General features: G+C 59.4%; 37 protein-coding genes and 9 pseudogenes. 25 read left to right on the top strand and 21 right to left on the bottom strand.

Translation table 11 applies throughout. The features are described 5' to 3' along the window. Positions 1 to 380: 380 nt before the first annotated feature. A pseudogene (locus IVA81_RS01690) lies at positions 381 to 866 on the top strand (3-methyl-2-oxobutanoate hydroxymethyltransferase); the annotation flags it as partial. Between the two features lie 384 nt (positions 867 to 1,250). Here IVA81_RS01690 and nolL read toward each other — a convergent pair. The 5 genes and pseudogenes from nolL to IVA81_RS01665 form a co-directional block, all read right to left on the bottom strand. Beyond that, entirely contained in the window at positions 1,251 to 2,372 is a 1,122-nt protein-coding gene (gene nolL, locus IVA81_RS01685; protein ID WP_247311287.1) for a nodulation factor fucose acetyltransferase NolL, read from the bottom strand. A gap of 609 nt (positions 2,373 to 2,981) precedes the next feature. Continuing rightward, a pseudogene (locus tag IVA81_RS01680) lies at positions 2,982 to 3,171 on the bottom strand (IS256 family transposase); the annotation flags it as partial. Between the two features lie 719 nt (positions 3,172 to 3,890). Further along, positions 3,891 to 5,153 (bottom strand): diaminobutyrate--2-oxoglutarate transaminase, encoded by a 1,263-nt coding sequence (ectB, locus tag IVA81_RS01675; RefSeq protein WP_247311284.1) that lies wholly within the window; start codon positions 5,151 to 5,153, stop codon positions 3,891 to 3,893. A gap of 1,207 nt (positions 5,154 to 6,360) precedes the next feature. Beyond that, positions 6,361 to 6,750 carry a response regulator gene (locus IVA81_RS01670; protein ID WP_247311281.1) on the bottom strand — a complete coding sequence of 130 codons (390 nt, stop codon included), beginning with the start codon at positions 6,748 to 6,750 and terminating at the stop codon, positions 6,361 to 6,363. Positions 6,751 to 6,841: 91 nt separating this feature from the next. Beyond that, complete coding sequence (locus IVA81_RS01665; protein ID WP_247311278.1) at positions 6,842 to 7,525, bottom strand: response regulator transcription factor; 684 nt, start codon at positions 7,523 to 7,525, stop codon at positions 6,842 to 6,844. A gap of 1,664 nt (positions 7,526 to 9,189) precedes the next feature. Here IVA81_RS01665 and IVA81_RS01660 point away from each other — a divergent pair. Next, complete coding sequence (locus tag IVA81_RS01660) at positions 9,190 to 9,630, top strand: hypothetical protein (RefSeq protein WP_247311275.1); 441 nt, start codon at positions 9,190 to 9,192, stop codon at positions 9,628 to 9,630. A gap of 1,194 nt (positions 9,631 to 10,824) precedes the next feature. Continuing rightward, on the top strand, positions 10,825 to 16,395 hold the full coding sequence (locus tag IVA81_RS01655; protein ID WP_247311272.1) for a trifunctional serine/threonine-protein kinase/ATP-binding protein/sensor histidine kinase: 5,571 nt from the start codon (positions 10,825 to 10,827) through the stop codon (positions 16,393 to 16,395). Positions 16,396 to 17,161: 766 nt separating this feature from the next. Here IVA81_RS01655 and IVA81_RS01650 read toward each other — a convergent pair. Beyond that, positions 17,162 to 17,788 (bottom strand): FMN-binding negative transcriptional regulator, encoded by a 627-nt coding sequence (locus tag IVA81_RS01650; protein ID WP_247311269.1) that lies wholly within the window; start codon positions 17,786 to 17,788, stop codon positions 17,162 to 17,164. A 922-nt stretch (positions 17,789 to 18,710) separates the two neighbouring features. On the opposite strand from IVA81_RS01650, the gene IVA81_RS01645 reads away from it, so the two are divergent. Together IVA81_RS01645 and IVA81_RS01640 are read left to right on the top strand one after the other, a co-directional pair. Next, entirely contained in the window at positions 18,711 to 20,051 is a 1,341-nt protein-coding gene (locus IVA81_RS01645; protein WP_247311266.1) for a right-handed parallel beta-helix repeat-containing protein, read from the top strand. A 408-nt stretch (positions 20,052 to 20,459) separates the two neighbouring features. Next, complete coding sequence (locus IVA81_RS01640; RefSeq protein ID WP_247311344.1) at positions 20,460 to 21,389, top strand: TauD/TfdA family dioxygenase; 930 nt, start codon at positions 20,460 to 20,462, stop codon at positions 21,387 to 21,389. 786 nt (positions 21,390 to 22,175) lie between these two features. Here IVA81_RS01640 and IVA81_RS01635 read toward each other — a convergent pair. The 9 genes and pseudogenes from IVA81_RS01635 to fixL form a co-directional block, all read right to left on the bottom strand. Then, on the bottom strand, positions 22,176 to 23,651 hold the full coding sequence (locus tag IVA81_RS01635; protein WP_247311263.1) for a carbohydrate porin: 1,476 nt from the start codon (positions 23,649 to 23,651) through the stop codon (positions 22,176 to 22,178). 1,732 nt (positions 23,652 to 25,383) lie between these two features. After that, positions 25,384 to 26,718 (bottom strand): oxygen-independent coproporphyrinogen III oxidase, encoded by a 1,335-nt coding sequence (gene hemN, locus IVA81_RS01630; RefSeq protein WP_247311260.1) that lies wholly within the window; start codon positions 26,716 to 26,718, stop codon positions 25,384 to 25,386. A gap of 646 nt (positions 26,719 to 27,364) precedes the next feature. Further along, complete coding sequence (locus IVA81_RS01625) at positions 27,365 to 27,529, bottom strand: hypothetical protein (protein ID WP_247311258.1); 165 nt, start codon at positions 27,527 to 27,529, stop codon at positions 27,365 to 27,367. Between the two features lie 1,097 nt (positions 27,530 to 28,626). Beyond that, positions 28,627 to 28,953 (bottom strand): GcrA family cell cycle regulator, encoded by a 327-nt coding sequence (locus IVA81_RS01620; protein ID WP_247311255.1) that lies wholly within the window; start codon positions 28,951 to 28,953, stop codon positions 28,627 to 28,629. Between the two features lie 308 nt (positions 28,954 to 29,261). Continuing rightward, positions 29,262 to 29,596: pseudogene (locus IVA81_RS01615) on the bottom strand (radical SAM protein); the annotation flags it as partial. A 170-nt stretch (positions 29,597 to 29,766) separates the two neighbouring features. Further along, positions 29,767 to 30,465: a helix-turn-helix domain-containing protein gene (locus IVA81_RS01610; protein WP_247311252.1), complete on the bottom strand. Its 699-nt coding sequence runs from the start codon at positions 30,463 to 30,465 to the stop codon at positions 29,767 to 29,769. 103 nt (positions 30,466 to 30,568) lie between these two features. Next, positions 30,569 to 30,988 carry a response regulator gene (locus IVA81_RS01605; protein WP_247311249.1) on the bottom strand — a complete coding sequence of 140 codons (420 nt, stop codon included), beginning with the start codon at positions 30,986 to 30,988 and terminating at the stop codon, positions 30,569 to 30,571. A 59-nt stretch (positions 30,989 to 31,047) separates the two neighbouring features. Next, positions 31,048 to 31,665, bottom strand: a complete 618-nt coding sequence (gene fixJ / locus IVA81_RS01600) for a response regulator FixJ (protein WP_247311246.1) — start codon at positions 31,663 to 31,665, stop codon at positions 31,048 to 31,050. A gap of 3 nt (positions 31,666 to 31,668) precedes the next feature. Further along, a complete protein-coding gene (fixL, locus tag IVA81_RS01595) occupies positions 31,669 to 33,186 on the bottom strand; it encodes a sensor protein FixL (protein WP_247311244.1) in 1,518 nt (505 codons plus the stop codon). 188 nt (positions 33,187 to 33,374) lie between these two features. Between fixL and IVA81_RS01590 the strand changes: the two are divergent. The 10 genes and pseudogenes from IVA81_RS01590 (at position 33,375) to ccoS (ending at position 42,793) form a co-directional block, all read left to right on the top strand. Next, positions 33,375 to 34,207 (top strand): annotated as a pseudogene (locus tag IVA81_RS01590) (universal stress protein). A gap of 38 nt (positions 34,208 to 34,245) precedes the next feature. After that, on the top strand, positions 34,246 to 34,671 hold the full coding sequence (locus IVA81_RS01585; protein ID WP_247311241.1) for a CBS domain-containing protein: 426 nt from the start codon (positions 34,246 to 34,248) through the stop codon (positions 34,669 to 34,671). 212 nt (positions 34,672 to 34,883) lie between these two features. Continuing rightward, a complete protein-coding gene (gene ccoN / locus IVA81_RS01580; protein ID WP_247311238.1) occupies positions 34,884 to 36,533 on the top strand; it encodes a cytochrome-c oxidase, cbb3-type subunit I in 1,650 nt (549 codons plus the stop codon). Between the two features lie 10 nt (positions 36,534 to 36,543). Beyond that, positions 36,544 to 37,278, top strand: coding sequence for a cytochrome-c oxidase, cbb3-type subunit II (gene ccoO, locus IVA81_RS01575; protein WP_247311237.1), 735 nt, complete (start codon positions 36,544 to 36,546; stop codon positions 37,276 to 37,278). 13 nt (positions 37,279 to 37,291) lie between these two features. Beyond that, positions 37,292 to 37,456 (top strand): cbb3-type cytochrome c oxidase subunit 3, encoded by a 165-nt coding sequence (locus IVA81_RS01570; RefSeq protein ID WP_247311234.1) that lies wholly within the window; start codon positions 37,292 to 37,294, stop codon positions 37,454 to 37,456. 6 nt (positions 37,457 to 37,462) lie between these two features. Further along, complete coding sequence (gene ccoP / locus IVA81_RS01565) at positions 37,463 to 38,338, top strand: cytochrome-c oxidase, cbb3-type subunit III (protein ID WP_247311231.1); 876 nt, start codon at positions 37,463 to 37,465, stop codon at positions 38,336 to 38,338. A 111-nt stretch (positions 38,339 to 38,449) separates the two neighbouring features. Continuing rightward, positions 38,450 to 39,916 (top strand): cytochrome c oxidase accessory protein CcoG, encoded by a 1,467-nt coding sequence (gene ccoG, locus IVA81_RS01560; RefSeq protein WP_247311228.1) that lies wholly within the window; start codon positions 38,450 to 38,452, stop codon positions 39,914 to 39,916. Positions 39,917 to 39,931: 15 nt separating this feature from the next. Next, on the top strand, positions 39,932 to 40,423 hold the full coding sequence (locus IVA81_RS01555) for a FixH family protein (RefSeq protein ID WP_247311225.1): 492 nt from the start codon (positions 39,932 to 39,934) through the stop codon (positions 40,421 to 40,423). A gap of 10 nt (positions 40,424 to 40,433) precedes the next feature. After that, positions 40,434 to 42,626, top strand: coding sequence for a cation-translocating P-type ATPase (locus IVA81_RS01550; protein WP_247311218.1), 2,193 nt, complete (start codon positions 40,434 to 40,436; stop codon positions 42,624 to 42,626). After that, positions 42,626 to 42,793 (top strand): cbb3-type cytochrome oxidase assembly protein CcoS, encoded by a 168-nt coding sequence (gene ccoS, locus IVA81_RS01545; RefSeq protein WP_247311341.1) that lies wholly within the window; start codon positions 42,626 to 42,628, stop codon positions 42,791 to 42,793. Before IVA81_RS01550 ends, ccoS begins: the two co-directional genes overlap by 1 nt. Before the next feature lie 181 nt (positions 42,794 to 42,974). On the opposite strand, the pseudogene IVA81_RS01540 reads toward ccoS, so the two are convergent. Next, positions 42,975 to 43,420, bottom strand: a pseudogene (locus tag IVA81_RS01540) (helix-turn-helix domain-containing protein); the annotation flags it as partial. A gap of 2,051 nt (positions 43,421 to 45,471) precedes the next feature. Here IVA81_RS01540 and IVA81_RS01535 point away from each other — a divergent pair. Continuing rightward, complete coding sequence (locus IVA81_RS01535) at positions 45,472 to 45,699, top strand: plasmid stabilization protein (protein ID WP_247311339.1); 228 nt, start codon at positions 45,472 to 45,474, stop codon at positions 45,697 to 45,699. Next, a pseudogene (locus tag IVA81_RS01530) lies at positions 45,696 to 45,854 on the top strand (PIN domain-containing protein); the annotation flags it as partial. The gene IVA81_RS01535 and the pseudogene IVA81_RS01530, both read left to right, overlap by 4 nt. A 349-nt stretch (positions 45,855 to 46,203) precedes the next feature. On the opposite strand, the gene IVA81_RS40595 reads toward IVA81_RS01530, so the two are convergent. Next, complete coding sequence (locus IVA81_RS40595; RefSeq protein ID WP_247311216.1) at positions 46,204 to 47,643, bottom strand: Fic family protein; 1,440 nt, start codon at positions 47,641 to 47,643, stop codon at positions 46,204 to 46,206. Between the two features lie 516 nt (positions 47,644 to 48,159). Here IVA81_RS40595 and IVA81_RS01520 point away from each other — a divergent pair. The 5 genes and pseudogenes from IVA81_RS01520 to IVA81_RS40590 all read left to right on the top strand — a co-directional run. Continuing rightward, positions 48,160 to 48,588, top strand: a complete 429-nt coding sequence (locus IVA81_RS01520; protein WP_247311211.1) for a hypothetical protein — start codon at positions 48,160 to 48,162, stop codon at positions 48,586 to 48,588. After that, entirely contained in the window at positions 48,545 to 49,435 is an 891-nt protein-coding gene (locus IVA81_RS01515; protein ID WP_346659360.1) for a HipA domain-containing protein, read from the top strand. Before IVA81_RS01520 ends, IVA81_RS01515 begins: the two co-directional genes overlap by 44 nt. Positions 49,436 to 49,446: 11 nt before the next feature. After that, on the top strand, positions 49,447 to 49,761 hold the full coding sequence (locus IVA81_RS01510; RefSeq protein ID WP_247311205.1) for a helix-turn-helix transcriptional regulator: 315 nt from the start codon (positions 49,447 to 49,449) through the stop codon (positions 49,759 to 49,761). A 2-nt stretch (positions 49,762 to 49,763) separates the two neighbouring features. After that, positions 49,764 to 49,904 (top strand): annotated as a pseudogene (locus tag IVA81_RS01505) (dihydrodipicolinate synthase family protein); the annotation flags it as partial. A 43-nt stretch (positions 49,905 to 49,947) separates the two neighbouring features. Then, positions 49,948 to 50,262, top strand: a pseudogene (locus IVA81_RS40590) (hypothetical protein); the annotation flags it as partial. On the opposite strand, the gene IVA81_RS01500 reads toward IVA81_RS40590, so the two are convergent. The 4 genes from IVA81_RS01500 to IVA81_RS01485 form a co-directional block, all read right to left on the bottom strand. Further along, positions 50,259 to 50,498 (bottom strand): hypothetical protein, encoded by a 240-nt coding sequence (locus IVA81_RS01500; protein ID WP_247311203.1) that lies wholly within the window; start codon positions 50,496 to 50,498, stop codon positions 50,259 to 50,261. The pseudogene IVA81_RS40590 and the gene IVA81_RS01500 overlap by 4 nt on opposite strands. 392 nt (positions 50,499 to 50,890) lie before the next feature. Continuing rightward, positions 50,891 to 51,469 carry an aminodeoxychorismate/anthranilate synthase component II gene (locus tag IVA81_RS01495; protein ID WP_247311200.1) on the bottom strand — a complete coding sequence of 193 codons (579 nt, stop codon included), beginning with the start codon at positions 51,467 to 51,469 and terminating at the stop codon, positions 50,891 to 50,893. Further along, entirely contained in the window at positions 51,466 to 52,860 is a 1,395-nt protein-coding gene (pabB, locus tag IVA81_RS01490; RefSeq protein ID WP_247311198.1) for an aminodeoxychorismate synthase component I, read from the bottom strand. Before pabB ends, IVA81_RS01495 begins: the two co-directional genes overlap by 4 nt. A gap of 92 nt (positions 52,861 to 52,952) precedes the next feature. Continuing rightward, on the bottom strand, positions 52,953 to 53,288 hold the full coding sequence (locus tag IVA81_RS01485) for a Dabb family protein (RefSeq protein WP_247311195.1): 336 nt from the start codon (positions 53,286 to 53,288) through the stop codon (positions 52,953 to 52,955). Positions 53,289 to 54,155: 867 nt separating this feature from the next. Here IVA81_RS01485 and IVA81_RS01480 point away from each other — a divergent pair. The 3 genes and pseudogenes from IVA81_RS01480 to panC form a co-directional block, all read left to right on the top strand. Beyond that, positions 54,156 to 54,380, top strand: a pseudogene (locus IVA81_RS01480) (DUF3551 domain-containing protein); the annotation flags it as partial. Between the two features lie 1,115 nt (positions 54,381 to 55,495). Next, complete coding sequence (gene panB, locus IVA81_RS01475) at positions 55,496 to 56,368, top strand: 3-methyl-2-oxobutanoate hydroxymethyltransferase (protein WP_247311191.1); 873 nt, start codon at positions 55,496 to 55,498, stop codon at positions 56,366 to 56,368. A 14-nt stretch (positions 56,369 to 56,382) separates the two neighbouring features. Continuing rightward, on the top strand, positions 56,383 to 57,234 hold the full coding sequence (gene panC, locus IVA81_RS01470; protein ID WP_247311188.1) for a pantoate--beta-alanine ligase: 852 nt from the start codon (positions 56,383 to 56,385) through the stop codon (positions 57,232 to 57,234). The last annotated feature ends 437 nt before the right edge of the window (positions 57,235 to 57,671 follow it).

The following is a 57,671-nucleotide window of genomic DNA, read 5'->3' as shown; positions in this document are numbered from 1 at the left end:
AGCATCCTTGTCAGCAGCGAGAGGTAATAGACATTCCGCCTTAAGGAGCCGACAGCGGCTTTGACACGTAGATCGGAGCCTCATAAGCACATCCGCTGTCGCCGCTCGCGTGCGTCGTCTCCAGGCCGCCGTTTTGACGCGCAGAATGTTTGGATGGCCAGTCCCAGAACCACCGCGCAGAGGACATCTTGAAAGATCTTGTTTGCTGACCGCGCAATCATTGGAAACTTCGTGCTTTCCAAGTTCTCGGTGACGCGCCTTTTCGGCCTCCCTATTGACAGATGCCTTTTGCTCTTCCAAGGGGAAGGCCATTTCCAGAGACATGCGGGGGCCGGATCAGATCGAACATGAGCCACATTCGCAGCTGTCAGTTGAACGTGATGATCCGAGCCTTGGTGAATTGCGAAATTCCGGTTATGGGTCATCTTGGTCTCACGCCACAAAGCGTCAACGCGATGGGTGGCTTCAAGGTACAAGGTCGAACCGCGGACGATGCCCTACGTCTGCTTGACGATGCGCACCAGCTACAGCAGGCCGGATGCTTTGCTCTTGTCCTCGAAGGCATCCCGACCGAGCTCGCTGCGCGGGCGACTGAATCTCTGAGCATACCAACGATTGGCATCGGAGCGGGTCCAAGTTGCTCAGGTCAAGTTCTAGTGTTCCACGACGTGTTGGGGCTCGCAGGAAGTCATCATCCCAAATTCGTGCGTGTCTATGTTGAGGGCCGTCAGCTGCTGCAGGAGGGCCTCTTGCGCTGAGCAGCTGATGTCCGTAGCGCAGCATTCCCTGCGCCGCAGGAGTCATATCGCCTTCCGGACGGCTTGCGCGACTCGATCGTAAACTGGACGCCTTCCAAGTCAAGGTAGTGCATGGGCAACTGCGGGCCGAGACGGAGATTCGAACGACTGGGACGTCTCGGATTCAGTACGGCACTCGAAGAAACATTTCGCCGAGTGTGATTGGATTACGTTCGATCGCCGAGATCTGGGTCGAAACCCGGCGGCTAGACGACTGGTACAGCGAAGCTCATCTCACGACAGTCGATTGGATGGACGCAATGGGCTGAGTTCGCCGGTGCCATACAAACCCTGAGCAATACACGCTTCGATGGGGTTGCTCTTATGCCGATCACCGGCTCGACCGGCGGCACGCCGTCGCCGCCGGATCTGGGTTCGAACGCTATTCCGGCCGCGTCACAAGTCGATGCTATCGCAATACCCTGCCGTACTCAAACAATCAAATGCATACAGCTAGTTCATTGCAGGTTTGGCTTGCGGGAGACCTGAGCGTGGCGGCATTCCAAGGACGAGCTGAGACAGATATGGAACGCCGCGAAGAATCGAGCGCACCGTTAGCGCGATCGCAATAATCGAGGCACCGAGCATACCCGCGATGATCAACCGGGTCGTGAGATCCCAAAGTTCTCCGAACTGTACGAAATCCATGAGACGGAACACGGTACCCTGGACCAGGTAGAGCAGCAGCGTGGTCTGGCCCAACTCCACAGCGATAAAGCGGGCCATCCGATTTGAATGGCTAACGCTCCAGCATTGCAGCAGGAGTTCGATAGCGATTGCTGAGGCAGCTGCAGAGCCAACAAACATCAGAAGCACGTCTTTAGCCGACCGAAAATCGTGAATTACCCCAAGATTATTGTAGACATAGGTGTCCTTGCCCCAAGCTAGAAAGCATACGCAAGTCACTATCGAGAGAAATAAAATCAGGAGCGGCTTGTGATGTCGCGATGTACTCGTCCATCGTTCTCTCGATTGAGCAAGCAAGAAGCCGAAGCAGAAGAATGGGTAAGTGAATCTGATCAGGGGTGATATGGAGAATGTCAGAGGCGCGAGTGCGACCAGTATCGCTAAGCCAGATATGACCCACGATCGCTGGTTGAGCCTGGTAGAAACCTTGATGAGAAGGTAGGAAACAAACGTGGCCCAGATGAACCAGTATGTGCCAGCGAAATCGTCTACAAATTCCAAAAGTCCGCTCGTTAGGCTGGTCGCGCGCCACAATGCCGCCAGCTTAACTGTCTCCATGAACGTCCACCAAAACAGCATCGGCAGCAAGAGCTGCTTCGCACGGTCGCTGGCGGCTCGAGTGAACGACTTTTGCAGCAGCGATCGAGAAGAAAGATATCCGCTTATCGCCATAAAGAGTGGCATGTGAAACATATAGATCGATTTGTAGTACGGCGAATACCAAAACCCGTCGTCTCGGTAGATGACATACTGGATCAGGTGCCCAACGATCACCAAAACAATGAGCGCACCTTTCGCGAAGTCTAAGCTTAGATCTCGATCGTTTGCCTCTGTCGTGCGCGAACTCGGGGCGATCGTTCCAGTCACGCGTAGCAATGTATCAAACATCTAGATATCTGTTGTTGATGAGCCGGCGGCCCATTGTCGGCTTCTTCTGCCTCATTTTTGATCCAAACAAAAGGTGATGGCGGGACTTTTTGGAAGGGGAATAAGCTCAGCTTGTTAGGCCTTGAAGAACGAGCTGTGGGCCGAGCGTCTCTGAATGCCTCGCGGAACTTCGCGGCAGAGCAGATATCTAATTTGAGGTATTGGTGTAGCAGTACGGGCGCGGCATACTATTTGCAGACGCGGTTCTGGGAGGAAGACTGTCGCGCTCAGTCTCCCACTCAGCCCGACGCATCTCAGACCCGGCAGATGCGTCGGGCTTCTTCCGTTGGCCCAGCATAGTTGACATCTGGTCCGTCACCTTCGCTTGCCGCCGAGGCGCTCACGCCAATAGGGGCTTCTGATAGCTGAACTCGGGCACGCCAACATTGGGGTTGCGGCAGTGTGCTACGCGCGCACACGGATAGCGGTGCTCTGCAGTTCTGGGGCAAAAGCCGAGGACCGACCCTTTCTGATTGAGATGCTCGCTCGGTTTGGTGTAACTGACGCCGTGAACCGCGCCGGGGATGTCCCGATCGGCATTGAACCGGGTCGACGCTGCCGGAATGAATGCTACGCGGCCCTCGTGACGTGGGCAACGGGCTTGATCGTCCTGCGATCGTGGTGAGCTTGAAGGGCCGCACGCAGAACCGATAATTGCTTATGCTTCTTCAATCGTCGGACGCCCTTGTTGACCTCGATCGCCAGCCGTGACCCATCGCAAGGCCATTCCGGCATCCCGCCAGCGTTTGACGTTGCGCGTGGTGCCGAGCGCCTCGATCCCTGCCGCAAGGCAGAACCGATCGAAGCTCGCCCGCACTTTCGCAAACGCTTCGTCCACAGCCCGGTAGCCGGCCAACCAGCCGGTGTGATATCTCTCGTCATGGCGTTGCTCTCCTTTGTGGAATCAGCACGCCGAGCCTACCGGCTCGAGGGCAACGCCGACCTCTTCAGAAATTCAACAGAACCCGGGACATCCCCACCGCGCGTTCCTTGACGGCTTTCGTCGCAAAACCGGCCGCCGGAGTGATTGCTGCTGCACCTATGCTGTAAACGGCTCAGGCTAGATCGCTGCTGCACAATCTACGGACCTAACAAAGTCCGCACCCGTGCGGCTGGGCACGCGGCGAACAAGAAGCCATACTTACACCATTCGACTCCATTCCGCGGCAAGGAGCTCACCTTCGGCAGACCTCAGACTGGAAACTTAGATAAGCCAGCTCGACCAGAGGCGCTCGCGAGTGCGAGGTTCTATGGTAAAAGTGCTGCTCGCACTCACGTATTGTGGACCGAGGAGGGCAGTAGGCGTTCTCCGCGCATAAGCCGACTCGGCGGATCTCAGATAGCGTTGGCCTTCAGACGTCACCTTGATGATCATGGCTTCAAAACTCCTGACCATTTCGGCGGCAAGCAAGGACTCACGCCAGTGACTTGTGCGGCGATGCTGTCGCTAGCAACAGTTTCTCTCGTGTGCCTACAAGTTTAGCTTGCTTGGGCTGAATTCAACGTTTCGGTCAATGACTCCTCAAATATGTCTAGGCCTTGTCCCAACGTTTCTTGGTCGATCGTAAGTGCAGGCAAGAACTTCACAACCTGATCGGTCGGTCCGCATCGCTCGATAATCAGTCCCTTCTCAAACGCTCTATGTGACGTCGCCTCTGCAATTTCGGTCGTTTTGCAATCGAATCCGCATACCATGCCCCGTCCACGAACAGCAAACTTGTTTCCGTGCTGGTGCGCGATGGCATCGAGTCGGCGCCGCATAAATGCGCCCAAGCGTCGGACCTGTTGCGAGAACGTCTGGTTGCGCCAATACAGATTCAAAGCCGCTTTGCCAGAAACGAGTGCAAGGTTGTTCCCTCGAAACGTCCCCGTGTGCTCGCCTGGTTCCCATGCGTCAATCGCTTCTTTGATCAAGAGCATCGATAGTGGCAAACCGTACCCACTCAGCGATTTTGACATTACAACAATGTCTGGCGACAACGCAGCGAACTCGAAACTGAAGAACTCGCCTGTACGGCCACAGCCCATTTGGATATCGTCAACTATGAAAATAGCTCCGACCTCTTTTGCCAAAGCCTGAATTGACTGCAACCATTCCTTACCGGCGACGTTAATGCCTCCCTCTCCTTGCACGGTTTCGACGAGAATGGCGGCTGGAAGATCAATGCCACTGCTCTCGTCTATTAATACCTTTCGCACGTAATCCGCCGGACTGTGAGCGGAGCCAAGATACCCATCATAGGGCATGAACGTTGTGCCGGATAAGGGAATGCTGCTGGCTTTGCGGTAAAAGCGGTTACCGCTCGCGGCTATGGCTCCCAAGCTTTGGCCGTGATATCCATTCGTGAAGGAAATGACGTTGTGACGTCCTGTGATCTTACGCGAGAGCTTTAGAGCTGCTTCAACAGCGTTAGCTCCCGTAGGCCCCGTAAATTGAAAGCGGTAGGAAAGATTCCGTTCACGAAGGATGACAGAGCTAAAGGTCTCCATGAATTCGACCTTTGCTGGAGTGGCCATGTCCAAGCCGTGGACGACCCCGTCCGACTCCAGATACTCGCTGATTGCCGCTTTGATCTCCTGATTGTTGTGGCCATAGTTTAGCGCTCCAGCGCCGGACAGAAAGTCAATGACCTTTCGGCCACCCTCTGCGAACATAATCGAGCCGCGCGCCCTGCTGAAGACAGCAGGAAAGGAACGTGAGTACGAGCGCACGTTGGACTCTAGCATTTCGACTGTCTTCATTTTGCGCACCCCGTGTGCTCCAACCATGTGGTGGTCTCCTCGACAAGAAAATCTGCCCGACGAACAAGCGCGCGGCCAACATCGTACAGGATTGGCAGACCATGAGCGCACGGTTCCGGCGCACTCTCGGCGTCCTTTGGGCTATGCGTAGCGCGTCTGAAAATCAGCTCCAACGGCTTACCTGAGAACCAGGCGGAACAAAGCTACTACGTCTAGTAGTTTCGTCCCCAGCGACGGCCCCCCGGCTAAGTCGTCTTTCGCGGGCAGGTTTGCTTAGCCGCGCGCGATCGAACAATTTGCGCATACTGCGCGGTTAGCTTGGAAACGGGGAAGTATGTGGGCCGAAAAAGTTCATCGCGGCCAGAGGGGCCGATGCGCTCCCGGCGACGGCGGGGCCCGCCAGCCGGAAGCGTGTGTTGGATGCTCACGCTCATGGCGAGTAGAAGGCACACGGCCGCCGCGGATCTGGCCCCGCGCGCGGGCTTATCGCGCGTCCAGAGCCACCGCTTTGGCCTTGCGTTTGGCCGGGACCGGCGCCGGAAAGTGGTCGGCGTGGATGCATTCGGCAGCAAAGGCGTGGCTTGAGATCGCTTCGACCAGTGGCATTTGTGTTGCCCTTGCAACGGATGCGTAGGTTTCGGGTGCTTCGGCCCGCCGAACGGTTGCTGGGAGCGAACGCAAGTTGGCGAGTCTGGCGTACACCACTCGATCCTTCGAAAGCCCAACATCCAAAATGCGGTCTTTGCGGTTTCTGTGAATTCCGAAGCGATCGTCTCGACAGACTGCGGGATTTTGGCCGCGATCGTCGGATCCTTCTCCCACAAACTCCGGTGCCCGACCTATCTGGAGCGGTCGCACAAGTCTCAGGTGAATTCTTTGTTCTAACGAGGTCCTGCCGGCAAGCCGCTGCCGTGGCACTTTCGCGCTAAGCTCAGCAAGGATCTTAGCAGTGAAGGTAGGGCGCTCCTTCGTTAAAGCGATGAGGGCCTCGCCTCGTCTGATTGCGCGATCATACCAAAGGCGCCTTGTCAGGAGCCCGACGTTGCAAGTGCTTCAACCAGATTCCGAAAGTGCAACAACAACGACAGGAATGCGGCAAGAAAGGCGATGGTCGCCACTGGCACGCGGTAAGCACGGGCAATCGCGCATTGATCGACATCGTAAGCGCCGCGCGGGTGCGGCTTGGTCCAGACTGCCTCCCCATCTTTCACGCGTTCGTTCCACCCCGATGCTCGCGAAGCGCCGCATCGAGGCAGGCGCTCAACTCCAGGTCGGCAAAGGGTTTGGCAAAAAAACCGGTTACGCCCGCGCTCAACGCGCGGGCTCGCGTGCGATCATCTGCGAAGGCAGTCATCAAGATGAATGGTGCAGTGTGGCCCTGGGCTCGCATCTGTTCCAAAAGTTCAAAGCCGCTCATCATGGGCATCTGCACGTCTGCAATGACACAGGACGTGTCGTTCAATTGAGACGACCGCAAGAATTCCTCAGCCGATGCAAACGTATAAACGATGTGGCCCTGCGATTTCAAAAGGTTGTTCAGTGCGGCACGAATCGAAGGATCGTCGTCAACAACAGAAACAGTTGAATACCTAGACAAGACGACCTGTTCTTAGTTGGGCGAAGGCGCTGGCCGAAGCATGACTGCCAGCAGAAGGGTGCGCGTGTACGACGAAATTGTAAAATCATACTTAGGTTTGTACCTTGAAACGGTCGGTCCCAATTCCCAGCCTCTCAGCCATCCTGATCAAATCGGCTAGCGATCGAGCTCCCATCTTCTTCATCACGTGGCCGCGATAGATTTTGACTGTAATCTCGGCGAGCCCGAGTTCCGCGGCTACCTGTTTGTTCAATAGGCCGGCGGCGACCAGTTTCAACACATCCTGCTCTCGTGGACTTAGGGCCTCAAACAAGGACTGCAGCCTGCTGACCACCTTGTCTACACCTCGTCTCTTCCGATCCTGTTCGATAGCTGCGACTACGCCATCGAGTAGTTCCTGATCGCGAAACGGCTTGCTGAGAAAATCGATTGCTCCACTCTTCATAGCTTTGACGGTCATCGGAATATCGCCATGAGCGGTGATGAAAATGATGGGAATGTGAATCTTCAGTTTGGCTAACTCATTCTGGAGCTCAAGGCCGCTCAATCCCGGCAGCCTGATGTCAAGCACAAGGCAGCTAGGAACATCAGGGAGCTCGCTCTGGAGCATTTCCCGGGCCGATCCGTAAGCAACGACATCTAGACCGATCGAACGAAATAGGTTGACCAGCGATTCGCGCATTGAGAGGTCATCGTCGACGACGAAGACGCTCGGCCTCACCTCAGGCCCGACGACATTTGGGGCTTCCTTCCGGGGTTCAGAGCGCTTGGTCACGATAAGAGCCTCACTTGTACGATTTACAGTAGACTTGTTGCCTCACTACGACCTTTGATTGATCTCATAGGCTTTCGAGGACTTTCGCGCAGTGCAAATCTTTGAAATTTTCAAGGTATGTGACTGGTCAGCCATTCGCGCCAGCGTGACGCATTACAGGAAAGTCTAGCAAAAACCGCCCGACTGGTCGAGAACTGCCTTTCGCGTCTGTCCGCCGTCGCGTTGGATCGGCCCCGCGGCATCGATCAAATCGATCAGCAGCCGATCGAGAAGCACCGAATCCAGAACTTGAGGCGCTCGCTTTAGCGGCGGCGCTTGTCGCCTGGCCTTCGCGAGTGAGGCTGCAGCGGACGGCTCATTATGCGGCTGAAGGATCAGAATGCCCGTCGCTTTGGTAGTTGAATGCGGGGGCGCGAGCTGAGCGAATTGGCGCGATTGTGCCTGTGCATGCGCCGATCCCGCCGGCGTTGAGATCGGCAAGCGGCGTAGACTATCGCACCCGTACTAAGGAAAATAGACATTAAAACGAGTAGCAGCGGCATCAGCCCACGAACTCTTCTTTTTGCGTCGTCAGAGCGCCTGTGAGTTGCTCTTTGCGAGGTTGGGGAAAGCACCTTGCACCGACTTCGTACAACCTGACGCAAGGTGCGATTCAAGTCCTTTCCGTCATGTTTGTAGGAAAGATGCTCGAATTCGAGCTGCTGCAGGGGCGCTCACGTGCGTTCGTGTCGTTGCTTCCTTCACGAGGCTCGCATCCCAACATGAGGCGGCGTAATCTGAAGGAGAGGCGGGACACACTCCATTCGGTGTCCAGCTGCGGACCGGTTCGCCAAAAGGCAGTTGCATTTGCTCTCCTGCACCAGCCAAACAACCGCTGATCCAGCGAAAGAATCATTCTTCCACCAGAATTGGCCGACATCATAGGTCCGTGCCGGGCACCTTGAAGGTTCGCTCTTTGACCTACATAGGAACGACAAACGCGCCCCGAGCGGTCAACCTGAAGCTGCTGTTAGACCTGCCAGTAGCTCATCGATCCGCTAGGGGCCTACGGCCCAGGCAGGATCATTACAGGCGACCCGACGTACTCCGTCGAGAAGAAAGTGCGTCGGGTTCGCCCCACATCGCCAGTACATCCGTGGGTGATGCTGCCTCCAATGAAGCAACCAGCGTGGCAAAACTGAGGCTCGCTCAGCAAGGCAGAGTAGGTCGTGACTCCCTGCTACTTCGTGCCGGCCAGGAAGGGCTTGAATCGTTCGTAGCGTCAGGTTGTACGATGCCGGGTAGATCTATCGAATTGGCAAAGAAGGCGTTCCGCTGTACTTCATTTTAATTGCAATTCTCTTCACCGGTTTTGGGGTAGCCTACGCCTTGCTTGAACAGCGGTTCAAGCAGCGAGAACTCTCTCGGATCTATCGGCTTCGCACGGCCGGCAATCGCCCTCCTGCGAACCGCAGCGAACGGCATTCCGATCAGCGAGGACCTATACGGGCGCTCGGTGAGCATCAGGGGTGCCTTTGCCGCGGGTCAGTTGCTCCATCAATGGGAGCAGGAATGAAGAGAATAGTTATGGGCGCGGTTTCGCTCACAGTGGCTTGCAGATCTGCCCTTGATGCTGTGGTTCAGAGTCGATGACTGCATGGCGCCTTCCAACAATGGAGCCAGGAGTGAACGTCGATTTCGAAAACAGCACCGCTCGTGTCGCCGGGATTTCTAGCCTGAGCGCCCTTGCGGCGTTTATGTTCAGCGACTCGAGCGAGCATCTTGCTTCTCCTCGGGTCTTAGAAGCACCCTTCCGGGCCGATTGTGGAGCAAACTTCTTTGGCGGCCGTGCTGTTAAGCGTGGGCGAATTCTCGGGACCGGCTTCTGTGAGAAAGGGTCGTTCGACATGCCAGATATCAGCGAGGCGATCGCCGAGCTCACTGATCGTCTGATCGCATTCAGAGCAGTTCGCACCATAGTCAACCAGGGAAGCGACATTTCCGCCGGTCAGCGCAAAGAGGCATCGTGCCCTGCCGTCCGGTATTCCTCGGCCGGCATCGACCTCAGATCTAGGGACCGCCCGGAGATCGACAGCTTGGTGCAGGTCTCGAGGGGCACAGGCTGAGCTGATACTGCGCCAGTGCGGTTTCAGCTCGAAAAAGCAATATCGGCCGGCGCTTATGTCCGCGGGGGTAGCCATCGAAGCGGCGGAAAGGTCCAGCTGTTCGATTTGCTGCAATGGACCGAGCGCTCCGAGCCTTAGTACATCCGATTTCGAGGGGCTCATGCTTACCAAGAAGCTGCTTCAGCTCTTTGGCTCAAGTCGCTCGATAAGGCGTTGTGGTTTATTGATCATTCAATGTCCAAACGCGCCTCCGCATCATTGGATTCGTCTCGTTCGAGCTAAGTCTCTGCTGCGATCATAAATCAGGCTCGTGACTAGCGTCTGAGAGGCGTTGTCGAAGGGCCGGCCTTCCTCAAGTGCAAAATTGTGTACGGCGAGGTCCTTCAATATCGTGTCGGATACACGGATACACAGACTCTGTGCTTCCTTAGCTCGGTATGGCGATCTCAGTGTCGCCGCGCTGCTCGCTTCACGGGGACAGCATAATCAACATTTCACAGATAATACCGGGACGACCGGGCGCACGCTAACGCCGTGACAGCGCGCACCGGGACGGCTTCGAAACTTGTGAAGACACTTTTCTCGGCCCAATGCCATGTTAGTTTGGTGCTGAAGACTGAGCGCGTCAATGGTATGGCCGCTTGCTCGAAAGACATACTCGGACGACGTTGTGCGAAGCAAGTTGTGGCGCTCGGGGCTTCAGTCCGCGCCAGGAGATCTCGCAATTGGCTCATGGGATGGCGTTGCGCATCGCGGCCCGGACGCTCAGGCCGATGCAGCGCTCAGAAGCCGGCGTCCAATGGCCTCGCGTTGTGCCGATCATGGGCAAACCGATCAGCTTTCACATGTCATTGTCTGCTTGAGCGGTAGCAGCGATCTGGGCCCTGCTGCACGTCGGGCCTGGGCCGTGATCGGGTAACGGGCCACGAGCCGCTCTATCGAATACAATCCTTCGCCCACACACTGCGCCAGCGAGAGCGCCCGCCGCCGATGCTGTGCAGGCTCGGCCGGCGCGCAGGATTCGGCTGGATCGATCGGGCTGTGACGTGTTGGGTGTGTAAGTCGCATCTTGGCGTGCCTTGGTCCACTCTTTGGCGGCCTTGATCGGTACTCGCGCCGTTTTGGCGAAGTCCCTTCACAAGCTCGCCCCATATGTGTCAGGTTTGGCTCAGTCTTTATTGACCGGGCGGGCAAATGCCGCGGGACCCCCTCATCCGAACTCTGTTCGGCTCAAATGTCGACAGTGACATCCAGCCCCTGTGGGAGGACGGTGATCGCGCGTTCTGCCGTGCGTGGCGCCGGCAAATCCACGGCAGCAGGGCTGTCGTACTTGTCGTGCGGCCCATCGCGGAACACCCAGCGACGCTCGACCGCCTCGCCCATGAGTATGAGCTGAGGGAGGAGCTAGACGAGGCATGGGCGGTGCGGCCGTTGGAACTCATCCGGGAAGCTGGTCGGACTATGCTGGTCCTGGAGGATCCATGCGGCGAGCCACTACTAAATTTACTCGGGATCCGCATGGAGCCCAAGCGCTTCCTGCGCCTCGCTGTTGGTATCGCCAGGGCCGTGGGCAAGCTTCACCGGCACGGCTTGGTCCACAAGGACCTGAAACCCGCTCACATTCTGGTCAATTGTCCTGACGAACAGGTGCGACTCACTGGGTTTGGTCTGGCTTCCCGTCTTTCCCGCGAGCGCGTGCCGCCCGAACCTGCCGATTTCATCGCCGGCTCGCTGCCCTACATGGCGCCCGAACAGACCGGACGAATGAATCGCTCGGTCGATTGTCGCAGTGATCTCTATTCACTTGGCGTGACATTCTACCAGATGCTGACCGGCGCGCTGCCGTTCACGGGCTCAGATCCCTTGGAGTGGATCCATTGTCATATTGCAAGAAAAGCAATACCGCCCGTCGAGAAATCGCAAAACCTCCCGGAGCCGATATCTCAGATTGTGATGAAACTCCTCGCGAAAACCGCCGAGGAACGCTACCAGACTGCCGCTGGCCTTGAGCACGATCTGCAACGCTGTCTCGCAGCATGGGCCAACCACGGTCGCATCGACCCATTTGAGCTCGGCACAGACGACACACCTGATCGGTTGCTCATCCCCGAGAAGCTCTATGGCAGAGCCCTTCAGATCGAGGCTTTGCTTGCCTCTTTCGATCGCGCGGTGAAGAGCGGCGCGCCGAGGTTGGTGCTCGTCGCCGGTTACTCCGGTGTCGGTAAGTCTTCGCTCGTCCAGGAGCTACACAAAGCACTGGTGCCCTCGCGCGGGCAGTTGGTGTCAGGCAAATTCGACCAACTGAAACGCGACGTTCCCTATGTGACGCTAGTGCAGACGTTTCAGAGCCTTGTCCGTCCTCTTCTCAGCAAAAGTGAGGGCGAACTCGCCACTTGGCGGCAAGCGCTCCGGGAGGCGCTCGGCGCGAATGGACGACTGATGGTCGAATTGATCCCCGATCTGAGCCTGATCATTGGCGAGCAGCCCGCGGTTGCTGAGCTTCCAGCCCGGCAAGCGCAAATTCGTTTCCAGCTGGTGCTTCGCCGCTTTATTGGCGTGTTCGCCCGGCGAACCCATCCTTTGGTGCTCTTCCTCGACGATTTGCAGTGGCATGATGCCGCAACGCTCGACTTGATCGAGGATCTCCTGACCCAGTCGGATCTGCACCTGCTGCTCATTGGAGCTTACCGCAGCAACGAACTTGATGCAGGCCATCCACTCAAACGCAAGCTCGACTCCATCAGGAGAGCCGACGTAAATTTCGAGGAGATCACGCTCTCGCCGCTCACTGCAGACGATGTCGCGCAGTTAGTCGCGGATACCCTTCGCTGCGGACCAAAACGCGCTGCCCCGCTTGCAAAGTTGGTGCATCAGAAGACGATGGGTAATCCGTTCTTCGCCATTCAATTCCTTTCTGAACTGGCCGAAGAGCAGCTGTTGACGTTCGATCACGAGTCGGCGCGCTGGCGATGGGATCTCGAGCGTATTCACGCAAAAGCGTACACCGAGAACGTCGTAGATCTGATGCTCGGCAAGCTCATCCGCCTGCCCGAGGAAACGCAGGACGCGCTGCAACAGCTGGCCTGTTTCGGCAACATCGCCGGGACGGCGGAGCTTGCGATCGTGCTCGAAATTTCGCAGGAGCAGGTGCATGCGACCCTGTGGCCGGCGATCCGGCAGGAACTGATCGCGCGCCACGGAACAGCCTACCGCTTCCTCCACGATCGCGTTCAAGAGGCGGCCTACTTGCTGGTGCCGGAATCCTCGCGCGCTCCTGCCCATCTGCGGATCGGTCGGATGCTGGCGGCACACGTCCCTGCGCACAAACGCGAAGAGGCTATCTTCGACATCGTCAGCCAACTCAATCGAGGTGTCGCGCTAATTGCCTCCGGTCAGGAGCGTGAGCAGCTCGCAGAGCTGAATTTGGTCGCAGGGCAGCGTGCCAGGGCGTCGGCGGCCTACGCCTCGGCACTCACATATTTCACCGTCGGTGCTGCGCTGCTCGCGGAGCACTCTTGGCGAAGGCGCCACGAACTTGCGTTCGCACTGGAGACAAGCCGGGCTGAATGCGAATTCTTGGTAGGCCAGCTGGACATTGCAGAGAGCCTCCTGTCCGTACTGTCGAAGCGCGCTTTGAACGCGCCCCAGCGAGCAACGGTCGCATGTTTGCGGGTCGATCTTTACTTGACGCTCGGTCAGCACGGGCGGGCAGTGCTCACAGGGCTCGAATATCTTCACGACGTCGGGATCGAGTGGTCGCAGCATCCGACGGACCAGGAAACATTGGCCGAATATCAGCGGATGCGGTCACAGCTACCCGACGCAATCGAGGATCTTGCTAGTTTGCCTGCAATGACAGATCAGACCACGCTTGCCACGCTTGCCGTCTTGACGCGCATTCTTCCGCCCGCAGGTTTCACGGACGCCAATTTATCCGCTTTGGTCATCTGCAGAGCTGTCACCATCAGCCTCGAATACGGCAACACTGATGCTTCTTGCGCCCATTACGCATGGCTAGGCCGAATCTTGGCCGGGCGCTTCGGTGACTACCAAGCAGCTGACAAATTTGGTCGTCTTGCTTGCGACCTAGTTGATCGCGGTGAGTTCTCCCGCTTTCGGGCTCCCGTCTATTTGGCCTTCGGGTGCAACGTGATCCCGTGGACGAAGCCCCTAAGAGGTAGCCGAGTTTTGATTCGGCGAGCGCTCGCAGCTGCGGTCAGCAGCGGCGATGTCATCTATGAGGCGTACAGCTTGCTTCATCTAACCTCAAATATGATGATGGCCGGAGATCCCCTGAAAGAGGTACAGAACGAGATAGAGAAAAGCTTTGCTACGATACGGAATAGAAAGGTTCAGTTTGCTGCTGATACCGTAGCCGCTCAGCTCGCAATCATTAAAAGCATGCGCGGCCTCACGCGCTCATTCGGTTGCTTGGATGACCAACAATTTGACGAGCTAGAGGTCGAGCGATCGTTGGCACGGAGTCCGGAGCTGTCACCTAGCGAAACCGTCTACTGGATCCGCAAACTTCAGGCGCGATTTCTAGCCGGCGATTATGCTGCGGCTGTTGATGCTCGCTCCAAGGCGGAGCCCAAATTATGGACTATGCCGACAGAGCCCTTGATCGCGGAGTTTCACTTCTATGGTGCGCTGTCTCACTCATGTTACTGCGACAAGCCAGGCGAAAGCGAACAACAGCAACATTGGGATATCATTGATGCCCATTACAGACAGCTGCAGATATGGGCGACGAATTGCCCCGAAAATTTTGAGAATCGGGCTGCCTTGGTCGGCGCTGAAATTGCAAGGCGGGAATACCGCGATGCAGACGCAATGCGACTGTATGAACACTCAATCCAGACCGCAGCACGTAACGGTTTCGCCCACCACGAGGGAATCGCTTGCGAACTTGCAGCGCGCTTTTATGCTGCGCGCGGTTTTGACAGAATCTCCCGGGTTTACCTGCAGGACGCGCGGCGCGGCTACCTTCGTTGGGGAGCAGATGGCAAAGTGCGTCAGCTCGACGAGCTGAATCCCCATCTCAGCCATGAGGAGACCACTCCTGCCGTGAATGGAATGAGGATCGGAGCTCCGGTTGAGCATCTTGATCTCGCGACGGTGACAAAAGTGTCGCAGGCGATTTCCGGCGAGATTGTTCTTCAAAAACTAATCGACACGCTTATGCGGACTGCCATTGAGCAGGCCGGCGCCGAACGAGGTTTGTTAATTCTGCTGCATGGAGGCGAGCCACGGATCGAGGCGGAAGCCGCAACGGTAGCGGATGCGCTGCTTGTAAAGGTGAATGAACAGCCCGTAACTCCGATGGCGCTTCCCGAGTCCGTGCTGCATTTCGTCCTACGTGTCCGCGAAAACGTTATTCTCGAAGATGCTGCCGCCGAGCCTTCATTTGCGGAAGATCCGTATATCCGCGAGCGCAAAGCGCGTTCTATTCTTTGCCTGCCACTGATCACGCAGGGCAAGCTGATCGGCGTACTTTATCTGGAGAATAATCTCGCCGCGCGCATATTCTCGCCTGCCCGCAACTCGGTGCTGAAAATGCTTGCCTCGCAAGCTGCAACAGCGCTGGAAAACAGCCGGTTGTACAGCGAAGTGCAGCAACGGGAGTCGAAAATCCGGCGCTTACTCGACGCTAACATCATCGGAATATTTATCATTCGCGAAGGAGGCGAGATCATCGAGGCAAATCAAACCTTCCTCACGATGGTTGGATACGACCGAGAGGATCTCGTCGCGGGGCGAGTGAACGGTCTCAACCTGACACCGCCAGAATGGCACGAGCGCACACTGAATGCTGGAACAGAAGCAAGAAGGACCGGAGCTGTCCAGCAATTCGAGAAAGAGTATGTCCGCAAGGATGGCAGCCGCGTGCCGGTGCTAATTGGCCTCGCCGTATTCGATGCGCGAGACGACCAAGGTGTTGGCTTCGTCCTCGACCTGACAGAGCGAAAGAGAGCGGAAGCGGAAGTCCGTGAAAGCGAACGACGGTATCGCGAGACTCTGATGGGGCTGGCACACGCCAATCGGATCACGACAATGGGACAGCTGGCCGCCTCAATCGCCCATGAGGTCAACCAGCCGATTGCCGCGATCAGCAGTAATGCGGGGGCGGGGCTAAATTGGCTCGGTGCTCAACCGCCAAATCTGGAAGAAGTTCGGCAGACCTTCGGTTTGATTGTCCGTGACAGTATGCGTGCAGGGAACGTGATCCGTCGGATCCGCGCTCTTATGAATAAGGCTCCTATGCAAACGGAGCTTCTCGCAATTGACGAATTGATCTTAGAGGTGCTGGCCCTAGTTCGCGCGGAACTTGCGAAAAATGATGTATGGGTGCAAACGCGACGGACTGAGGCGTTGCCGCTTGTCCGGGCAGATCGCGTCCAGGTCCGGCAGGTGATTCTCAATTTGATCACGAACGCCATCGAGGCGATGAGGGAGATCAGCGAAGGTGACCGCGAGTTACTGATCAGTGCGCGGACAGATGACTCGAATAACGTAGTGGTCACTTTTCGGGATACGGGTCCAGGACTCGATCCGAACAGCGCTGACCGCGTGTTCGAGGCGTTTTACACCACCAAGTCCGAAGGCATGGGCATGGGGCTGGCCATTTGCCATTCTATTATTGAGGCGCACGGAGGCCGGATGTGGGCGGGCGCCAATGATCCTCGCGGGGCCGTCTTTCAGTTCAGCATGCCGGTTGCGCCGGAGGGCGTGGATCGGTCGGAACAGGTCTCTTCAACGTCTTAGGCTCGAGTTCGATATCGAGCAGGGCGCTCCGGGAGCCCCGATCATCGTGACAGAAGCGAGCGGCGGGACCTTGAGGATTTGAGACATTCGCGTTTCTTACTGCCCGTCGGGGAGTGTTGGAGCGAGCGCAGATTGTCGCGAATTGTCAGAAGATCTGCAATTTTGACCCTAACGTCGGATTCAAGACGCTTTGGCTTCCTGCAAGTCTCTTGAGACTTGCCGGGCGTCAAGCGGAATCAGACGAAAGCTGCACACGCAGTGTTCGAGAGAATGACGGCAATCGCCCTCCAAAGCATCTTTGTTTGAGTCGGGAGGGCGACATGATTTACTTTAATGCATGCAACCGTCGCCTGTGGCTGTGCAGAAGTTTCAGTGTGGCTGATCAGTTAGCGCCAATCGCAAAATTCCGTGCTAAACTGGTTTAGGAACCGGTTGCTTCGGTAACCGTGGAGCCGGCGCAGCCCCCTTGAATCCGATCTCAATGCAGAGCATCCTGTCATGCGCCCCGAAGCGGGCCCCGGATTGCAACCGGTGTACCGCTCTTCTTCTCCGGAGTTGGCCTTGAGGCCTCGCGCCGCTGCTGCCGCTCGCGATAGGTGACGCGCAAGCGATGGCGTCGTGTATGGTTTTCTGTGCTCTGTGAAAAGCACCTGACGCGAGCAGGAACCGACCGCCGCCGGCGCATCGCTGTGCAGAAGGAGAGCAGTCGAGGATATGGAGAAATGCAGGTGGTACCGCGTCGTTCACAATACGTCGTTCGGGTTCGTCATCCTTTCGCAATGAGGTGAGCCACACGACGGTCTTCGTCACGGTCGCTCTTCGATAATCCCTCGATGACGCCGGCGCGATCCGCCGCGTTGCGGTTCTGGCTCATCTTCCGCGTGCCATCGAACCGTGTAATTTGCAATCGCAGACCGACAATCCCCTTAAGCTCCGTTTTGATGAAATCGGCAGGGGCGTTAGACACCGCCCAGCGGTCTTTGCCCGAGCGCTCATGCACATCGGTCAGTCGCGTGACCACCTTTCGCAGCCGATCGGCATCATCGAAGAATTCGACGGGCCCGTAGGCATGCACAGCGACATAGTTCCACGTCGGTACGGCCTCGCCTCTCTCGTGCTTGGTTACGTACCAGGAGGGGCTGACATAGGCCTCCGCTCCAGCGAAAATGGCCATCGCCTCGCCAGTCGGTGTCAGCTTCCACTGCGGATTCGCACGCGCCAGGTGGGCGTAAATCGTGCCCATGGAGCCTTCGCTCTCGTCGAGTACTACGGGCAGCATCGTTCCAACAAGCCCTTCGTGAGTAGCGGTGATCAGTGTCGCCGAGCGTGCCTCGCGCATCGTCCGATGAACGTCGGTGATATCGATAACTTGGAAGGAGGGCGGCGTGTACATCGGCAAAGCTCCCCGGCAGCCCGACGAAAAGCCGGGCGACTCATGATTCGGACTGGGGTACGCCTCATGCTGGATCACAAAAACAATCAGTTTTGGTGGGTAGTTTCATTCCTCCGCGCGCGCTAGGCCGCTGGGGGTGGTAAACCTATGATGCGTCGAAGGTGCAGATCGGAGGGGGCGTTCACACGCTGGCCAGCCGTTGCCTTCCACGCGCCGCCTGCAGACGAATTCGGCTCTTCGTGGCGATGACTGCAGCACATGAGCAGCTTCACCTTAGCTATGTGGGACGACCAGAATTGCGGCTGAGCCCTTGCCGCATCAGCTCGCCGCGCCGCGAGTCGCAAGTTGGCGGTGACTGGTTGTGCTAGATCCGCCCTGGCACTGGACGGACATATCAAAAACAAGGAAATCGTAGCCATTCCGGCGGCGTGATGATTGCCGGTCATGAAATCGATAGGAGGCGTCCGTCCGTGTGATGTGTCTGGCACGCGACATACAGGGTCCAATCTCGCCCATCTATATCGCTGAAGAAGGGGCCTGACATCTGACGTGCAATCCAGGAAGACGAGGATCCCAGCCGCGCCGCCTACCTGCTTCCCGCGGGATGCGAACTATCATGCACCACGCGTTCTGGTGCTGGTCGAAAATGCCGAAGAGCTCAAGCGCCTCCCGCCGGTCCAGCAAAACGTCAGGAGCGACGGCCCATCCGCCTAGGCCAGACGTGCTGCAACCTACAGTATTCCTCTGACGGGGCTCTCGAAGCATCGACCGCTGCTTTCATCGGCCGTGATTGGCTCAATGGCTACCCAGATCCATCACAGCTGGTGCGGAGCCTGCGGCTGCACACTTCGGCTATTGCGTAGCATGGTTCCGATATTCCGATCCTGCCTTATTGAGGACGATCTGATGGCGTTAACGCCGCATGCTGATGGCCTATTCCAGTTCAGCATTTGAGTTCGAGAGTTCAAGTCCTCGTGCGGATTTTCCGGGAGAGCACATGCCTATGAAGGACACGATGAAGCACATCAAGCGGTCGTTGCGCGTGCTCGGTGGACTTGCTGTCGTCGTCGGCGTCTCCTCCGTGCTCGGATCGAACAATGTGCGATCGGAAGCCCTCAAGGGCTTTGGCTCTGCAGCGACGGGCGGCCTTGGAGGCGAGGTAGTTCAGGTCAGATCAACCAAAGCTCTCAAGTATGAGTTGTGTCGTTCGTACAGCTTCGGGCACTGCAATGACAATAGTCCGCGCGAGATCCAGGTAGCTGGAACCATAGACTTTACCGGTACGGAAGGGCAAGGCGAGGGGCAGGGTTGCCAATACGGCAGTGCTTGTTCGGCACCTTATAAAAGTGAGTCCCTTCTCCTTATGGATGGCAACGATGCGCATTGCGATGGCAAGGAGAAGACATTGGTCGGCTTCGACAGGGCCGGCAAGCGCCCGCTGGAGATTGGCTCAAACAAGACGGTGATCGGCGTTGGCCCGAGCGCTACAATCAAAGGGAAGGGGCTGCGCCTAAATGGGGTCAGCAACGTCGTTATTCGCAACCTGACCATCAGTGATATCAATCAAGGCGTGATATTTGCCGGCGATGCTATTGCAATTGCACGAGCCGACCTGGTTTGGATCGATCACAACCGATTTCATAATATCGGGCGGCAGATGATTGCCGGCGGCTTTGGCCCTACGACGAATATTACGATTTCCTGGAGCGACTTCGATGGCAGCGATACCTATTCCTCCTATTGTAACGGGGAGCACTATTGGAATCTCCTGTTTCTTGGTGTCCCGCAGACGATCACCATCGCAAATAACTATTTCCATGAGATCTCAGGGCGGGCGCCGCACATTGACGGTGCGCAGGCTATTATTCATCTCCTTAACAATTACTTCCACAACACGAATGCGCAACAGAGCGGCGGATTCTTCCATGCAGTGGATGCTGGACCATCTGTGCAAGCACTGATCGAGGGCAACTACTTTGACAACATTGAAACACCTATAAAGACTGGTAGTGGACATATCTTTGGCTTGTTGGGCAAACCCAGCCGGACCGTGCAGAACATCTGCCTCACCGTGCTCGGACGTCGGTGCATCGAGAACATCGCGATCCCAGTGCCGCGGATCAATGGCTTTCGCCTGGATGAAGCCGTAGTTCAATCGTTTGGAGCTCTTCCAAGGTCATCTATTCCTCTTCCAATTCCAGCCGAAGATGTTTCGGCAGTGATCACGGCCAGGGCAGGTCCCGGACACATTGAGAGCCGGTGATGGCCCGTTCGCAGAGGCGGCTCGAGACTGGCCGATTACCGCAAACTGTTAAGCGGAGGGCGCATACTGGACGAGAACAGCACGCACAGCTGGCTGCCCAACGTTGCACGAGGACCGTATGGCCTTTCTCTTCGGGTGCAGAGCGGTACATTTCCTGTCGATTATGCGCCCTATGCCTTTCGCCGCCGACCCGGGTGGCGTTGGAAAGAGGGTGGGAGGTGGCATCGAGTTCCTGGCAAACTGTTCGACTCAAATCCGATCCGGTACCTGACGGACCTTCACAGCTCCGTTTTCCGACTGGCATGGTGCTTGCTCGAGAGTACCCGTAGCGCGAGGCTCGCCTTCGAAAACCGAGTGACACGCGCCCTTGTCCGCTTGAAGAATCCGCAAAGCTTGGAAAAATTCGCAATGAAACAAACGGCTTCGACCGAGAGTGTCATTCCACTGACCGACGTCGTCAAGCGCGCAGCGCGCATCGGTGTTGAAATCAGAAATATCAAGCTCTCGGGTGATTTACCGAGCCAAACCATCGCTGGGATCAACAGCTTGCTGCTCGAACACAAGGTGATCTTCTTCCGCGATCAGGGGCATCTTGATGACGCGGAGCAGGAGCGATTTGCTGCTTGTTTGGGAAGGCTGGTGCCGCATCCGACACTCGGTACGATCAATGGAACGACCTCGATTATCGAGCTTGATTCCGCACGCGGAGGTAGCCGGGCTGATGTATGGCACACCGATGGAACCTTTCTCGCGGCGTATCCTAAACTTGCGGTGCTGCGAGCCATTGTGGTCCCATCGTCCGGTGGCGATACGATTTGGTCGAACGCTGTGGCCGCCTATCTGGATCTGCCGCGGCCGCTCCAACGGCTTGCCGACGAACTCTGGACCGTTCATAGCAACGCCTTCGACTACGCCGGGACCTGCCGTGTTCGCGAAATCGACCAGAAGCATTTTGATGAGGTCTTTACCAAAACGATCTATGAGACGGAGCACCCGGTGGTCCGTGTACATCCCGAGACCAGCGAGCGCGCGCTGGTGCTCGGCGATCTGGTGCAAAGGTTTATTGATATCCCAAAACGCGACGGTCAGAAGCTGTTTGATCTATTCCAGTCTCATATCACGGCACCCGAAAACACCGTACGCTGGAGCTGGAAAGAAGGCGATGTCGCGATCTGGGATAACCGCGCAACGCAGCATTATGCGGTCAACGATTACGGTGACCAGCATCGCGTCGTTCATCGTGCCACAATCGATGGTGACGCGCCCGTCAGCGTCGACGGTCGATGCAGTGTAACGCGCCTCAAGACGACGAAGCACCCGTCCACGAAGGTTGCCTAGCAAGGCTCGGCAAATTCACCGATAATGCACTGCTCTTATCGCATGTTCGCGCGAATAGATGTTTGAGAAGAGAAGTGAACCCAGCAGAACGCCACGCGCAATTGGATGGGAGGGCTAACGCGCCGCAGACTCGGCAGGCGACCTCCTTGCTGAAGTAAGATGCTAAAGCTCATCTCGACCCGGCGAAAATGAGTCAGCATCGGAGTGGCGCAAGTCATCCGGCCGCGTCCGGTCGATTTGCCGCGGAAGGGGGCACGTTTCCGCCGACCTTGCGCATCCCTTTCGGCCAGCGCCACGACCGTCGGACAGATATAGCGATTGCCCTAACTGGCTAGCTTTGGCATCTGTGTCGCGGTTCCGCTTACCACACCTCTTCGGGGTGAACTAAGCTCCGAGGGCACGATTTCGGCTTGTCATGGCAGAGTACGAGCTCGGACGCGAGTCTGACGAGCAGCACGAGCGACCATCCAAAAGCAATGTCGCTGCCGCAAGCTCAGCACTCGATTGAACAAATGAGCATCGGAGATCATTCCGCGGCCGGAGGGTATAGCTCTTGAGCAAGTACGACGTCGGCCTATCGCTCGTAGAACGAAGCAGCAAAGGCTCCAACCTACCATTCCCAACAGCATGCTACGTTGGATATCACGGCTCGATTTACGCGGTACCAGGCTTCGCGCCAGGAGCACAGCGGATACCAAAATCGCCGTGATGCGTGGCCCAAGCCGTTGAAAAGGGCGATTGTGATATCGACTACATGACCGTGAATTCACGCGCAGTCCTGAGAGCCTAGAAGAATACCGACGTAGATACCAATATATTCAGGGCGTGTCCTGTTTGCGGCGTGTAGGTAATGCTTGTCGGGTGATTGATGTACGTCAGTCCTACGGTTGTATATATCCCGGGCGCCAGATGCGCCGTATACAGTCCCGAAATTGCTGTGCTGTCCCGGTGCGCCAGCTGCTCTTTCGCCAGTGCAGCGTCCACCGCGAAATGGCTCCAGATGGTATTGTTGACAACAAGACTCATCTGATCAGTGGGCCGGCTGTCAAACAGGCCCTTCGCATACAGGCGAAGCTCGTAGTACTGACTTGCCCTATTTAGGTCAGGCGGAGCGTACATCGCAGAGAACCCGCCATAGATTCCGCGAGATGCCGAGCCGTGGACGGCAGATTGCCAGAATTGCCTATCCGCAGCTACATAGTAGACGCTGTTCGCCTTGGCTGTCGGTTGCGTCGGATGCTGTAAGTCCGTGTAGCTGCTGTTGTTAAAGCCCGCGCCAGCCCGCAGCCAAGTCTCGGGTACCCCGGGAGTAGGCTTGTTCCTATAGCAAACTTCATCAAGTAAAAGAATGCCCGCGTCGCGCGTGCTCCAGTTCAAGCCAGTGGGATTTTCGCTTACATGCGTATATTGACCGGCTGGACTGAGCGAGCGCTGGATTGAGAGCTTGTTATATAAGCGATCGTCAAAATTGTACTTCAGATTAAGAGCCGGCGTTGGCGCCCAATTGTTGCTCACGCCTGCTTGGAACAGCATCTTCGACGAGGGTCCAAAAACTTTTTCTCCGGCACCCGCAAACTCATGTTGGTTCCTGAGGTAACCCACTTTGAGTTCGATCTTCCTGTCGAAGAACGTTTGATAGTAGGACACTGCATTGATTCCCAGTCGGTCTGGCCCGGCGCTCTTCCATGTCCAATATTGATGCTCGGCTCCCACGACGATCTGACCGTCGGGAATTCCAAACCGAGCGAGGTCATAGGTCACGATCATAGAGTTGACCGTACTAAATGTCGGATTCTGGCCGACATATTGTTGATTGGCGATGGTGCTTCTGGCGGCATTACCGAGTTGATTGTTGACAAACGTGTTTAGGGTCCAGCCAGCGAATCCAATCCCGAGATCCGAAAGCTCGGATCTGACAGAAGCTGCATCCTGATCTATCGTGTCCGCAGGACCTGGCCCAGTGAACGCCGCACCTTTTTCGCGGAGGTTCTCGAATTTTGCGAATGGGTCAATCTGCTTTTGACTTCTGCTCTTGGCGGTGTCCTCCGCACTGTCGCGCGTTGTGGTAGACCTAGCTGCTTTTGACAGCGAGTTCCCAGAAAGGCGCGCTGCTCCTTTGGGCCGGCCGCTTCGGAAGGTTACAGCCGGATTCGAGATTGTTTGGCTTCTTGCCTCGGCGAGCTCATCGGGACTGTGACTTCTAGGGCCAGAGATATCACCAGGTTCTGCCGCCGCCGAACTGCCGGCGAGACTAGCTATCACGGAAAGGAGAATACGCCCTCTTGGCTTCGCACTTGGTCGAGAGATGAAAGCAACTACGCCAGCCGAGTATACCCGCATGGATACTGGCGCTATACCGCAACGATGCATAGTGATTTCCACGTCCATCGATTTGAATAAAGTGCAACTTCCACCTGACGGCCTAGAGCGGTTCGCGATCCTTGTGCTCAAGGCGGTCTAGGTGACGCTTGAGGCCAGGCGGCATCTCTATGCCAACGAGACCCGCTCAGCCTTCCGCGCTATCACCACTGCTGGCGCAGCTTGGCCCACGTGGTGGTACCCAGCGCGATGCAACCCAGCCGCTCGATCGCTAATCCAGTGCAAGCATCTGCTGCACCGTATCGACACGGAGAGTGGCCTGCTCGATGTGAGCGTTCGCTAGCATTGGCGGCCGACGCACGGAGCCGAGGGATTCTCACGACAAATCCGCTGCCACGAGGAAAGGCAATGTTCTTCAACAGAGAGCCACCCAGTAGCTGAGCTCGCATAACAACACGCCTGACCCGAGAAACGCCGCCCGCAGCTCGGTCCATGGGATGAAGCACAGGCGGGCAGAAGGGCTAACATCTTTTGACGCCCGTAAGCTCGCTGAGGCCGGCACAAGGCCTTGATTGGCTCTCATGGGAAGATGGAGAGCGCGATTGGAGGCATTTTGATAGCTGCGGGACCAGACAGAACATCCATCAGCTCCATTGGATTGATCGGAACTATATCGCATCGCGACTTCTTCCTTGATGTGGCCCGAGCGGTTTTCACCGGCACTGACTGGCATGTGTCCGTCATCTCCATCAATTGCTAGGTCTGGTAGTTGACCGGGCGCGGGACGTCGGCCGTCGCTGTGCGAATCGTAGGTATCGTGCCGCTCGGCGCGAGACCGTCCCGGCGTCAGAGACGAACTCCGGTAATGGCAGCATCGAGGGGGGCAATTCGGGAAGGTCGCTTCGATCCCGGTTGCGCGAGGCTCTTACAGGAAACGATGGTTTCGATCCCGCGGGATCCGGTTCTAACTGTGGTGCTCGATTATCGTTGGTGCCGTGTCGCGCCGGCGCTGGTCCTTTTGTGCTCTTTGGTTTCGCTCATCGCGTCGACCAGTTGCTGCTCTGGATTGCACGCGGCGGTCCGTGGCGATCCCGGTCGAGCGGCGACCATCCACATCAATAGGATCCGTCGTGCATCACCCACGAAGCGCTCCGCTTTGCTGGAAGTTCGTATCCAGCGTAGACCGCAGGCTGATTGCGGTATCCCGGGCTGCCAGCGCTTGAGCCAGGTCGAAATATCTTCGTACATCCGGACGAGCTCGATCAGGTTTTCGATACCGAAGTCGCTGAACGCCTAGATCTCATCTTCTCCGACGCGGTTAGACCCAGATGAAGCCGTCCTCGATCGCCATTTTGTTGGCGACGTCCCGCAGCCAGCGTCGTCCTGGGCGAGCTCCGCGGCCATACGGGCAATGGCGGTGATGTGATGAACGTTATCGGTCACGCCGCTTGAGCGGACAGCGTTGCAGTCGGGAGCGTCCAACTCCGGGCAGCAACTCGCCTAGCTGTCTTCGCGGATAGGGCCGGGGCGGCTCTCGTCGCGCAGCTGCGCACGGCGTCCTTTACGAATTTGGCGCTGTACGTGAGTGCACCAGGTGAGCGAAACTCGTTACCCGGGCTTCTGGGCGCGTAACGGAAGGTAATGCATTCATACGATCACCGCTCTTTGGCTGGTCTTAACAGAGCGGCGTGCCAAGATAAGCATCGAATGCGGCCGCCACAGCGCGAGTTAGAAAACGATGCTCCTGCCTCACGCGGATGAATCCCTTTTCCACCTCCACGATCCCATCCTCGGCGAGCATTGCCAAGCGTTCGGGTGAACCGAGGAACGGGACCGGGTCAAATCCATGAGTAATGCAAATTGCCGGCACGTCGACCTCGAAATCGCACATCAGCCGCTCGATGATTGCAGCCCGGACGCAATCTTCGAGGCTGAGACAGTAGCCCTTTGACGTCGCCAGACGGCCGGCTTTGATTTGGCCGCTGTAAGAACCCGCTGCAACTTCGTTCTGGACGTAACCGTCGCCAAGGCGGCCGATGGCCGACGGGCCGAAGCCGATTACTTTATGGCAGGTGTCGGCCGAGTAACCCAGTGAGTTCCGCCGCAGGCGACCGGCTTTCTGCGCCAGCGCGAGCTCATCGTCCGGCAAGGCGAAATGGTCGAGTCCGATTTGGCGGTAGCCCGCAGCAATCAGTGTATTGGCCATCGCCGCGGCCTGTTCTGCACGGGCAGGGCTGTCTGGCAGCGCTGCCTCGTCGATCAGGCGCTGATTCTTCTTAAAGGAAGGAACGTGCGCGTAGCCGAATACCGCAAGCCGGTCTGGTCGCATGGCCACCGCGGTAGTCGCGGTCTGAACGCAGGACTGCACCGTCTGATTTGGCAGACCGTAGATGAGGTCGAAGTTGATGCGGAATATTCCATGCTGCCGCAGCGTTTCGACAGCGCGCTCTGTTTGTGCCTCACTCTGGACCCGGTTGATGGCCGTTTGAACAATTGGATCGAAGCTCTGGACGCCGAGGCTCGCGCGGTTCACGCCGGCAGCCGCTAACCCTTCGGATGTGGCGAGCGTGAACGTGCGCGGGTCGATCTCAACAGCGATGGCGGCCGTTTTCGAAACCGCAAAGCGGCGGCGCAGAAGTTCCATCAGTGCCCCGAACTCCGCGGGCTCGATGAGGGTCGGCGTTCCACCGCCGAAGTGCACGTCGCTCACAGGCAGCCGTTGCGGCACCTGCGCCGCGACCAACTCGATCTCCTTACGAAGAAACGCCAAATATTCTAGGATGGGTGAATCCCGGCGAGTGATGCTTCGAGCGAAGCCGCAATACCAGCAAATCGATCGACAGAACGGAACGTGGAAATAGAGCGACACGGACTCATTAACCGGCAGGCGCTGCAGCCATTTCTCAGAGGCTTCGGCGCCGACCACCGTGGAGAACTGGGCTACAGTTGGATAGATGCTGTACCAAGGAAGGCGAGCATCGCAATACTTTTCCAGGACCGAGGTCTGCAACGATTGTTATCCTATGTTTACGAACTTTGTGGTCGCAAGCGAAGTCTTTTGCATTCCTTTTTGCCGACAGTAATCCGAAATGTCGCCAGGAGCTTGCGTGACGGCCGATCTGCTGACGAAACACGGTGTGGGATAGCAAGCCGTTCCTCTCGAAGATAGAGAACAACTGCTGCAGGCGAGATACTCGAATCAACACGGCCAGGAGGGGGCCCCAGATTCAACTCCGCTTCGCTAATCTCCGACGTTCGCCAACGAGACATCCACCAGAGCCGTTGACGCTGCTAGAGCTCGAACTGCTCCACGACCTGACTCGTGCGAGGTTCATCGATCAAAATTGATACGTCCCCTCGCAATCTCCATCAACTGACAAGGTTTGGTAGTTGACTTCTGCCTGGCGTATTCCCCACCGACCCAGGGATCCTGCGCCGGCTCTGAGACGTCCCGGTACGTAGTCGAACTTCACCAATGCGAGGATCGTCGGTGGGCCTCGTTCATGGTCCCCGGGAGCGACAAGCCCCTTCATGCGCCCATTGCTCGGCGGAAAGGTCGCTAGGAGCGAAACGTTGCTTATCGGTGACTCTCTCGCTAGCAGTCTGAGGGCAGGGTAAACGTGGTCGAGTTTGCGATTTGGGCGACAGTTTTCCCTTCATGCAATGGCATCGACACAGTTGGTCTTCTTCGCATCAACTGCGGAGATCAAGGTACGATCCAAGAAATTGAAGCTGGCTCGCATTCGGGCGGGGGCGAATAAATGCTTATGGGAATGCTCGTCGTAAAACGGTGCCAAAAACGCCTCGTCGTCGATCAACACGACAACAGTGCTTGGTGCGCGCGCTATGATGTAGGAGCGGCCCGCGTGCGACGAGTCTAGCGTCGCGTGGCTCGCTAAGCCGCATAGGAGCTAACGCCAAGCCATCGGAATAGTCGCGGAAAGTGTATTGTCGATCGTCGCGCGGCACCACGGCTGTTGGCGTGAGTGTGTTCTCGAGTTGGTATGGAAAAAAGTAATGAGCCGGGTAGGCGAGCGAGAAGTGATCGATGCAATGAACAGCCGGCCGCTTCAGACTTGCCACCGGTTTTGCACAGATCGTCAAGGCGCCTATGGTGGGTGGTGGTCGTCTTCGTGTGTCTGTGCACTGCACGAGTCTATTTTTGACCGACAATATCTCGAGAGCTCGGCGGCCCGTGAAGTCGCTCCAAGGCTGAGCTTGTCACCCGACGCCAGGGCGGTCCTATCGGAAGTTCTATCGGGACAACAGAAGGCGAGCGATGAGATAGCGGAGCTCAATCACAGCATCACTGCATAGCAGGCTGAGTTAAAACGAATTTCCGATCAAATTGCAGCGCTGACCTCACGAATCGACTCGTTGCCGAATCTGTTACTCACCGCCTCACCTCCTTCCGTTCCCTCTCCGCCGTCAGCTCAAGCCGATCCGAAGCCGGCGAGGAAACTCGCGCCTCCGTCTAAACCACAAGGGCCGATCTCCGTCGGAGGGGCGGCCACTGGTCTCATCCCCGGGCACGGACGAACCTCGATCATTTCCCGCGTGCTCAGTCCCAGTCCAGCTCTCCACACGTCGGTAGCAGATATTGGAGTTCACCCGAGCTCGTGTACTCCGTCGGGCACGGCGTGCGCAGAATCTTCCAAACACCGGCGCCCGGGCGCTTCCCCGAAAACGCATAGCCGAAAACGAGGCTCAAGGACCAGAACGCTTTCTTCTTCTAATTCAGTGCATCCAGCCTCTTGAGATTGGATGATTTGACCTACGATCGAGCCCTCCGCCGCGAACGTTCTTCTCGACGCCACTGTTCATCGGATAGCCACAAAGCGCGCAAATCAACAAGCAAATCGTCCGGATGGACCAAGTACGGCGCATAGCCCGGGAGATCGCGGCGCGCCTGATAGTTCTACGCGGTATTCCTGACTGCCTCAGCTAGCATCGCGTAAAGCTGCCGCTTGCTCATTTCCTGAGGCTGACTATCTAGCGCCTTTTGCGACAGCTTCTTTCCGACGCAATCGCGACCGGCCGCCTTCACCGCCGGCCCTCGCTTCGGGGCGGGTCTAATCTTGGGCTTTGCTGTTGGTGGCTTGTGACCTCGAGTCAGGCCCAACCGAGCGAGCCTGCCGCAAACTGCGTTGCGACTGCACTCGAGATGACGCGCGATCTGCGCAGCACTCTGTCCCGCGGCCCAAAGCTTTTCCAGCTGTGCCAATTCTCTTCTATTCCAGCGCATGGAAGATACTTTAGTGCCAGTTGTGACGTCAGGTTAGTTTACTCTTCGTCCAGCTCGCGCACGACCGCCGGTTTGGTCTCCTGTTCATTCATTCTACGAAAGCCCGCATCGCGGGTGAAGGAAAAACGAGTCCTTGGCGCACGCGCTCTCTTCTTAGTCCCTACCGTGATAAGGGCCCATCTGCTCGCGCAATATATGTAGTCGAGTGGCAACCGGGCGTGCCGCTGGGTGCCATCGCGGCGAGTGCTTGCGTCCTGATGTTGACTACCACAAAAGCGAGTTCGCGCGCCTCCCAATCTTGATAGGGGAGGCAGACCGTAGATAAGATCGAAGTTGGGCCAGCCGACGCCGGCCCGTCGCAGGCGCTCAACGCACGTGGCGGTCTGCTCGAAAATCTGCAGGCGGTCGATAGCGCACTCCACAACAGGATCGGAGCTCTGTACCCCCAGGCTCGCGCGATTGACTCCGCTGTAGCCCAAACCCTCCGCGATCGGCTCGGTCGGGGTACGCGGATCAATCTCGACGGCGATTTCGGCGTCGGGCAGCAAGAAATAGGAGAAGCGGAGCGCGCCGACGCGAAGGCCTCGGGCGTCATGATCGTCGGCGTGCCGCCGCCGAAATGGACGTGCGAGATAGGAATCCGGTTTGGTCGTTTTGGGCTTCAACTCCGCCGCAGCAGTTGGCACACGTTTTGGCAACTCTGATCCTCTTGGCCGGAAACGCAGCCCGCGGCTTGATTGCGGCAAGAAAGGCCCGCCGAAATGCGTTCGGCGGGCCAAGTCGGGGAGGAGAAACGCGGCCGGGTGAAAGCGATCAGGCATCGAGATTGTGCAGGCGCTGGCGGTTGCGCAGTACGATCTGGCGGGCGCCGGAGAAGCCGAGTATGCGCTTTGCGTGAAGCTGCGAGAGCGCGCGCGACACGGTCTCGAGCGTGAGGCCGAGATAGTCGCCGATATCGCGCCGACACATCGGCAGTGCCATCATGCCGGCGACGGCGAGGCGGCGATCCATTTCGAGCAGGAAGGTTGCAACACGCTCCATCGCCGTCTTGCGCCCCAGCAGCAACATGTGATCTTCGGCGTGACGCAGCTCGCCCGCCGTCATGGCCCAGAGCTTGCGCGCGACCTGTACGTCGGTGCTGGCGGACCTTTCGAGGCTGGCTCGCTCCACGAGGCGCGCGCCGGTGGCGATAATCGCTTCGGCCGCAAGGCGATGCGTCTGGCCGGGTTCGAGGCCGAACACGTCACCGGGAAGATGGAACGCGCCGATCTGACGGCGGCCGTCGGAGAGCAGCTTGTAGCTGCGCACCGCGCCGGAGACGACCTGATAGACATATTCGGCGGGCTCGTCCTCGCCGTAGATCTCCTCGTCCTTGCGATAGGAGAACTCGGTGGCAACGAGGCCGGCATGTCCGGCGATCGCGCCGAACTGTTCGGAAACGGAACGCGCTGGAGCGATTTTACCGCCGATTTGGGTCTTAATCGCCTGGGTCTTGAGCGTCTGGGTCAGCATCTGCGCCATCTCGGTTGTGATGGTGCATTGGTACGCGGGATCGCGCGATCCGGAAATTTCGAGCGATATCTTAAGGAGGTTTACCTACGGAGAATCCCGCAGGTCAGTGGCCGCGCCTGTCCTGGATGGCGTGGCGGATGCATTTCACCAGGTTTTCATCGAGGAGCGGCTTCAAAATCACGTCCTTGATCCCTGCCGCCGCTGCCTTTACCGAGATATTTCCGTCGGGATAGCCGGTGATCAGGATCACGGGCCTGTCGGCGTCGGATTGGCGCAGCCGCCAGGCCAACTCGATGCCATTGATGTCAGGCAACTTGTAGTCGATCACGTAGCAGTCCGCGCCGGGTGGGATCGTCGCATTGAGCAGCGCCGGGGCGCTCCTGAAGGTCCGCACAGCAAAGCCGTCGGTTTCCAGCAGGAAGCGCAGGGATCCCAGCACTGCGGCATCGTCGTCGACCACGTAGACGGTGGGCTTTGCCGATGCGCCTGGGGGCCGCTGATGGGGCGAGCCGATCTCGATCATGCCTGCGTGGCTATCACAGGCCCGCACAAGTGCCTTGACCTGCCTCAATCCGATTTGTCTCAATCCTTGAGCATGCCGGCGCGCATCGCCAGCCGCACCAGTTCCGAGAGGCTGTTGGCCTGCATCTTGGTCATCACATTGGCCCGGTACACCTCGATCGTGCGCGGGCTGATGTCGTATTCGCGGGCGATCAACTTATTGGAGAGGCCCGCGATCAGCCCCTCCATGACCTGGCGCTCGCGCGGGCTCAAGGAGGCGACGCGGGCGGTGATATCCTGAGCGATGGCCTCGCTCTTGGCCGCGGGCTCGGCCTGGCGGATCGCGGATTCGATCATGGTGGTGAGGCGGTCGTCCTCGAACGGTTTTTCGAGGAAGTCGACGGCGCCGAGCTTCATCGCTTCGACCGCGAGCGGCACGTCGCCGTGACCGGTCATGATCAGGATCGGAAACGGACTGTGCTGCGCCTTCAGGCGTTTCAGAAGCTCGATTCCGTCAACGCCCGGCATGCGGATGTCCGAAACTACGCAGCCGAAGGCGAGGCCGGGCAGGGCGCCGAGGAAGCCTTGCGCATTGTCGAATAGGGTGACGCCGAAGCCGCAGGACTCCAGCAGGAAGTTCAGCGAGTCCCGCATCGCTTCGTCGTCGTCGATGACGTAGACATGTCCCTTGGTCGTCATGAATCAGTTCTCATCGGCTGCCGGCAAGGTGAAGCGGAATGTCGCGCCGCTTGATGCGTTGCTCTCGGCGACCATGCGGCCGCCGTGAGCCTCGATGATCGAGCGGCTGATGGACAATCCGACGCCCATGCCGGTTTCCTTGGTGGTGAAGAAGGTCTGGAACAGGTTTGGAATGACGTCGTCCTGGAAGCCGGAGCCGGTGTCGGACACCTTCACCTCGATCATCTCATCGCCGACACGGGTGTTGGTGACGACGAGCTCGCGCCGCGGCGACTGCGCCATCGCTTCCAGCGCGTTGCGGAACAGATTGACCAGCACCTGCTGGATCTGCACCCGGTCGGCGAGCACGAGATCGGCATCCGGATCGAGATTGAAGCGGAGCTGCACGTTCTGCTCGCGCGCGCCGGCAAGTCCGAGCGCGCCGGCTTCCTCGATCAGCTTGGACAGGCTTTCGACCCGCTTCTCGGATTCGCCGCGGGCAACGAAATCGCGCAGTCGTCGAATGATCTGGCCGGCCCGAACGGCCTGCTCGGCGGCACGATCCATGGCACTTTCGATCTTGGCAATATTCGGATCATTGCTGCCTGAAAGCAGCCGCCGCGAGCCCTTCATGTAATTGCTGATCGCCGCCAGCGGCTGGTTGATCTCGTGGGCGAGCGCGGAGGCCATTTCGCCCATCGCGGACAGCCGCGAGACATGGACGAGCTCGGTCTGCAATTCCTGGAGCCGCGCCTGGGTCTGCTGATGCTCGGTGAGGTCGCGGACGAAGCCGGTGAAATACGGCTCGTCGCCCGACTGCATTTCGCCGATCGACAGGTGCATCGGAAAGGTCGTTCCGTCGCGGCGCTTGCCGGTGACGATGCGGCCGATGCCGATGATGTGCGGATCGTTCGTGCCGCGGTAGCGCGCGATGTAGCCGTCATGACGGGAGCGGTCCGGCTCCGGCATCAGGATGCTGACGTTCTGGCCGATCGCCTCGTGCTCGGACCAGCCGAACAGGCGCTCGGCCGCCGTGCTGAACAGCTGGATGATGCCGTGGCCGTCGATGACGATCATGGCATCGGGAATGGTCTGGAGGATCGAACGGAGGTGGGTTTCGCGCGTGCGCAGCGCCTCCTCGACCTGCTTTTCCTCGTCGACATCGAGAAAGATGCCGCTGAGATGGCGGGCGGCGCCGGCCTCGTCCCGAATGAGTCCCGCCCGGGCGCGAATCCAGCGCCCCAGGCCTGAGGCATTGGCAACTCTAAAGGATACGTCGAAGCCGCCGCCGTGGTCGACGACATGCTCGATCGCGCTCTCCATGCGCGCGCGATCCCCGGGCGCGAGGCGTGACAAAAAGAGGTCATAGGCTGCCGGTTGATCCCGCGCGATGCCGAGCAGCGTCCTGGCGGTCTCCGACCACTCCAGCTCGTGCGTCGTAAGATCGAGGTCCCAGGTCCCGACGCCGAATCCCTCGATCCGAACCCGGAAATGCTCGCCGCGAGCGTCATCTGGCGGATGCGTTACGCGGCTCGGCGACAAGCTATTGCTCCCATTCTCCCGCGGCGGGGTCCCGTGGCGGCAATTTCGCCCAAGGCCGGACCGGAGGCAAGTTCGGATGTCTGATTGGCGGATTTCTCGCAACTAGGCGCCGAAAATTGATCTACCTCATCCTGCCTTGCGTCGGCGCGGCTAGATTTCCACAGCAACTTACTGCCCGGAGGCTCCCGATGACATATGCGACCGTGATGGTCAGCCTGGCGTTCGATCAGCCCAACGAGGCGCGTCTTCAGGTCGCGGGCGAACTCGCCGAGCGGTTCGAGGCGGCCATTGTCGGCGTTGCCGCGGCGCAGTTCGCTCCGCCGCTCTATTTCGCAGATGGCGCCGAGGCCCTAGGGCTGATTGATCGGGAGCAGGCTTCCGTCAGGAACGCCTTGCCGAGCTGGAGGCGCAATTCCGCGCCGCGACGCGGACTCGCGGCGGACACTCGGAATGGCGCAGCGCCCTGGATTTGCCCAGGCGGTTTGTCCTGGCGCAGGTGCGGTGCGCCGACATCGCCGTCAGCGGCGGATATAGCCCGGCTTTCTCCGATGCCTTTTCGCTTGCAAGCCCGAAGGATCCGGTAATGCAGGCTTGCCGGCCGCTCCTGATGGTAGCCGACGGAGTCAACTGGCTCGATCTGCGTAGCGTGCTCATAATCTGGAAGGACACGCCCGAGGCACGGCGGGCGGTTGTCGATGCATTGCCGAGGCTGCGCAAGGCGAAGGACATAACCATCGTCGAGCTTCCGGAAGACGCTGACGACGGCTCGGCCGCGATGGCGCGCGTCACGGACGTTGCCGCATGGCTCGCTCGCCACCGCCTCGCTGCGACCGCGCGCATCCCGGAAGCCGCGAGAAACCAAACCGCCGCCGCGCAATTAGAGAAGATCGCCGATAACATCGGCGCCGGCTTGATCGTCGCCGGCGCCTACGGTCATTCGCGCTTCCGCGAGCTGATCCTCGGCGGCGCCACGCAGCATCTGGTGACGCAATCGGCCCGCTGCGTGTTACTGTCGCACTGACGGCCGGCGAACACAAAACGAATCGAAGAGGATGCGCCGTGTACAAGTTCCTTGAGCAGACCGTCGGCGCCTACATGACACGCAACGTACGGACGGCTCAGCGCGATCTCGACCTGCTCGAACTCAGCGAGATGTTCGAGCGCGACGATTTCAACTCCTATCCAGTCGAGGATGACGGGCAGGTGGTCGGCATCGTCACCAAATTCGACATCCTGAAGTGCTTCGCCTTTACGCCGAGCCAGATGCTGCCGCGCTATCCCGACCTGATCAGCCGCAAGATCGGCGACGTCATGACACCCGAGTTCATCTATGTCAGTCCCGACACAAGACTGACCCGCGTGCTCCAGATCATGGTCGAGCATCGCATCAGGAGCATCATCGTACTCGACGGCGCACAGAAGCTAGTCGGCATCATCGCCCGCGAGGACGTCATCGCGGCGCTCAAGGTCACCGCGCGCGACTGACGAGTCTGCCTTGATTCCCGCGATTTCAAGCTCCGTGATTTCAACGGAGGCAATGCCTCGCCGTGTGCGCCGTGCTGTGCGCAAGCAGTTGATACTAATCCTGATCCGCATCGGTTTCACGTCAACGGAAATCCACTTCTGTTGATTTCAATCAATTCACCGCGAGGGTGAATGTGGTTTCTGGCGATGTGTTCTTTCAGAGAGACTCCGCGATGCACCAGCCCTCCCTCTCCAAATCCATGACAACAGGCGAAAGCGGCCTGGCGCTCGTGTTCGCGGTCACCGCCTTTCTCTGCGTGATCGCCTCGGCCAAGGCGCTCGACGCGCCCTTCGCCTTCCACGCGGCGCTCAGCGCGGCCGCGAGCCTGACCGCGGTGTTCTGCATCATCAACCGCTACTTCGATCGGCCGGCAGAGCTACCGCCGGCGGAGATCAACGGCCGCCCCAACTACAATATGGGGCCGATCAAGTTCTCCTCCTTCATGGCGATGTTCTGGGGCATCGCGGGCTTCCTTGTCGGCCTCATCATCGCCTCGCAGCTGGCGTGGCCCGCGCTGAACTTCGATCTGCCCTGGACCAGTTTTGGCCGGTTGCGGCCGCTGCATACCTCCGCCGTGATCTTCGCCTTCGGCGGCAATGTGCTGATCGCGACGTCCTTCTACGTCGTGCAGAAGACCTGCCGCGTGCGCCTCGCCGGCGATCTCGCGCCCTGGTTCGTGGTCGTCGGCTACAACTTCTTTATCCTGATCGCCGGCACCGGTTATCTGCTCGGCGTCACCCAGTCCAAGGAATATGCCGAGCCGGAATGGTATGCGGACATCTGGCTGACCATCGTCTGGGTGACCTATCTGCTCGTGTTCCTCGGCACGATCATCAAGCGCAAGGAACCGCACATCTTCGTCGCGAACTGGTTCTATCTCGCCTTCATCGTGACGATCGCGGTGCTGCATCTCGGCAACAATCCCGCGCTTCCCGTCTCGGTGTTCGGCTCAAAATCCTACGTCGCCTGGGGCGGCATCCAGGATGCCATGTTCCAGTGGTGGTACGGCCACAACGCGGTCGGCTTCTTCCTGACCGCCGGCTTCCTCGCCATCATGTACTACTTCATCCCGAAGCGCGCCGAGCGGCCGATCTACTCCTACCGTCTCTCGATCATCCACTTCTGGGCTCTGATCTTCCTCTACATCTGGGCCGGCCCGCACCATCTGCACTACACCGCGCTGCCGGACTGGACCCAGACGCTCGGCATGACCTTCTCGATCATGCTGTGGATGCCGTCCTGGGGCGGCATGATCAACGGCCTGATGACGCTGTCGGGCGCCTGGGACAAGCTGCGCACCGATCCCGTGCTGCGCATGCTCGTCGTCTCCGTCGCCTTCTACGGCATGTCGACCTTCGAAGGTCCGATGATGTCGATCAAGGTGGTCAACTCACTCAGCCACTACACCGATTGGACCATCGGCCACGTGCACTCCGGCGCGCTCGGCTGGGTCGGTTTCGTCTCCTTCGGCGCGCTCTACTGCCTGGTGCCGTGGGCCTGGAATCGCAAGGGCCTCTACAGCCTCAAGCTCGTCAACTGGCACTTCTGGATCGCGACGCTGGGCATCGTCCTCTACATCTCGGCGATGTGGGTGTCCGGCATCCTCCAGGGCCTGATGTGGCGCGCCTACACCTCGCTCGGCTTCCTCGAATATTCCTTCATCGAGACCGTCGAGGCGATGCATCCCTTCTACATCATCCGCGCCGCCGGCGGCGGGCTGTTCCTGATCGGTGCGCTGATCATGGCCTTCAATCTCTGGATGACCGTTCGCGTCGGCGAACAGGAAATCCAGATACCAGTCGCTCTTCAGCCGGCGGAATGAGGAGTTCTCCATGTCGTTCTGGATACGCCACCAAGCCTTCGAAAAGAACTCGATCATCCTGATCGTCGGCATTCTGCTGGTGATCGCAATCGGCGGTCTTGTCGAGATCACGCCGCTGTTCTACCTCAAGAGCACGATCGAGGCAGTCGATGGAGTGCGGCCCTACACGCCGCTGGAGCTCGCCGGGCGCAACGTCTACGTCCGCGAAGGCTGCTATCTCTGCCATTCGCAGATGATCCGCCCGTTGCGCGACGAGGTCGAGCGCTACGGTCACTTCTCGCTCGCCGCCGAGAGCATGTTCGACCACCCGTTCCAGTGGGGCTCGAAGCGCACCGGTCCGGACCTCGCCCGCGTCGGCGCCAAATATTCCGACGACTGGCACGTCACCCATCTGACCAACCCGCGCGCGATCGTGCCGCAATCGGTGATGCCGGGCTATCCGTTCCTCAGCGCAACCGAGGTCGATCCGGATACGATCGCAGACCACATGCGTACGCTGAAGACCGTCGGCGTTCCATACACCGACGACCAGATCGCCAACGCCGGCGCCGATTTGAAGGCTCAGGCCGACCCGGACAATGCCGGCACCGATGCCTTCGGCAAGCGCTACGCCAAGGCCGTGGTGCGCAATTTCGACGGCAAGACCGGCACCCCGACCGAGATGGATGCGCTGATCGCGTACCTGCAAATGCTCGGCACGCTGGTCGACTTCAAGATCTACAACGAGAAAGCCAATCTTCGCTGAGAAGGCATCACCGATGAAAGCCATCCTGACACTCGACAACCTTGCGTCCGGTCTCGTGACCACGATCTGGACGCCGGTCTTCATCGCGATCTTTCTCGCGATCATTGCCTATGCATTTTGGCCCCGCAACAAGGCTGCGTTCGACCAGGCGGCGCGCCTGCCGTTGCGGGAGGAGTGAGAGATCATGACCGATCATCATAGCGACATCGATTCCGTCACCGGCAGGTCCACGACCGGGCATGAGTGGGACGGCATCAAGGAGCTCAACACGCCGCTGCCGCGCTGGTGGGTGATTACGTTCTACCTCACCATCGTCTGGGCGATCGGTTACTGGATCGTCTATCCGGCCTGGCCGCTGATCTCCAGCAACACGCGCGGCGTGATGGGGTACTCCTCGCGCGCCGACGTCGCGGTCGAGCTCGCCAATCTCGAGAAGATCCGCGGCGACAAGATGGTGGCGCTGGGCGCGGCCTCGCTCGCCGACATCGAGAAGGACCCGGCGCTGCTGGCGCTCGCGCGCGCCAAGGGCAAGACCGTGTTCGGCGACAATTGCGCGCCGTGCCACGGCTCAGGCGGCGCCGGCGCCAAGGGCTTTCCGAACCTGAACGACGACGACTGGCTGTGGGGTGGCACGCCCGACCAGATCATGCAGACCATCCAGTTCGGCGCGCGCTCCGGCCATGCCAAGACGCATGAGGGCCAGATGCTCGCCTTCGGCAAGGATGGCGTGCTGAAGCCGGACGAGATCGTCACGGTCGCGAACTACGTGCGCTCTCTGTCGGGCCTCCCGACCCGGAAGGGCTATGACGCCGCCAAGGGCGAGAAGATCTTTGTCGACAATTGCGTCGCCTGCCATGGCGATGGCGGCAAGGGTAACCCGGAGCTCGGAGCGCCCAACCTGACCGACAAGATCTGGCTCTATGGCTCGGACGAGGCGATCGTGATCGAGACCATCAGCAATGGCCGCGCCGGCGTCATGCCGGCCTGGGAGGGACGGCTCGACCCTGCCACCATCAAGGCGATGGCGGTCTATGTCCATTCGTTGGGCGGTGGAAAATAGCCGATCTTGCTTCCGGCGGGGGCGAACAAGAGCGCCCCCGTTTGCGCTGGATCAACTGACGCGGGGGCGCCGGGCCTAGGTTTAATCGCACATCTCGAGACGTTCCAGGCGATGAACAAGACCGTGAACCCGAACGAACTCACATCGAACGACGGCTACGGGCCGCTCTACGCAGCCCATAAGAAGGTGTATCCCCAGAGTGTCTCCGGCACCTTCCGCCGGATCAAATGGGGCCTGATGTCGTTTTGCCTCGGCGTCTACTACTTCCTGCCTTTCGTGCGCTGGAACCGCGGCCTCGGTGCGCCCAGCCAGGCCGTGCTGATCGATCTCCCCAACAGCCGCTTCTATTTCTTCTTCATCGAGCTGTGGCCGCAGGAGGTCTACTACTTCACCGGCCTGTTGATCGTGGCCGCGGTGGCGCTGTTCCTGATGAACTCGGTCGGCGGCCGCATCTGGTGCGGCTATCTCTGTCCGCAGACCGTCTGGACCGACCTGTTCTACGCCGTCGAGCGCCTGATCGAAGGCGACCGGCGCGAGCGGATGAAGAAGGACAAGTCGTCCGATCCGATGAAGCTCGAGCGCATCTCCGAGATCGTGCGCAAGCATGCGATCTGGCTCCTGATTGCCTGGTGGACCGGCCGCGCCTGGGTGCTCTACTTCAACGATGCGCCGACGCTGGTGAAGGAGCTCGTCACCTTCCAGGCGCCGATGATCGCCTATGTCTGGATCGGCATCCTCACCGCGACGACCTATGTACTCGCCGGCTTCATGCGCGAGCAGGTCTGCACCTATATGTGCCCGTGGCCGCGAATCCAGGCGGCGCTCACCGACGAATGGGCGCTCAACGTCACCTACCGCTACGACCGCGGCGAGAAGCGCACCTCGGTGAAGAAGGCGATCGAGCTGCGCGCGCTCGGGCAGCCAGCCGGCGATTGCGTCGACTGCTATCAATGCGTCGCGGTCTGCCCGACCGGCATCGACATCCGCAACGGACCGCAGCTCGAATGCATCCAGTGCGGCCTTTGCATCGACGCCTGCGACAATGTGATGACCAAGATCGGCCGGCCGACCCGCCTGATCAGTTACGACAACGACATCAACATCCAGCGTCGCCAGGACGGCAAGGCGCCGATCTATCGCATCGTCCGTCCCCGCACCGTTGTCTACAGCGCGATCATCGCGGCCGTTGGCGGCTTCATGCTCTACACGCTGGCGACGCGCAGCCTGCTCGACGTCAACGTGCTGCACGACCGCAATCCGGTCGCGGTCAGGCTCAGCGACGGCTCGATCCGCAACGCCTATACCGTTCGGCTCTTGAACAAGAGCGGCTACGATCGTGTCATCGCGATCGACGCCAACGGCCCGGTCAATTTGACGGTTCACGTCGTCGGCGTCGACTCTGTGACGCCAGACCGGCCGATGATCGTGATCCCCCGCGACTCCACCAGCGAGCTGCGGCTGCTCGTCACCGCGCCCGCGGACGTCAATCCGGAGAAGTCGATCCCGGTCCGCTTCCACGTCACGGACATCGGCCTCGGCGAGGTCGCGTCCGCAACCGACAATTTCGTCTCGCCTTAAGACCAGGAGACAGCCATGGCATCCGCATCCAAGCCGCTGACCGGAACAAAAGTCTTCCTGATACTGGTCGCCTTCTTCGGCGTCGTGATCGGGGTCAACGTGACCATGGCGAAGCTCGCGATCGCAACGCTGCCCGGCACCGACGTCGACAGTCCGTATGCGGCGGGCCTCACCTACGACCGGGAGATTTCGGCAGCACAGGACCAGGCCGCGCGCAAATGGCAGGTCAACGCCCATATCGAGCGCCGCACTGATGGCGGTGCCACGCTCCAGGTCGACGCACGCGACGCGGCGGGCCAGCCGATGACCGGATTGAAGTTCGGCGGCCGTCTCGAACGGCCGACCGACAAACGCGCCGATCTGGCGGTCGGACTCGCCGAAGCCGGCATCGGCATCTATCGCGGCAACGCCGCGGCCGTCGCGCCGGGCCAGTGGGACCTGGTGATCGAGGGCGAGGCGCGGGGCGAGCGCGTGTTCCTGTCGCGTAATCGCGTGATCCTGAACTGAGGGTTTCGCCATGCAGGTGACACGCGATTTCTCCCACTACGTCCGCGCCGCGGGCGCAGGCCTCCGGCACATTGATCTCGCGGTCGAGGGCGTTCACTGCGCCGGCTGCATGGCCAAGATCGAGCGTGGGTTGTCCGCCATTCCCGACGTCACACTGGCGCGCGTGAACCTCACCGACCGCCGCGTCGCGCTGGAATGGAAGCAGGGCACGCTCGATCCGTCTCGTTTCATCGATCGCCTCGAGGAGCTCGGCTACAAGGCGTACCCTTACGAGACCGAGAGCGCGGAAGCGAGCGAGGTCGCGGAATCGCGTTTCCTGCTGCGCTGCCTCGGCGTCGCCGCGTTCGCCACCATGAACGTGATGATGCTGTCGATCCCGGTGTGGTCGGGCAACGTCTCGGACATGCTGCCCGAGCAGCGCGACTTCTTTCACTGGCTGTCGGCGCTGATCGCATTGCCGGCGGCGGCCTATGCCGGCCAGCCGTTCTTCCGCTCGGCCTGGCGCGCGCTGTCGGCGAAGACGACGAACATGGACGTCCCGATCTCGATCGGCGTGACCTTGGCGCTCGGCATGTCCGTGGTCGAGACCATCCACCACGCCGAGCATGCCTATTTCGACGCGGCGATCATGCTGCTCACTTTCCTGCTGGTCGGCCGCTTCCTCGACCAGAACATGCGGCGGCGGACCCGCGCGGTCGCGGGCAATCTCGCCGCGCTGAAGGCGGAGACGGCGGCCAAGTTCGTCGGGTCTGACGAGATTTCACAAGTGCCAGTCGCTGCGATCCATCCCGGCGACATCGTGCTGCTCCGGCCCGGCGAGCGTTGCGCGGTCGACGGCGCCGTGATCGAGGGACGTTCCGAGATCGACCAGAGCCTGATCACCGGCGAGACGCTCTATGTCACCGCCGAGAGTGGCACGCCGGTCTATGCGGGATCGATGAACATCTCCGGCACGCTGCGGGTGCGGGTCTCGGCGGCCTCCGAGGCGACGCTGCTCGCCGAGATCACGCGGCTCTTGGACAACGCGCTCCAGGCCCGCTCGCGCTATATGCGGCTCGCCGATCGCGCATCGCGGCTCTATGCGCCGGTGGTGCATGCGACCGCACTCCTCACCATTCTCGGCTGGGTCATCGCCGGTGCAGGCTGGCATGATGCGATCGTGACGGGCGTTGCCGTGCTGATCATCACCTGTCCCTGCGCGCTCGGGCTTGCGATCCCCACCGTGCAGACGGTGGCCTCGGGCGCGATGTTCAAATCCGGCGTGCTGCTCAATTCAGGCGATGCGATCGAGCGTTTGGCCGAAGCCGATCATGTCATCTTCGACAAGACCGGAACGCTGACGCTGCCGGAGCTCGAAGTGACGAATGCGGCCGACATACCCGCCGACATCCTTGAGCTCGCCGGCCGGCTTGCGCTGTCGAGCCATCATCCGGTGGCTGCTGCGGTCGCGCAGGCCGCGGGTGCCAGATCGCCGATCGTCGGCGCGGTCGAGGAGGCCGGGCAGGGCGTGCGGGCAACGATCGACGGCATCGAGATCCGCCTTGGTCGCCCGTCCTTCTGCGGCGTCGAGGCGCTGATAGGCGCCAGCGCCGATCTCGATTCGGAAGCCTCCATCGTGGCCTTCAGCAAGGAGAGCGAAAAGATCATCCTCTCGGTGCGTCAGGGTCTGCGCCCCGACGCGAAAATCGTGATCGCGGCGCTGAAGGCGCGCAACATCGGCGTCGAAATTCTCTCCGGCGACCGCGAGCCGGCGGTGAAGGCGGCGGCCCATGCTCTCGGCATTCCCGAGTGGCGCACCGGCGTCACGCCGGCCGACAAGATCGCGCGGATCGAGGAGTTAAAACAGCGCGGCGCCAAGGTGCTGATGGTCGGTGACGGCATGAACGATGCGCCCTCGCTGGCGGCCGCTCACGTCTCGATGTCGCCGATCTCGGCCGCCCATCTCAGCCAGGCGACCGCCGATCTCGTCTTCCTCGGCCGGCCGCTGGCGCCGGTCGTCGCGGCCATCGATTCCGCGCGCAAGGCGCTGCATTTGATGCGGCAAAACCTCTGGCTCGCGATCGCTTATAATGTCTTGGCGGTGCCGATCGCGATCAGCGGCGTCGTGACGCCCCTGATCGCAGCAGCCGCGATGAGCGGCTCGTCGATCCTGGTCATGCTGAATTCGCTGCGAGCGCGTAGCGCGTCGCGGGAGATTGCGTGATGGAATTCCTGGTGATCCTAGTCCCGCTGGCGCTGGCACTCGGAGGTGCAGGCCTCGTCGCCTTCCTCTGGTCGCTTCGGAGTGGTCAGTATGACGACTGCGACGGCGCAGCGTGGCGGGCGATTGCCGACGACGAGCCGCCGCAAGAGGCGCCGGCTGAGCGGTAAAGCGGTAGCCTTCCGCACGAGGTGCGGCCGACTTCCAGTGAATGGGAGAGCATCCCTGTCGTCGTTGATAGAGGGTTGACCAGGTTTGTTATGACGGCAGGTTGTGTCACCGCATGGGGGGCGTTGTTCCCAATCGAAGGCGGCGCAACTGAACGGACCGGCGGCGTGGCGGGAGTCCGACATCCATGTCCGGCAAATGCTGGCGATTGCGGAGCACGATCTGGCGCGCTCCGGAGAAGCCGAGAAGGCCTTCGGCGTGAAGCTCTGACAGGGCTCGCGAGACCGTCTCCAGGATGAGGCCGAGATAGTCGCCGATGTCAAGGCGGCACTCGGACGGCCATCAGGCGGGCGGCCGCGGTGCGGGGTGTCCGTCTCGAGCAGGAAGGTCGCGACCCTCCATGGCGTTCTTGCGGCCGAGCACAGCATGTGGTCCTCCGCGTGCTTCAGCTCGCCGGCCGTCAGGGTCCAGAGCTTGCGCGCGACCTGAATGTCTGTATTGGCCGCCTTGTCCGGGCTCGCCGGTTTACCAGGCGCACCGTGGTGTCGAGGATCGCCTCGGCCGCGATGCGGTGGGCCCTCGCCGAAGATCTCCTCGTCCTTGCCGCTTGCGAATTCGCTGGCCACGAGCGCCGGCTGGCCGACCAGCCGCCGAACGCAGCGGACGGCGAGGGCGCGGAGCGCGTCATGGAAGGCTGGGTGGTGTAGAGTGCGGGCGGAAGCATCGGCGATCTCCTTGCTAATGGCTGGAGGATGCGAGAGACCGCGACACGGTGAAATTCGGTGTCATCGCTTAGCGGGACTTACGCACGGTAGAATCTACGGGCGAGATGCCGCTCGTTCAGGACCGGTGGCCCTCCAGGCTGCTGCCGAGCGCTTGCATCGTTAGAGCGTTGAGGCAGTAGTCTTCGTAATCTCTGGTAGCCACCCTGATCTCGACATCGTTGTTGCACTCAACCTTCCCGTCGCATTGGGTGCAGACCCGCTCGTCGCACAGCGCTGCCGGCTTCGATCGAGACATCCTCGTTGGCGATGCCGAGAATCTTCAGTAACCGGGGCAATTCGTCAGCCGCAAGAGTCCTTGACCACGCATCGAGGTCTGCAGCCGTGACGCGCAGATCGGGCGCGATTTCGTGCCACAGTAGAGTTGATGCAACTCACGGATTTCACGGCGATGCCTCAGCCAGTTACCGAAAACATCCAGGAGGGCTTCAAGGATGGGATAAGTCTTCTCTGTTGTCTTCATGCCCAATGCACTCCCAATTCTGGTGTGATGCTTTCTTATTGAAGCCGGCCGGGGGCCGCAGTTGCGCCAGCGCAATGTCCTTTGCGCGGACGTAGCTGGTCCGCCGCAATTGCAGTATTTCTCCCCCTGGCGTCCGCCGTAGAGCGCATCCAACCCAAAATCTCGGCCAGCGCCGTTGCCAGACCTTACCTCGATCTCCTACCCGGAGGCCCATCCTTCCTCTTGATCGGCGACGTACGCGAGCTCCTGCCGCAACGGCCCGCTCGCCCGGCCGCATCTCGAGGAAGCGAAAGCCGGCAGCCCGAGCACGAAAGACCTGGAGGGCCTTGTCGAACGCTTCGTCGTAGGAATCGATCCCACGACCGTGTGCATGAGTTCGTCAGTACGTAGGCGCGAACGAGGCTCCTCAACATAGTGAGGGCGTTCTCGGCGGCTTCGCCGAACAGCCCGTAATTCGGCTAGGACGCCGATTATCAGCGTATGCAGGTTTTCACGAGCGTCGCGCCACTCGGAACAATCACGGCCGCGCTCCGGAAAGGCGCGGCGGATAGAGCCGGCCTCTCGAGCGCAGGAGCGTAGTGCGTGAGCGACCAAGTCCAGCGCGTCTTCGACGATTTTTTACGCGAGCCTTCTGCGGCCGGCAGAAATTCCCGGTAGCCGTTGACGGCAAGGAAGCGGCGCATCTCGGCGAACGTTTCGCGCGGTCGCCTGTGCAGATCTCGATTTCCTGGGCAAGATCTTTCGCCAGCTCCTGGTCCCAGGTGCTCGAGAGCATTTCTTTCACGGAATGGTCGCGAGAGTTTTGTGGCAGTCATCGTCCTCAACCTCCGAATGGTTATGCGTCGTGAACAGCACCACCGCGATGCCGACCACAGCACGGTCGCGGATATCGTCGCGACGGTGGACAGGACGCTCATTGCCCTGAGAACGCCCGTTAGGCCCTCCTAGACCAATGGATAAACGCCACTGCAAAAAGGATCCTCCAATTCAAAGTAGACCAGCATTTGGGGGTTCGTACTCCAACTGGTGGATCCAGTCCGGCCCTGAACCGCCGGGCAGAGCTCGCCATACACATAACATTCGACTAGGCGTCGGGCCGCGATTATGCGAGTCTTGCAGCATTTCGAGGCGTGTCGGAACCGGAGGGACCCGATGTGCAGATTGTTAACTGCGTGTCTCTTTCGGCGTGGTTGGAATTGGGACGGGTAAAGTCCTGGGACACTCAAAGTGGCATGCGCCAGTGAAAGTACGCTCCACGACTGGACCGCGGGTGAGCGTGTAGTCGTTTGCGAAGCGGCTGGACCGCGTCTGAGCGGCAAGCAAGGAGTCGTTCTCGGGTTCGGTGCTACGCGCAGCAGGCTTCGCGTGTTGCTCGACGGTTCCAGAGGGCCGATCACGTTGCACATCACCTTCGTGGACCCGGTCGTGCAGCACGATCGCGCTTGAGAATAGTGCTGCCTACAAGGGGAAAGTCCGCGCGGCGCAGCACAATCGCAGCGCGGAAGCGGAAATGCGCGCCATTCTGGAGGCCGCCGTGCGTCCCGAGGGCCGGCTGCGGCTCGGCACCGCCCTTTCGAAGATGAGCCGGAAGATCGGCCTCACCAATGCCGTTGTCGAGGCACTTGAACATGGCCGCGACGCGCGTCCCGTGCGCTTCGAATGATCCTGCTCGATACCAATGTGGTCTCCGAGGCGATGAAGCCAGAACTGCATCCATCGGTCCGTGACTGGCTCGACGCCCAGGCGGCCGAGACGCTGTTTTTCTCCAGCGTCACCATCGCCGAACTGTTGTTCGGCATCCGCGCGCTGCGGCGCGGGTCGGGAGAAAGAAAGCCCTTGGTCAGCACCTCGACCTTGCGGCCGAGAACGGCCTACCACCGTCCGTTCTGAGGCTGACAGAGGAATGGCGTGCTGCTGCTGCTGCTGCTGGACATCGGCATGCTGATGCCGCCGAGGATGATGATCGGGATCACGCCGATCGCGATCGATGCTGGTCAGCTTGATCGCTGATCATCATCATGCTGGTCATCCCGATCATGATCGCGCGCGCTCCGAGGTTAGCCCACGGGCGCCGGTCACGTCGGCATCTCGCCGTGCGATGGCTCGCAACGTGCGCGCGCGATTTGGTGACACTGGGCTTTTTGCCGGGCCTAGTCCGGCGCGATCCTCAACCGAGGTCCGCCAGTGCTTGGACTTCTCCCGGAAGGCTCTGCCGGGGAGGAGGCGGTTCACGACGACAACAGTCTGCCAGGAATGCGGCGAAGGGACCGACATCACCTTGTACGCTCGCGCTCTCGAGTGCCCGCATGTATTCGTCGCATCTGCCGACGGGAATGATTGTCCAAGGCAGTCCTCCCGATGCCATCATGACATTCATGAGGAAGCGGCCCGTTCGGCCGTTGCCGTCTGGAAGAGGGTGTATGAAGGTGAATATGAAGTGTCCGAGCACGGCTCTCACGCGCGGATCCTTCTCCTCCTTCAGGCAATCAAGAAAAGCCTCCATGGCGTCAGGCACCGATTCCCAAGCGACCGGTGTGTGTCCCGAGTTCCTGATGAAAACGAAGTGAGTTCGATAACCGGCGAGGTTTTCGGGCTTGATGATGCCGGCTTGAACTGAGGGCTGAAAGAGGGCCCGGTACCAGTCGAGGTGCTCCCGATCGGCGATCTCGGCGGCGTCCTCGCCGTTGAGCACGCGGGCCACCGCGCCACGGACCAGCTGGAACGCATCCCAGTAGCCCTTCGCGGCCATTGCATCCCTTTGTTTGCGATCTCCATCGCTGCCGTTGACCTTCTCGATCAGTTCCTCCGTGACCGAGTAGCCTTCAATAGAAAGCGAGTGGTACGCGTCCGAGGTGTACCGTTCGTCGATCGCGGCCAGATATACGTCATGATCGTTGATACGCCGCGGCTCAAGCTTGAAATTTGCTAACACCTTTTCGCGCATCTCCGCCCACATGAGACGGATTCGCGTCATGATTGGTCGCGTGGCCCGGCTTGGAAGCTGCATCGGTACCGGCGCCTTGAATGGATCGGCATCTTCCCTGACATCGTGCCCGCCCGCCGTCATCGCGGTGACGATATCGTCGGCGGCCCGCGTGTTACCCAGCAGTCGGTACGCCCCGGCGATGCGCCCCGCCGCGGCCGCATGTCCGCCTTCCAGGAGGACTTTTAGGATTGCGCTGGCATTCCTCTGCGAACCGAGCAGGGCGATGACGTCGTTCTTCTGCGTCTGCCAGAAAGCTGGCGCGGCAGCGCAGATCGCCTGCGGCGCCGGAAAGGTCTGGACCCCGGCGGTCTCGACCGGGGTCATCGTCAGTTTGGTCGCCTTGTACAGATAGAGGGAGGTGCCATGGAGGAGGGGCTGGGTTTGGTTATTGGCGGTCGGTGCCGCGATCACGACCTGCTTCGGAACGTTAAGATTTTCTGCAAGTAGCGGGATTGAGCTTTCTGCCGAGAGGACCCAGTCACTCTTGAAGCGGTCGTTGCAGTAGGCGCGGCAAAACTCCCAGAACGACGAGTACCAGGACGTGCTGTCGCCCGATCGCTCCTCGGGTCGCGTCATCAGCACCCATCCTTTGATGATCTCCTTCAGGAACCCGGCCTCCACCAGCCGTTCGCGGTGGGTGCGCGAAAGTTCGGCGCTCCGGAAGATTCGTCGCTTTCCGCCGTTGCTGAGGGTCTTCAGCTCAGTGACGGACTAGGCGAGTTTTTCGTGGAGGGACGGCATGTTCCAGCTCGCGAGGTTCCGATAGTTTGATGTCGTGCGAATACAATAATATAATGCTGTTCTACATCAATAGTATTATGCTGAGCGTGAACGGTAGCCGCGACGCTTCAATTGATCCTGTTCGCCACCTTCAGTGCCGGCTGCCGGGTGGGCCATGTCAGAAGCCAAGCGGGGAAGCGCATCTTGCCCGTCCCCCTGCATGACTTCTAAAAATCTTTGGCACTATTTCAATCATGCCACTCTAAGGGTATGTTTAGGGCGCTTCTGGCTTTTATAAACTCATTAAATTGGGTTGATATCTCGCTGAAGTTAAGTTATGCCGCCCATAAAATGGGTTGATCGCATGGACCCACGATCCAAATCTACATCGACAGGGAATGGCACGACGCGGCGATCGTGAGCCTCGCCCACGAGGATCGCGGCTACAAATCGCCTTCCAGGACCGGATACGAAATCGAGTATTTCGGGGAGTTTGGAGCCATTCCACTGACCGAAGATAGGCCGGTGCGGGACCTTCGTGCCTACTCGGTGGTTGCTCCGATCGATCTCGACGACCGGTCCGCGGACACTTGGCCTGCCTTCCTTCTGGACTTGATTCCGCAAGGCCGGCAGGCGAAGCGGATCGCCGAATTCCTGAAGATTCCTCCTGACGCTCCGTCCTCTCAAATCGAACTTCTCAAGAGGTCGGCCGGATCTCCGGTGGGCAATCTGCGCATCAAGGAAGCTAACGCGCTCGAGGCCGAACGCGTCCGCAAGATGCGAAAGGTAGGCGTGACGATGGATGCAATCCTTTCGCGCGATCCCTACCTTCCTGGAAGTGGCTGACCACTTTTCGATGCTCACCTCCGGATCCAACGGTCTTCAGGGCGACTGGCCGAAAGTGGCCATGACGCGTTCGGCGGACGGGCTCTGGTATCCGAACTCGATGGTCGAGGATGGGGACGCGCGGGAGTTCGTCATCGCGAAGCTCCTGCGAAGCAGCGAGGCCACCGACAAACGAATTCTCGAGGCGGAGGCCGGCTACTCGCAGGTCGCCAAGGAATTCGGACTGGACGTGCACGGGACCGACGTCTATGGCGACGGCGTCCTCGTGATTCCGCGTTTCGATCGCGAAGTCGGAAAGGACGGTCTCGTCCGGTTCGGGCAGGAAAGCCTCATCTCGGCACTCGGCATCGCGGAGTTCGGCGTGAGAGGCCGCCACGAAACGTACCTGCGATTGATACAGGACGTCTCCGCGGAGCCTTTTTTGGACACGGTCGAGTACATCTTGCGCGATATGTTGAATCTCGCGATGGGAAATCCAGACAATCATGGCCGCAACACCGCGCTGCGGAAGTTTCCGGACGGTACCGTGCGTCTTTCTCCGCTGTTCGACTTCGCGCCGATGAGGATCGATGCGGCCGCCATTCCCCGGGCGACCGTTTGGGAATGCATGAGGATGATCAACCGGGACACTAATCCCGATTGGCGCGAAGTCTGCGAGGCCGTCGCATCGTCGGCGGTCCCCGCGGAGGATCTGATGGAAGCGCTTGCCGCGAAGGAAGACGCGCTCCGCATGCTTCCTGCAATGGCGAAGCGAGCCGGCGTGCCGGATTCGGTGATCGAGCATGTCATCGTCAAGCACGAAGAGATGGCGGATGGCGCGGCGGCGCTGAAGAACGTTCCCACTTAGGGGTGAAACATATGTCCAGATGGCGCAAACCGACTAGAGACGAGATACGTGAACGCCGAGCCGCGGTCGCCGCGAAGGCGCGGTCCGGCGAATTGAGGCTGCCACACGCGGTGGCGGAGATGCGCCACGCGCTCGGGCTAACGCAGCCGGAGTTCGCGAAAATGTTCATGCTGACCATACGGCAGGTGGCCGACATCGAACGCGGCCAAGCCAACCCGACGTCGCAAACGCTTCAGAAGATCGGTCGTGCATTCGGATTTCAGATCGGCTTCGTTCCGACGAAGAGCGTCGCTCCGAAGGTCGTCGAGAGGGATGAGGAACCTTAGGAGTTTTCGATTTCTATCAGCGCGTCTCCGACAAGATCGCAATTCCGATCATGGTGCAGGATGCGCCGGTCAGCGGAACGCAGATGTCCGCGGCGTTCCTAGCCCGGATGGCTAAAGAGATTGAGAACCTCGCCTACTTTAAGACGCCTTTTCGCTGCTGCGAAGCTGCGAGACAATCGGCTGGGTCAGACCGGCAATGGCGAGACAGATCGCCTGCTCGAAGGCGCCCGCCGGCGCATTCTGTCGCCCAAGCTGGAGGATCGCCAGGACGCGCTGGAAAAGCTGTGGGACTCTTTCGAGCGGCTGAAGACGCTCGAGTTGGGCGCCAACAAGCGGGTTCAGGCCGACGCGCTGCTGGACCGCGTCGCCCCGCCCGGATCAGGATTTCGGCAAGCGTTGGCGCGCGAGGTGGCCGAACTGACGACTGTCGGCAACAGCTTTCGCATCCGCCATTCGGAAACGACCCAGGAAGCTCTCACCTCGTCCGACCAGATCGACTACTCGCGGTGCGGCGCCAGCGAGCCGCCATGCCGAATGAGCTCGGCGAGCAGGTCGGCCTTGCTCCAGCGTCCGTCGCGCGCGCCCTTGATCCGTTCACGGACGACCTCCCGCAGGTCACGCAGGCAGTCGCCGTGTTTGGATTGCGGAACGTGACCGTGGTTCGACAGGAGAGCAGCCAGCCGGGCGGCGAGCAGCTCCTCGGTCAGCGCCTCAAAGGGTGGACCGGCGACAGCCACCGGGACGGTCCTGGTTTTCGACGGTCACGCCTAGGGGTGGTGGGCCATGGTCGCGCCTGGAACGCAACCAGATCAAAATCGAGGCCCATCGGGCCGGATCCTGACGGCCGCGCCGGCGTTGAAAGCCAGGCGCCATGGCCAGGGCGTTGCGGCGGGCCGGCGCAATTGAAATCCTTTTGATATTGAGGCCAAGGATTCGTTTGGCGGCTGGCTGAAGGGCTTTGAAGATGGCACCGTCCGCTGGTACAGTTCGGCCGAACCTCGGCGCCGAGCCGGGCCACAGACGCCGCAAACGAACCGCGGCTCGATGTCCGACAGCCGCATGTCGTCTCGTCGGGCCAGCGATCGACCGGAAGCGCCACGCTATGGCTGCACCAGTCCTCTACGCCGCCTTAAGAAAGCTCTGCAAGCCGTAGGAAGTTTGCGAACAGTACGTCCCCTTGTGGGGTGAGTATCGACTCCGGATGGAACTGCACGCCATATGTTGGTTGATCGCGATGGGCGAGGGCCATGAGCTCCCCATCATCCGACAGTGCTGTCACCTTGAGGTGACGGGCAGATGACGGATCCAATTCGACGATAAGCGAATGGTAGCGCCCCACACAAAGTGGAGACGGTAGTTCTTTGAACAGCCCGCCGCCTTCATGTGTGACATACGAGGGCCGACCGTGCATAGGACGACGTGCGCGCGTTACGCGTGCGCCGAACACGGTCCCAATGCACTGGTGTCCAAGACAAATGCCGAGAATTGGCACCTGACCCGAAAGTTCACGAACGACGGCTGTCGATATTCCAGCCTCAATTGGAGTGCACGGACCGGGGGAGATGACAACCGCGCGGGGCCTGAGGTCAGCAAGTTCGCTCACATCCATCGCGTCGTTCCGGACCACACGTGTTGCTGCACCAAGCTTGCGAAAATATCGCGCAATGTTGAAGACGAAAGAGTCGTAGTTGTCGATAATGACAATCAAGATGCACCGGAGTCTTCAGCAATGAATGCGCGAAAAATGCGCTCTGCTTTTGCAAGGCTCTCCTCATATTCGGCGGTCGGATCGGACATTGCCGTTATCCCAGCACCTGCATGGAAGACGGCCTGGCCGTCGTCGATCGTTACGGTGCGAATGGCAATATTTACATCCATATGTCCATTGAATCCTATGTAGCCTATGGCCCCGCAATACACCTCTCGCGCCACACGCTCGATATCCAGGATAATTTCCATCGAGCGTACCTTGGGAGCTCCGGTAACTGAGCCGCCGGGAAAGCAGGCCCTAAGTAGGCCCACGGCATCCTCTCCGTATGCTAGCTCACCCGTAACGACGGACACGAGATGGTGCACCGAGGCATAGGACTCGAGATTGCATAAGGACGGGACGTGGACTGATTCAGGCGTGCAAACGCGCGAGAGATCATTGCGCAGGAGGTCGACGATCATGGTGTTCTCGGCGCGGTCTTTTTCCGAACCTACCAGCGTCTCAGCGCGACGCCGGTCTTCCTCGCAATCAGCAGAACGCGCCACCGTCCCCTTGATAGGTCGCGTTTCGACCTGTCGCCCGTCAAGCTTTAGGAAACGCTCGGGCGAACTCGATGCAATGGTGAGCTTGCCGTACCGAAGAAGGGCGGCAAAGGGAGCCGGATTCATTTTCCGCAGCTGACAATAGAAGGCTATCGGATCGAACGAGTTCGCCAGGCGAGCGCTGAAGCGCTGCGCAATGTTGACCTGGAAGGCGTCACCCGACAGAATGAGATCAATCACGCGCTGTACCGCCGCGATGTATCCCTGGCGACTGAAGTTTGAATGCCATGAGCCGGCCTGGCCTGGTGTAAAATCAGGAGGCGGGGCTGAGACTGTAACCAGCCCAACAAATTCTTCGGCTCTTTGGCGAGCTCTCTCACGCCGTCGAACCGGATCCTGCTCCGGCCACCCGGTAGAAAGGACCCAGCATCTATCATGGCGGTGATCGAAGCTTATCACGACGTCGTAAAGATGTAGGAGTGCCTGAGGCAAGCGATGCCCCCCGATGGTCGGCACCGGCAATCGCTCCAGCGTCCTGTTCAGCTCGTATCCAAAAAAGCCGGCGGCGCCGCCCTGGAATGCCGGGAGATCGGCGCGATGCATTTGCGGATAGTTGGCTAGCAGAGCGCGAAGTACCGCCCACGGATCGCCCACAATGGTCTCTCCGTTGCAAATACCTCTCCCGTCCGCGATTATATAAGTGCTGAAGGGATCGCACGTCACATACGAGTACTGCCCGCGCACCGCGTGTCTCGATGCGCTATCCAGGAACGTGAGGTGCCTCCGATGCGAGAGGCGTCGCATGGCTGTGACGGGCTCAATCCACTGCAGTTCCAATACATGCATTAGTCTGTCGCTCAGCGATACATGGCGATTGTAATCCCGCCCGGCGAAGGCGATGCTTATGGATACCCAATAACCCTTACGTGCCTGCCAGGTTAATTACGCCCGCGGGTAGGGCCTGCCAAACGTACTGGCTCCGCATTTGTTGACATGCTGTAATCGGCCGCGAGACGTAGCTCTCGGAGCGGTCTTACCTGCCGGATCGACTCCTGGTAAAGCTCGTGCGCTCTATAGGCTTCGAGTTCGACTTCGTCGTCGAATTCACCGTAGACGATCACGTCAATTTCATTGCCAAGCTGGTCACTCTTGCGGTTGCGAGCGACCTCAAGCCGGCGTGCGTGCGGGATTTTGGCGAGTACGGAAAGGCCGTCGACTATTTTGTCGACATGCGCCTTATCTTTTGCGGTGAAGAATACGATGTGTCGAATCATAGTTGACCGTCGGTAATCGCGAACATTGCGGTTTGACTTCGCCCAAAGCGACAGAGCCTCATCGCAAAGTCTGCAAGCCTCGGGCAGCCGTTCAGATGCCACTGCACGGTAGGCGCCCCGCACGATCGCGGTGGCGATTGTTTAGCTCGATGTTCTTCCTCCGCTATTACGCAAGGTAGACAATCTCTGAGACGAAATTCTGCATCGAAGTAAGGAACCGCCTGATGATCGGTCGCCAGGACAGCTTTCAGTAGATGCTTCCGTCGACGGTCATTAGCTTCGCGCGGATCTCGTGCATGAAATGGTCTCACTTGCAGGATCGGCGCATAAGAACTGCAGCAAAATGCGCTCCTTCGTTGAATACAGGCTGGGTCATAAAACAGAAGGGGGAAGGCCGCCACCCCCCCTGAAGCGTTGACATCGACGCGTGACTTCAAGGTTGAATCCGCTCTTCGGCTGATCACCGCAGAGAGATCGATCGTGAAACTCTTTCAATCGCGGAACGTGGCGATAGTCTCAGCTATACATGGTCGCCTGGGAGGAGCTTATCGTTTCGGCGCTGCTCGTCGCGAAGCAACGAAGAAAGGTAGCACCTGGTGCACATGGTTGCCTGCAGGCGCTTCCAGCGCGCAGCTGCATCGCGCCGGAAGGCTGCGCTCCCGGAAAGTCGCTGAAATGCTGCTCCGCCTTCGCCGAAGTGTTGGGAAAATGGCCGCCCCAGGTGTCGCGGTTCTGATCGAGCACTCTTAGACTGCCTTCACTTGAACCGCGTTGCTTGCGGGCGCGTGAGAGCCCAACGCGCTAGTACATCGGTGGATGCGATCGCCCAGGGAAGCGCGGCTGCCATTTGCTTGATCAACATCAATACATTGTCTGCAAGGACGTATCTGGGGGTATCCTGGCAACTGCCAGTTCTCGTCATTTAGTCAGTGTATGGCCACTGCATCGGGCACGGACGCCTATTGCGGTATTAGCGCGGCGGGTAGAACAATCGCGCTGACAACCAGTACAAGACGCCACGAAAAGACGCACAAGGGGAATGCGGGGTGTTGTTACGAAATCGTGTCTTCGACGAATAGTAGTGGTCTTTGAACGTGTGCAGCAGAAGCTGCTGACCCCGCAATGGGGGCCGCCGCTTAGATTGCGACCGCACTACTGCGCCTTAACCCCGCTTAGCCCTTTTTGCATCGCATGACTTGGCTGGCCGTGTCAAACCGTCGACTCTTCGATGGCCTGACGCTGGGTTGCCATGCCCAGGTCAGCGACGCCTCTAGGCGGCTCGCCTGACAAGTCTGTACGCACGGGTTATCCACACGCCATCGAATTAGCGGCGGCAGACGCACGTCTGCATAGCTTTCACGATCTGCTGCGCTGGAAAGCACTCCCATGCTTGCATTTGACGAAGGCGGGGCGGTCACTCCGAGCTCGTTTGAAGGATTTCATCGCGGAATCACGCCCAAACGCAATTTTCGGCCCACAGGCAGGGGTTCATCGCACTAATCGATCGCGATATGCCGCTACAACAGAGGGTGAGCGCGAGGCCTGTTTCGGGAGCTGGAAAATGCCAAGTATCCTTGAGAAGGGATTGGAGCAGGGCATTGTACGCAATTTCTATCAGCTCCGTATGGGGAAGTATGCCGGAGCGTTGATTCAGCGCAGCAGGTGTGAGCGGCAAGAAATCCTCTGGCTGCAGTTGAACTTGATGAGGCTCGGAAACGAACTCGCTCGGGTCGAGTATTGCCGCCGGGGCAGAGCAAGCCAGTCCGACATGCAAGAGATGCGGTTAAGACAACGCCGCACGCAAATTGCGTCAGAATAATCGCATTGGCGCGCCCTGAGGCCCAGCGTGACGCAGGGCGCTTCCAAATGACAATTTGGATCTGGGGGGTCTTGCTTGATGGTCGCGCGACCATTGGATTTTTTATGCGCGCGCCCGCTACTTTGGAGACGTATGTTTCTTTTTTCCTTTTCACGGTTGACAGTTTTCACTCGTCCGCCATAGGAAAAGGGTGGTCCCCCGGGGATGCGCGCAATACTCGACGGCTTCGGTCGCAAGAATCGGATTACCGTTCGCCTAGCTTATTCGGTGGCGCGGGAACCTCGGGAGGGCGGTGGCTTCAAAATCGTAGGCGAGACAGGTGAGATCAAATCCGTATCGCTTCGAGCTGCGAAATCGACCTGAGGCCACCTGACGGAACGGATCGAAAATGAGCCACGCTTCGGAAGTGTCAGTTGAGCGGATCACGATTCCAATCCTGCAGCGGTGGAAGCAGGAGCGGCGGCGTGTCGCCATGACCACCGCCTACGATGCGGTTACGGCAGGCATCGCTGATCCCATCGTCGACATCATTCTTGTCGGCGACAGTGTTGGCAATGTCTGCCTCGGATTCGACAACACGTTGCCAGTCAGCATGGCGATGATGAATCATCATCTCGAGGCTGTTGCGCGCACAAGGCCCCGTGCCCTGCTCGTGGCCGATATGCCGTTTCTTAGCTTTCACCTCAGTCCGGAGGAGACGATACGCAACGCCGGAGGGTTCCTGCAGCGAGGCGCAGATGCAGTGAAACTCGAGGGCGGGGCCAAGCGCGTGGAAATGGTGCGTGCCCTGGTCGATTGCGAAATTCCTGTCATGGGCCATCTCGGCCTCACCCCGCAGAGCGTCAATGTCATGGGTGGATTCAAGATGCAGGGCCGGAAAGCCGATGACGCTTTGCGGCTGCTTGATGACGCTCACCGTCTGCAGGAGGCCGGATGCTTCGCGTTGGTGCTTGAAGGCATTCCGGCCGAGCTAGCCCAGCGAGCGACCGAATCGCTGTCGATACCAACTATTGGAATCGGGGCGGGTCCCGGGTGCTCGGGCCAAGTGCTCGTATTCCATGACGTGCTGGGGCTGACCGAAGGTCATCGGCCCAAATTCGTTCGCGCCTATGCAGACGGTTTTCAGCTGTTGCAGGAGGCGCTGTCGCGCTGGGCTACCGATGTCCGCAGTGGAGCGTTCCCGGCGCCGCAAGAGTCCTATCGGCTTCCTGAAAGCCTGGGTAACATCATCGCAAACTGGGCTCCTCCCAACCCAACCTGATGTAAGGTGCCACGATGCAGACGATTACGACGGTCGCTGAGCTTCGTCGTGAGCTCGCGAAGGCTTGCAGCGCGGGCAAACGCGTCGGGCTCGTGCCGACAATGGGCTATTTGCACGATGGCCATCTCGCCCTGGTCAAGGCGAGCCGAGCGCAATGCGACGTCACCGTCGTTAGCATCTTCGTCAATCCGACTCAGTTCGGACCAAACGAGGATCTCAGCAGTTATCCTCGCGATTTCCTGCGCGATGAAAAATTGTGCCGCGATGCCGGTGTTGCGATTGTCTTCGCGCCGGGTGCACAGGAAGTCTACCCGGCTCAATTCGAGACCTTCGTCGAACCGGGCGAATTGGCGAACCCACTATGCGGGGCTTTCAGGCGTGGGCATTTTCGCGGCGTCGCAACCGTCGTATGCAAGCTGTTCAACATGGTACATCCGGACGTCGTGTTTTTCGGGCAAAAGGATTTTCAGCAATGCGCGGTCGTGCGTCGCATGGCAACTGATCTCAATCTTCCCATCGAGATCGTCACCGTGCCAACCGTTCGGGAACCGGACGGGCTCGCGATGAGCAGTCGCAATCGGTATCTCAGCGAGGAAGAACGTCGGCGAGCCGTTGCCATCAGTCGTGGGCTGTTCGCCGCGGCGGATGAGTTCCGCTCAGGAGTGCGCGAGGTGGACAAGCTGATTGCAATCGCCGAGCGGCATCTTGAGACAGTTGATCGGCTGCAATACCTTGAACTTGTCGATGGTGATACGCTCAAGCGCGCCGCGAGTCCGCTGCGGCTTCCGGCGGCGCTCTGTGTCGCAGCCTACGTCGGTTCGACCCGGCTGATCGACAACGTACTGCTCGCGTTGCCAACTCTGTAGCGCAATTCAGAACCAAATCGATAAACTGTGTTCTTTATCCGTTTCGGCGGTGTCGTCGGTGTAACCCTGGAAGTTCCGACGCGGCCACCCCTCGCGCTTCGCCGCGGCAAGATTTGTCGCCGGGGTAGGGCGAAGTGGTCGAAACTAATGCGCACGTAGCCCGCGTCGACCAGGGCTTCCGCAATCAATTCCGACTGAAGATGACGCACGCCTGTCTGGCGCAGGGCGTATTCGCCTATCTTGCACTGATGCTTCTTGAAGGAGGGAATATGCGCGTAACCGAACACCGACAAGCGATCCGGACGGAGTTCGATGCATTTGGCGACCGTGTCTAGCACTACAGTTGGTGCGCCGGGAGACCGGCAAGGAGTAGGTGGTGGAAGTCCACTACGATGAAGGAGTAGCGATCCACATCGGCCCCGAGCCGTGCGTAGGCA

It is taken from the genome of Bradyrhizobium sp. 141, from assembly GCF_023074055.1.
Taxonomy (GTDB): Bacteria; Pseudomonadota; Alphaproteobacteria; order Rhizobiales; family Xanthobacteraceae; genus Bradyrhizobium.
This window is presented reverse-complemented; position numbering and strand designations above follow the sequence as displayed.

Bases quoted from the DNA above. Each gene is read 5' to 3' on its own strand.
- nolL (WP_247311287.1), bottom strand. From the start codon at position 2,372: ATGTTTGATACATTGCTACGCGTGACTGGAACGATCGCCCCGAGTTCG.
- IVA81_RS01640 (WP_247311344.1), top strand. From the start codon at position 20,460: ATGAAACAAACGGCTTCGACCGAGAGTGTCATTCCACTGACCGACGTC.
- ectB (WP_247311284.1), bottom strand. From the start codon at position 5,153: ATGAAGACAGTCGAAATGCTAGAGTCCAACGTGCGCTCGTACTCACGT.
- ccoP (WP_247311231.1), top strand. From the start codon at position 37,463: ATGACCGATCATCATAGCGACATCGATTCCGTCACCGGCAGGTCCACG.
- IVA81_RS01570 (WP_247311234.1), top strand. From the start codon at position 37,292: ATGAAAGCCATCCTGACACTCGACAACCTTGCGTCCGGTCTCGTGACC.
- IVA81_RS01550 (WP_247311218.1), top strand. From the start codon at position 40,434: ATGCAGGTGACACGCGATTTCTCCCACTACGTCCGCGCCGCGGGCGCA.
- panB (WP_247311191.1), top strand. From the start codon at position 55,496: ATGAGCCACGCTTCGGAAGTGTCAGTTGAGCGGATCACGATTCCAATC.
- ccoN (WP_247311238.1), top strand. From the start codon at position 34,884: ATGCACCAGCCCTCCCTCTCCAAATCCATGACAACAGGCGAAAGCGGC.
- IVA81_RS01620 (WP_247311255.1), bottom strand. From the start codon at position 28,953: ATGCGCTGGAATAGAAGAGAATTGGCACAGCTGGAAAAGCTTTGGGCC.
- ccoO (WP_247311237.1), top strand. From the start codon at position 36,544: ATGTCGTTCTGGATACGCCACCAAGCCTTCGAAAAGAACTCGATCATC.
- panC (WP_247311188.1), top strand. From the start codon at position 56,383: ATGCAGACGATTACGACGGTCGCTGAGCTTCGTCGTGAGCTCGCGAAG.
- IVA81_RS01555 (WP_247311225.1), top strand. From the start codon at position 39,932: ATGGCATCCGCATCCAAGCCGCTGACCGGAACAAAAGTCTTCCTGATA.
- IVA81_RS01605 (WP_247311249.1), bottom strand. From the start codon at position 30,988: ATGATCGAGATCGGCTCGCCCCATCAGCGGCCCCCAGGCGCATCGGCA.
- IVA81_RS01515 (WP_346659360.1), top strand. From the start codon at position 48,545: ATGCAATCCTTTCGCGCGATCCCTACCTTCCTGGAAGTGGCTGACCAC.
- IVA81_RS01655 (WP_247311272.1), top strand. From the start codon at position 10,825: ATGCCGCGGGACCCCCTCATCCGAACTCTGTTCGGCTCAAATGTCGAC.
- ccoS (WP_247311341.1), top strand. From the start codon at position 42,626: ATGGAATTCCTGGTGATCCTAGTCCCGCTGGCGCTGGCACTCGGAGGT.
- ccoG (WP_247311228.1), top strand. From the start codon at position 38,450: ATGAACAAGACCGTGAACCCGAACGAACTCACATCGAACGACGGCTAC.
- IVA81_RS01645 (WP_247311266.1), top strand. From the start codon at position 18,711: ATGCTGATGGCCTATTCCAGTTCAGCATTTGAGTTCGAGAGTTCAAGT.
- IVA81_RS01510 (WP_247311205.1), top strand. From the start codon at position 49,447: ATGTCCAGATGGCGCAAACCGACTAGAGACGAGATACGTGAACGCCGA.
- pabB (WP_247311198.1), bottom strand. From the start codon at position 52,860: ATGCATGTATTGGAACTGCAGTGGATTGAGCCCGTCACAGCCATGCGA.
- IVA81_RS01650 (WP_247311269.1), bottom strand. From the start codon at position 17,788: ATGTACACGCCGCCCTCCTTCCAAGTTATCGATATCACCGACGTTCAT.
- IVA81_RS01485 (WP_247311195.1), bottom strand. From the start codon at position 53,288: ATGATTCGACACATCGTATTCTTCACCGCAAAAGATAAGGCGCATGTC.
- fixJ (WP_247311246.1), bottom strand. From the start codon at position 31,665: ATGACGACCAAGGGACATGTCTACGTCATCGACGACGACGAAGCGATG.
- IVA81_RS01610 (WP_247311252.1), bottom strand. From the start codon at position 30,465: ATGCTGACCCAGACGCTCAAGACCCAGGCGATTAAGACCCAAATCGGC.